Origin of the sequence: Duganella fentianensis, from assembly GCF_964031615.1 — a bacterium.
In the GTDB taxonomy this organism is placed as follows: domain Bacteria; phylum Pseudomonadota; class Gammaproteobacteria; order Burkholderiales; family Burkholderiaceae_D; genus Rugamonas; species Rugamonas fentianensis_A.
The window spans coordinates 459,223-516,893 of sequence record NZ_CAXIQN010000020.1; the positions used below are offsets into that span (position 1 = coordinate 459,223).

General features: G+C 61.7%; 46 protein-coding genes and 1 tRNA gene (2 of these 47 only partly in view). 21 read left to right on the forward strand and 26 right to left on the reverse strand.

Features of this window, described 5'->3' with window-relative positions; all coding sequences use genetic code 11:
* From ABNT42_RS16515 to ABNT42_RS16535, 5 genes are all read left to right on the forward strand, one after another.
* Positions 1-1,609, forward strand: partial view of a S8 family serine peptidase gene (locus ABNT42_RS16515; RefSeq protein ID WP_348698764.1) — the 3' portion only. 1,592 nt of this gene lie to the left of the window's left edge; only the last 1,609 of its 3,201 coding nucleotides appear in the window; the start codon falls outside the window, past its left edge; the stop codon is at positions 1,607-1,609.
* A 176-nt stretch (positions 1,610-1,785) separates the two neighbouring features.
* Positions 1,786-3,006, forward strand: coding sequence for a sterol desaturase family protein (locus ABNT42_RS16520; protein WP_348698766.1), 1,221 nt, complete (start codon positions 1,786-1,788; stop codon positions 3,004-3,006).
* A complete protein-coding gene (locus ABNT42_RS16525) occupies positions 3,003-5,399 on the forward strand; it encodes a TonB-dependent receptor (protein WP_348698768.1) in 2,397 nt (798 codons plus the stop codon). The genes ABNT42_RS16520 and ABNT42_RS16525 overlap by 4 nt, the downstream gene beginning before the upstream one ends.
* A 6-nt stretch (positions 5,400-5,405) precedes the next feature.
* Positions 5,406-6,833, forward strand: a complete 1,428-nt coding sequence (locus ABNT42_RS16530; protein ID WP_348698770.1) for a serine hydrolase — start codon at positions 5,406-5,408, stop codon at positions 6,831-6,833.
* 262 nt (positions 6,834-7,095) lie between these two features.
* Positions 7,096-7,671, forward strand: coding sequence for an NnrU family protein (locus ABNT42_RS16535; protein WP_348698772.1), 576 nt, complete (start codon positions 7,096-7,098; stop codon positions 7,669-7,671).
* Positions 7,672-7,714: 43 nt separating this feature from the next.
* On the opposite strand, the gene ABNT42_RS16540 is transcribed toward ABNT42_RS16535, so the two are convergent.
* The 6 genes from ABNT42_RS16540 to ABNT42_RS16565 form a co-directional block, all read right to left on the reverse strand.
* The gene (locus ABNT42_RS16540) at positions 7,715-8,143 is read right to left on the reverse strand and encodes a hypothetical protein (RefSeq protein WP_348698774.1); all 429 of its coding nucleotides are present in this window, start codon (positions 8,141-8,143) and stop codon (positions 7,715-7,717) included.
* Positions 8,140-9,081 (reverse strand): GGDEF domain-containing protein, encoded by a 942-nt coding sequence (locus tag ABNT42_RS16545; RefSeq protein ID WP_348698776.1) that lies wholly within the window; start codon positions 9,079-9,081, stop codon positions 8,140-8,142. The genes ABNT42_RS16540 and ABNT42_RS16545 overlap by 4 nt, the downstream gene beginning before the upstream one ends.
* Positions 9,082-9,192: 111 nt before the next feature.
* Positions 9,193-12,279, reverse strand: coding sequence for an efflux RND transporter permease subunit (locus ABNT42_RS16550; RefSeq protein WP_348698778.1), 3,087 nt, complete (start codon positions 12,277-12,279; stop codon positions 9,193-9,195).
* A gap of 13 nt (positions 12,280-12,292) precedes the next feature.
* Positions 12,293-13,432 carry an efflux RND transporter periplasmic adaptor subunit gene (locus ABNT42_RS16555; RefSeq protein WP_348698780.1) on the reverse strand — a complete coding sequence of 380 codons (1,140 nt, stop codon included), beginning with the start codon at positions 13,430-13,432 and terminating at the stop codon, positions 12,293-12,295.
* Between the two features lie 77 nt (positions 13,433-13,509).
* On the reverse strand, positions 13,510-15,060 hold the full coding sequence (locus ABNT42_RS16560; protein ID WP_348698782.1) for an efflux transporter outer membrane subunit: 1,551 nt from the start codon (positions 15,058-15,060) through the stop codon (positions 13,510-13,512).
* Between the two features lie 151 nt (positions 15,061-15,211).
* Positions 15,212-16,771, reverse strand: coding sequence for a S53 family peptidase (locus ABNT42_RS16565; RefSeq protein ID WP_348698784.1), 1,560 nt, complete (start codon positions 16,769-16,771; stop codon positions 15,212-15,214).
* 230 nt (positions 16,772-17,001) lie between these two features.
* Here ABNT42_RS16565 and ABNT42_RS16570 point away from each other — a divergent pair, with 230 nt between their 5' ends.
* The 4 genes from ABNT42_RS16570 to ABNT42_RS16585 all read left to right on the forward strand — a co-directional run bounded on the left by ABNT42_RS16570 (position 17,002) and on the right by ABNT42_RS16585 (position 23,775).
* On the forward strand, positions 17,002-18,663 hold the full coding sequence (locus ABNT42_RS16570; RefSeq protein ID WP_348698786.1) for an alkaline phosphatase family protein: 1,662 nt from the start codon (positions 17,002-17,004) through the stop codon (positions 18,661-18,663).
* 171 nt (positions 18,664-18,834) lie between these two features.
* Positions 18,835-21,219 (forward strand): M1 family metallopeptidase, encoded by a 2,385-nt coding sequence (locus ABNT42_RS16575; protein ID WP_348698788.1) that lies wholly within the window; start codon positions 18,835-18,837, stop codon positions 21,217-21,219.
* Positions 21,216-21,728, forward strand: coding sequence for a DUF6702 family protein (locus tag ABNT42_RS16580; RefSeq protein ID WP_348698790.1), 513 nt, complete (start codon positions 21,216-21,218; stop codon positions 21,726-21,728). Before ABNT42_RS16575 ends, ABNT42_RS16580 begins: the two co-directional genes overlap by 4 nt.
* A 67-nt stretch (positions 21,729-21,795) precedes the next feature.
* Positions 21,796-23,775 carry a TonB-dependent receptor gene (locus ABNT42_RS16585; protein WP_348698872.1) on the forward strand — a complete coding sequence of 660 codons (1,980 nt, stop codon included), beginning with the start codon at positions 21,796-21,798 and terminating at the stop codon, positions 23,773-23,775.
* 36 nt (positions 23,776-23,811) lie between these two features.
* Here ABNT42_RS16585 and ABNT42_RS16590 read toward each other — a convergent pair whose 3' ends face one another.
* From ABNT42_RS16590 to ABNT42_RS16600, 3 genes are all read right to left on the reverse strand, one after another.
* Positions 23,812-24,510: a Crp/Fnr family transcriptional regulator gene (locus tag ABNT42_RS16590; RefSeq protein ID WP_348698792.1), complete on the reverse strand. Its 699-nt coding sequence runs from the start codon at positions 24,508-24,510 to the stop codon at positions 23,812-23,814.
* A 151-nt stretch (positions 24,511-24,661) separates the two neighbouring features.
* Positions 24,662-24,904 carry a hypothetical protein gene (locus ABNT42_RS16595; protein ID WP_348698793.1) on the reverse strand — a complete coding sequence of 81 codons (243 nt, stop codon included), beginning with the start codon at positions 24,902-24,904 and terminating at the stop codon, positions 24,662-24,664.
* An 89-nt stretch (positions 24,905-24,993) separates the two neighbouring features.
* Positions 24,994-25,995, reverse strand: coding sequence for an alpha/beta hydrolase (locus tag ABNT42_RS16600; RefSeq protein ID WP_348698794.1), 1,002 nt, complete (start codon positions 25,993-25,995; stop codon positions 24,994-24,996).
* A 152-nt stretch (positions 25,996-26,147) separates the two neighbouring features.
* Between ABNT42_RS16600 and ABNT42_RS16605 the strand changes: the two genes are divergently transcribed.
* Positions 26,148-26,993: a universal stress protein gene (locus tag ABNT42_RS16605; protein ID WP_348698796.1), complete on the forward strand. Its 846-nt coding sequence runs from the start codon at positions 26,148-26,150 to the stop codon at positions 26,991-26,993.
* 36 nt (positions 26,994-27,029) lie between these two features.
* Positions 27,030-27,875 (forward strand): universal stress protein, encoded by an 846-nt coding sequence (locus ABNT42_RS16610; protein WP_348698798.1) that lies wholly within the window; start codon positions 27,030-27,032, stop codon positions 27,873-27,875.
* Positions 27,876-27,883: 8 nt separating this feature from the next.
* On the opposite strand, the gene ABNT42_RS16615 is transcribed toward ABNT42_RS16610, so the two are convergent.
* From ABNT42_RS16615 to nosZ, 9 genes are all read right to left on the reverse strand, one after another.
* Entirely contained in the window at positions 27,884-30,022 is a 2,139-nt protein-coding gene (locus ABNT42_RS16615; protein ID WP_348698799.1) for a TonB-dependent siderophore receptor, read from the reverse strand.
* A 170-nt stretch (positions 30,023-30,192) separates the two neighbouring features.
* Entirely contained in the window at positions 30,193-31,248 is a 1,056-nt protein-coding gene (locus ABNT42_RS16620) for an FAD:protein FMN transferase (RefSeq protein WP_348698801.1), read from the reverse strand.
* Positions 31,249-31,300: 52 nt separating this feature from the next.
* On the reverse strand, positions 31,301-31,615 hold the full coding sequence (locus ABNT42_RS16625; RefSeq protein ID WP_348698803.1) for a c-type cytochrome: 315 nt from the start codon (positions 31,613-31,615) through the stop codon (positions 31,301-31,303).
* 103 nt (positions 31,616-31,718) lie between these two features.
* Positions 31,719-32,264 carry a nitrous oxide reductase accessory protein NosL gene (locus ABNT42_RS16630; RefSeq protein WP_348698805.1) on the reverse strand — a complete coding sequence of 182 codons (546 nt, stop codon included), beginning with the start codon at positions 32,262-32,264 and terminating at the stop codon, positions 31,719-31,721.
* The gene (locus ABNT42_RS16635) at positions 32,261-33,085 is read right to left on the reverse strand and encodes an ABC transporter permease subunit (protein WP_202416623.1); all 825 of its coding nucleotides are present in this window, start codon (positions 33,083-33,085) and stop codon (positions 32,261-32,263) included. The genes ABNT42_RS16630 and ABNT42_RS16635 overlap by 4 nt, the downstream gene beginning before the upstream one ends.
* On the reverse strand, positions 33,069-34,025 hold the full coding sequence (locus ABNT42_RS16640) for an ABC transporter ATP-binding protein (RefSeq protein WP_348698808.1): 957 nt from the start codon (positions 34,023-34,025) through the stop codon (positions 33,069-33,071). Before ABNT42_RS16640 ends, ABNT42_RS16635 begins: the two co-directional genes overlap by 17 nt.
* The gene (locus tag ABNT42_RS16645; RefSeq protein WP_348698873.1) at positions 34,006-35,268 is read right to left on the reverse strand and encodes a nitrous oxide reductase family maturation protein NosD; all 1,263 of its coding nucleotides are present in this window, start codon (positions 35,266-35,268) and stop codon (positions 34,006-34,008) included. Before ABNT42_RS16645 ends, ABNT42_RS16640 begins: the two co-directional genes overlap by 20 nt.
* Before the next feature lie 41 nt (positions 35,269-35,309).
* Positions 35,310-37,529 (reverse strand): 4Fe-4S binding protein, encoded by a 2,220-nt coding sequence (locus ABNT42_RS16650; protein ID WP_348698810.1) that lies wholly within the window; start codon positions 37,527-37,529, stop codon positions 35,310-35,312.
* A gap of 45 nt (positions 37,530-37,574) precedes the next feature.
* The gene (gene nosZ, locus ABNT42_RS16655) at positions 37,575-39,491 is read right to left on the reverse strand and encodes a TAT-dependent nitrous-oxide reductase (RefSeq protein WP_348698812.1); all 1,917 of its coding nucleotides are present in this window, start codon (positions 39,489-39,491) and stop codon (positions 37,575-37,577) included.
* Between nosZ and ABNT42_RS16660 the strand changes: the two genes are divergently transcribed.
* On the forward strand, positions 39,481-39,693 hold the full coding sequence (locus tag ABNT42_RS16660; protein WP_348698813.1) for a hypothetical protein: 213 nt from the start codon (positions 39,481-39,483) through the stop codon (positions 39,691-39,693). The two genes, nosZ and ABNT42_RS16660, sit on opposite strands and share 11 nt — an antisense overlap.
* A gap of 36 nt (positions 39,694-39,729) precedes the next feature.
* Here the strand turns inward: ABNT42_RS16660 and ABNT42_RS16665 are convergent.
* Positions 39,730-39,805, reverse strand: a tRNA-Gly gene (locus ABNT42_RS16665).
* 166 nt (positions 39,806-39,971) lie between these two features.
* On the opposite strand from ABNT42_RS16665, the gene udk reads away from it, so the two are divergent.
* Positions 39,972-40,607 carry a uridine kinase gene (gene udk / locus ABNT42_RS16670; protein ID WP_348698815.1) on the forward strand — a complete coding sequence of 212 codons (636 nt, stop codon included), beginning with the start codon at positions 39,972-39,974 and terminating at the stop codon, positions 40,605-40,607.
* Positions 40,608-40,822: 215 nt separating this feature from the next.
* Here the strand turns inward: udk and ABNT42_RS16675 are convergent, their stop codons facing one another.
* Positions 40,823-41,209, reverse strand: coding sequence for a VOC family protein (locus ABNT42_RS16675; protein ID WP_348698816.1), 387 nt, complete (start codon positions 41,207-41,209; stop codon positions 40,823-40,825).
* A gap of 100 nt (positions 41,210-41,309) precedes the next feature.
* A complete protein-coding gene (locus tag ABNT42_RS16680) occupies positions 41,310-41,987 on the reverse strand; it encodes a hypothetical protein (protein ID WP_348698818.1) in 678 nt (225 codons plus the stop codon).
* 192 nt (positions 41,988-42,179) lie between these two features.
* On the opposite strand from ABNT42_RS16680, the gene ABNT42_RS16685 reads away from it, so the two are divergent.
* The 8 genes from ABNT42_RS16685 (at position 42,180) to ABNT42_RS16720 (ending at position 51,298) form a co-directional block, all read left to right on the forward strand.
* Complete coding sequence (locus ABNT42_RS16685; RefSeq protein WP_348698820.1) at positions 42,180-45,455, forward strand: winged helix-turn-helix domain-containing protein; 3,276 nt, start codon at positions 42,180-42,182, stop codon at positions 45,453-45,455.
* Positions 45,456-45,467: 12 nt separating this feature from the next.
* Positions 45,468-45,848 carry a hypothetical protein gene (locus tag ABNT42_RS16690; protein WP_348698822.1) on the forward strand — a complete coding sequence of 127 codons (381 nt, stop codon included), beginning with the start codon at positions 45,468-45,470 and terminating at the stop codon, positions 45,846-45,848.
* Positions 45,849-46,025: 177 nt separating this feature from the next.
* A complete protein-coding gene (locus tag ABNT42_RS16695) occupies positions 46,026-46,649 on the forward strand; it encodes a hypothetical protein (protein WP_348698824.1) in 624 nt (207 codons plus the stop codon).
* Between the two features lie 16 nt (positions 46,650-46,665).
* Positions 46,666-47,043, forward strand: a complete 378-nt coding sequence (locus ABNT42_RS16700; protein ID WP_348698826.1) for a hypothetical protein — start codon at positions 46,666-46,668, stop codon at positions 47,041-47,043.
* A 102-nt stretch (positions 47,044-47,145) separates the two neighbouring features.
* Positions 47,146-47,565, forward strand: coding sequence for a hypothetical protein (locus tag ABNT42_RS16705; protein ID WP_348698828.1), 420 nt, complete (start codon positions 47,146-47,148; stop codon positions 47,563-47,565).
* A complete protein-coding gene (locus ABNT42_RS16710) occupies positions 47,562-47,750 on the forward strand; it encodes a helix-turn-helix transcriptional regulator (protein ID WP_348698830.1) in 189 nt (62 codons plus the stop codon). The genes ABNT42_RS16705 and ABNT42_RS16710 overlap by 4 nt, the downstream gene beginning before the upstream one ends.
* 134 nt (positions 47,751-47,884) lie before the next feature.
* Positions 47,885-50,371 (forward strand): TonB-dependent receptor, encoded by a 2,487-nt coding sequence (locus ABNT42_RS16715; protein ID WP_348698832.1) that lies wholly within the window; start codon positions 47,885-47,887, stop codon positions 50,369-50,371.
* 12 nt (positions 50,372-50,383) lie between these two features.
* Positions 50,384-51,298, forward strand: coding sequence for an S-adenosyl-l-methionine hydroxide adenosyltransferase family protein (locus ABNT42_RS16720; protein ID WP_348698834.1), 915 nt, complete (start codon positions 50,384-50,386; stop codon positions 51,296-51,298).
* 59 nt (positions 51,299-51,357) lie between these two features.
* Here the strand turns inward: ABNT42_RS16720 and ABNT42_RS16725 are convergent, their stop codons facing one another.
* The 5 genes from ABNT42_RS16725 to cydB form a co-directional block, all read right to left on the reverse strand.
* On the reverse strand, positions 51,358-53,235 hold the full coding sequence (locus ABNT42_RS16725; protein WP_348698836.1) for a glycoside hydrolase family 35 protein: 1,878 nt from the start codon (positions 53,233-53,235) through the stop codon (positions 51,358-51,360).
* A 32-nt stretch (positions 53,236-53,267) separates the two neighbouring features.
* Positions 53,268-56,252 (reverse strand): TonB-dependent receptor, encoded by a 2,985-nt coding sequence (locus ABNT42_RS16730; protein ID WP_348698837.1) that lies wholly within the window; start codon positions 56,250-56,252, stop codon positions 53,268-53,270.
* A 280-nt stretch (positions 56,253-56,532) separates the two neighbouring features.
* The gene (locus tag ABNT42_RS16735; protein ID WP_348698838.1) at positions 56,533-56,814 is read right to left on the reverse strand and encodes a cyd operon YbgE family protein; all 282 of its coding nucleotides are present in this window, start codon (positions 56,812-56,814) and stop codon (positions 56,533-56,535) included.
* On the reverse strand, positions 56,811-56,930 hold the full coding sequence (gene cydX, locus ABNT42_RS16740; RefSeq protein WP_348698840.1) for a cytochrome bd-I oxidase subunit CydX: 120 nt from the start codon (positions 56,928-56,930) through the stop codon (positions 56,811-56,813). Before cydX ends, ABNT42_RS16735 begins: the two co-directional genes overlap by 4 nt.
* 44 nt (positions 56,931-56,974) lie before the next feature.
* On the reverse strand, positions 56,975-57,671 hold the 3' portion of the coding sequence (gene cydB, locus ABNT42_RS16745) for a cytochrome d ubiquinol oxidase subunit II (RefSeq protein ID WP_348698841.1). Its footprint extends 440 nt past the window's final position; 697 of the gene's 1,137 nt are visible here — the last part of the coding sequence; its start codon lies beyond the right edge, outside the window; it ends in the stop codon at positions 56,975-56,977.

Consider the following 57,671-nt stretch of genomic DNA (forward strand, 5'->3'; position numbering starts at 1 on the left):
CACTAACTACAATTTCACTGACGGCACCTCGTTCTCCTCGCCCATCGTGTCCGGCATCGTCGCGCTGATGCTGGAAGCTAATCCCAAGCTCGGCTACCGCGATGTGCAGCAGATCCTCGCCTACACGGCGCACCAGACCGATATCGGAGTGGGCAGCTGGGCCAGCAACGGTGCCGGCAACTGGAATAACGGCGGCCTGCATTACAACCTCGGTGCCCAGTCCACCGGTTTCGGTCAGGTCGATGCGCTGGCCGCCGTGCGGCTGGCCGCCGGCTGGGAAGGCGTGCCGCAAACAGTGGCCAACACGGTCGAAGTGCTGGCCGCCAAAACGGTAGGACTGGCGATACCGGACAAGAACGCCAGCGGCATCACCAGCAGCATCAGCATCGCCAGCGACATGGTGGTCGAACGGGTCGATGTCAGCGTCAACATCACCCACCCGTTCATCGGCGATCTGGAAGTCAGCCTGATTTCGCCGGCTGGCACCGTCAGCAATCTGATGTACCGCCCTGCCGCCGGCAATCTGAGCGCCTATGGCTCCAGCCAGAACGATGTGCACTTCACCTTCGATACGGTGCTCAATTGGGGCGAGAGCGCCGCCGGTACCTGGCAGCTGGTCGTGCGCGACCTCACGGGCGGCGACATCGGCACCTTCAGCGACTGGAAGCTCGATCTGATCGGCCATGCCAGCAGCCAGCAGCACACCTTCTACTACACCAACGAATTCCCCCTGCTAGTGGCCGCCGATGCGCAGCGCGGCATACTGAGCGACCCTAAGGGCCAGAACGACACCATCAACACGGCAGCGCTGGGCAGCGACGACCGCATCGACCTCAGTGGCGCCACGGCCAGCATCATCAATGGCGGCAAGCTCACCATCGCGGCCGGCACCACCATCAACAATGCCGTGGGCGGCGACGGCAACGACGTACTGATTGCCAACCGCGCCGGCGGCACCCTGCGCGGACTGTGGGGCAACGATACGCTGACGGGCAACAGCGGCAGCGACAAGCTCGATGGCGGCAGCGGCAACGACATTCTGGATGGCGGTGCCGGTACCGACACCGCCATCTTCCACGCTGCGCGCAGCAATTACACCATCAGCAGCAGTGGCAACGCTGGCAGCGGCAACTTCAGCGTGCTGGATAAAACCGCCAGCGAAGGCAGCGACACCCTGAGCGGCATCGAGCGGCTGCAGTTCAGCGATCAGACCATCGCCTACGATACGGGCGGCGTTGCCGGTCAGGCCTTCCGCATCTATCAGGCCGCCTTCAACCGTGCGCCCGATGCGGCCGGACTAGGCTTCTGGATCTATCAGATGGACCGTGGCTATGCACTGACCGATGTAGCGCAAGGCTTTGTGCAGTCGTCCGAGTTCCAGACCATGTACGGGCTCACGCCCAGCAACGCCGACATCGTCACCCACCTGTACGCCAACGTGCTGCACCGCGCGCCCGATGCAGGTGGCGCCGCCTTCTGGACCAGGCTGCTCGATGAGCACACCCTGAACGTGGCGCAGGTACTGCGCGAATTCAGCGAAAGTCCGGAGAACGTGGCCGCTCTGGTCGGCGTGGTACAGAACGGCATCAGCTACCAGCCCTACGGCTAGCCCTGCAGCCGGCCCAGCAGCTAGCCCAGCGGGGCTAAAACTGGATTCATTAGCGATGCCAGATTGACTTTATCTGACGCTATTTGTGTGTCATAAACGTCAGTATTGCCGCTAATTCTTGTGCTATTTGCATGGATATAGGCATAATCGTTTCGACCTAAACGATCGTCTGCCCTATGAATCCCATCGTACTGGCTATCCCGGTTTTTATGCTCACCATCGTGCTTGAAGCATGGGTAGCGCAGCGACGCGGGCGGGCCGTGTACGATACCGCCGATGCTCTCACCAGCCTGCATCTGGGCGTAGTCAGTCAGGTCATCGGCGTGCTGGTCAAGCTGGTCATGCTGGGTACCTACACCGCCGTGTACCAGCACTGGCGCTTCACCACCCTGCCCGCCGATAGCCTGTGGGTCTGGCTGGGCGCGCTGGTGGCCTACGATTTCTGCTATTACTGGGCGCATCGCATGGGCCACGAAGTCAGTGTGCTGTGGGCTGCACACGAAGTGCACCACTCGTCCGAGTACTACAACCTCTCCACCGCGCTGCGCCAGACTTCCAGCGGCTGGCTGCTGGGCTGGGTGTTCTATCTGCCGATGGCGCTGGCCGGCGTGCCGCCGCTGGTGATGGCCGTCGTCGCCATGATCGATCTGCTGTACCAGTACTGGGTGCACACGGAACTGGTAGGCCGGCTGGGCTGGCTCGACCGCGTGTTCGTCACCCCTTCCAACCACCGCGTACACCACGGCCAGAATGACTACTGCATCGATCGTAATTACGGCGGCATCTTCATCCTGTTCGACCGCCTGTTCGGCACCTTTGCCGAAGAGCGTGACGACGAGCCTATCCGCTACGGTGTGCGTACACCGCTGCGCAGCCTGAATCCGGCCTGGGCCAACCTGCACTACTACGTGGCACTGTGGCAGGCCACAGGGCAGGTACAGGGCTGGCGCAAGAAACTGCAAGTCTGGCTGGGCGCACCGGGCGCATGGACGGGACAGCCGCTGGGCCACTTCGATCCGGCCAGCTTCCAGTACTACCGTCCCGCCACACCGGCCGGCGCGCAGCTGTATGCGATGTTCCAGTTCGCCCTGCTGGTGCCCTGCATCTCGCACTTCCTCGCGCTGGCACCCACGCTGGCCACAGCGCCGCTGCTAGCTTACGCCGCCTTCATCATTGCCAGCACGCTGGCACTGGCGGGGCTGCTGGAAGGCCGGCCATGGAGCGGCCGCATCGAACAATTGCGCGCCCTGGGCGCCGCCCTCGCCTTCGCGCTGCTGCCCGACTGGTTCAGCTACAGCGCTCCTCTGATAATAAAACTGGCGACACTGATCGCCGTGGTAATTGCCGTAAGCTGCCTTGAAAAAATCATAAAAACGACACAATGGAGACCCACATGAGCAAGCCGAATCGCACCATCCTGTCCGCCAGTCTGGCCGCCGCCTTTTTCGTTCCACCCGCATGGGCAGCCGACGAAATCCAGTCAGTGGTGGTCACCGCGCAATCGCGTAAGCAGCTGGTGCAGGACGTGCCCATGACCATGGCCGTACTGAGTAACAAGGACATCGATGCGGTCGGCGCCAAGGATCTGGCTGACCTCAACGGCTACATCCCCGGCCTGTCGGTGGATGCCACCGAACCCACCCAGCCTTCGTTCGGCATCCGTGGCGTACAGGCGGCCGACTTCGGCATCGCCACCGATTCGCCGGTCGGCATCTATGTCGATGGCGTCTACACGGGCAAGACGGGCGGCGCACTGATGAACTTCATCGACGTGCAGCGTATCGAGGTCGTCAAAGGCCCGCAAGGCACACTGTTCGGCCGTAACAGCGCGGCCGGCGCGATTGCCATCACCACCAATGAACCGGGCAAGGAAGTCGATGCCGCCGGTCACCTCAAGCTGGGCAGGTTCGGCCGCGCCAATGCCGATGTGATGCTGAATCTGCCCATCAGCGAGTCGCTGGCGGCGCGCGTGGTCGCCGTGCGTTCCGGCAGCGAAGGCTGGGTCGAGAACACTAGCACCGGCAAGAAATCGGGCGGCGACAAAGACTGGGCTACCCGCATTACGCTGCGCAAGGATTTCGATGCGGCCAAGCTGGTGTTCGGCTGGGAGCACGAGAACATGGAGCAGTATGGCCGACCTGCCTTCGGCGTGCTGAAAGACCCACGCCTGCCGCTGGCCGGCTACCGCGGCGTGTATGACGCAGCCTATACCGCTAATTTCGTCGATCCGTTCACGGCCAGGCTGGAAAACGACCAGCCCGGCACGGAAGGCCGTCTGTTCGATGGCGCCACGCTGCGCTTCGAAACCCCGCTGGCCGGCATGACCTTCAATTCCACCACGGCCTACCGCCGCTTCATTACCCACAACCTGACGGACAACGATGGCACGGCCCGCCCTACCCTGCACCTGACCACGCAGGACGCCAAGCGCGCCCGCAGCTTCCAGCAGGAGTTCAAGCTGTCCGGCAAGACCGAACAGCTGGACTGGATCGCCGGTCTGAGCTTCTACAACAATAACGAACATCAGGATGCCGGCGCCTACGTCACCACCGGCACGCTCGATACCCTGAGCCAGTTCGCCGGCGGCCAGCCCAACTTCGCCATGCTGTTCGGCGGCCTTGGTGCCGCTGGACTGCCCGGCATCAACAGCAGCACCATGTTCAGCTGGGACGAAACCCATTACAGCGATGTGCACACCCGCTCCGTTTCAGCCTACGCCGACACCATCTGGCATCTGTCGCCGCAGACCAATTTGACGGCCGGTCTGCGCTACACGCGCGACCACAAGCAGATGACCTGGTTCGTGCCGGGCCGCGTCTCGCCCCAGCTGGACGACTTCCTGAATGCCTACGGCCCGCTGGCCGGCCTGAATGCGGCCGCCTTCCCGTCCAATGTGATCTTCGCCACCGCCGCCCAGCTGGCCGCCAGCCCCGTCAGCCGCAGCAAGGACTGGACCGACTTCAGCCCCCGTCTGGTGCTCGATCACAAACTGGATAAGGACACCCTGCTGTTTACCTCGCTGGCACGGGGCTATCAGGCCGGTGGCTTCAACATCTTCACGCCGCCCAATCCTGCCTCCACTACCAGCACAGGCAAAGACCCTAGCTTCGAACCGGAGAAAATGACCAACTTCGAAGCGGGTCTGAAAATGGCGCTGCCGCAGTATCGCGCCACCATCAACGCTGCGCTGTTCGCCTACAAATTCAAGAACCTGCAGGACGTGCAGCTGTATAGCGTCGGCACGCTGCCCACCTACAACGTGGTAGCCAGCGACCAGAAAGCGCAAGGTCTGGATCTCGATGCACGCATCCGCCTGTCACCGCGCGTGACGCTGTTCGGCGGCATGGAATACATCGACCAGACCTATACCCGCTACCAGCGGCTCGATGCCAATGGCAAGGTCACGCTCGATCTGGGCGGCCAGCCGGTGGGCACGCCACGCCTGACAGCCATGGCCGGCATCAACCTCAACTGGGAAGCCTTCGAAGGGCGCAGCAGCATCAACTTCCAGGGCACCCACGCCAGCGCGCGCCGCTGCAACAGCGACACGGTCGATCTGAGCTGTCTGAGCACGGCCAAGCTCAAGACGGGCACGGCGACCAGCAAATTCGATCTGCGCATGGCATGGGATAGCCCTAGCTCGCGCTACGGCATCGCGCTGCTGGTCAACAATGTATTCGACCAGCGCTATGTGCAGAGTCTGGGTGGCCAGACCGAGCAATATGGTGCGCCGTACGCCTACATCACCCCGCCGCGCAGCATTGCGGTGGAATTCCGCGCCAGCCTGTAAAGTCCCATGTCGAAAAAAATCCTTCAACGTAGCGCCATCGCCGCCCTCCTGCTGGTGGGCGGCGCCACCAGCGCACTGGCATGGCAAGCACCGGAACTGCTGCGCGTGGGCGCCAACTACAGTGCCAAGATGGTCTGCTCGAATGTATTCATCGCCGGGCGCGACGCACAGGCCGTGCTGGCCGACGATGTGCAGGCGCCGGGCCACCCGCTGCTGAAATTCCTCCGCATCAAGGTCGATAAGGAACAGCAGACGGTTCACGCCAATCTGCTGGGACTGTTCGGCAATGGACTGGCCGTATACCGCCCCGGCACGGGCTGTGCCGTGGTGCCCGATGGCGATGTCGCACAGGCGCGCCGCTATCAGTTCGCTCCTGCCGAGATCAAACCCGGCGCGGTGGATGCCTTGTGGCCGGAAGGCTATGAGCAGGAAATGTTTCTGCAGCCTATACCAGCCCTGCAACAGCGGGAACTGACCGGGCCGGGCGCGCGTGCAGTGCTGGTGATACACCGGGGGGCGCTGGTGGGGCAATACTATGCGGAAGGCTACCACCAGCATACGCCGCTGCTGGGCTGGTCAATGACCAAGACCGTCACCGCTGCGCTGATCGGCATGCTGATCAAGGATGGCAAGCTGTCGCTTGATCAGTCCGGCTTCTGGCCTGATCCGGCCGACCCGCGCCATAAAATTACGCTGGCCCAGCTGATGTCCATGAGCAGCGGCCTCGAATACAACGAAGGCTATGGCGATGTCTCCGACGTCACCCGCATGCTGTATCTGGAGCCGGACATGGCCAGCTACACGGCCAGCAAGCCGCTGGTACACGCGCCCGGCAGCCACTGGAACTATTCCAGCGGCACGACCGTGCTACTGTCCCGCATACTGCAACGGGCAGCGGCCGGCGCGGGCAAGGCCACCGACGCGAAGATCTTGGCTTACGCCCACGACCGGCTTTTCTCGCCGCTGGGCATGCGCAGCGCTGTCATGGAGGCCGATGCGCGGGGCAATCTGGTCGGTTCCAGCTATATGTATGCCAGCGCGCAGGACTGGGCCCGCTTCGGCCAGTTCCTGCTGCAGGATGGCGTGTGGAATGGCCAGCGTTTGCTGCCCGAAGGTTTTGTCCAGAAGATGCAGCAGGTGGCGCCCGCTTCCGGCGGCCAGTACGGCCAGGGCCAGTTGTGGCGCTGGGGCCCGTCCGCTGCCGGCAGCAATGGCGGCAATCCCGATGCGCCGTTCGGGCTGCCGGCCGATACCTACTGGATGGAGGGGCATGATGGCCAGAGCATCGCCATCATCCCGTCGCAGCAACTGGTGGTGGTACGTCTGGGCCTGACGCCGGCGTCACTGCATTACCAGCCGCAGGCACTGGTCGCAGCGATTCTCAAGTCTTTGCCGGTGGGTTCTATGCGCCCTGCCGCGCCAAAACAGCCCTGAACGGCTCGCCAGCTACCAGCAAAATAGCGCCGCTGCAACAACGCTTTGCTGCGGCGCCACAAGCCCCTGCCCACCCTGATTCAGCGCTCTGCAGGGGCAGCTTTCAGGCACACCCCGAAGCCGCGTGAAATCACGGTTTTTCCATGTTGCGCCGCACAGAATCAGGCCTGCAGAATAAGTTGAATCTGATATGCATTAATGTTGCAAGGCCGGTAAAGCCGGTGTATCTTTTATCAACGATAACGTAAAAAAGGGGACGCTCATGGAATTCCTCATTCTGGGCTTGATGATGTTTCTCGGCCTCCACTCGACCCGTATCTTTGCCGACGGCTGGCGCTCCTCGCTGCGCGCCAATATCGGCGAGCCGCGCTGGAAATGTGTCTACGGACTAGGTTCCATTGCCGGCTTTGCCACCTTCCTGCGCGGCTTCTTCGAAGCGGGACGCGATCCCGAAGTGCTGTGGGTGCCGCCCGCCTATATGCACCACGTTGCTGCCGTGCTCATGATGGTTTCCGTCATTCTGCTGACGGCAGCCTACATCCCCCACAACAGCATCAAGGCGCGGCTGCATCATCCGATGACGCTGGGCGTAATGGTCTGGTCTATCGCCCACCTGCTGAGCAATGGCCAGCTGCACGAAATCATCCTGTTCGGCAGCTTCCTCGTGTGGTCGGTCATGCTGCTGCGTTCGGCGATCCAGCGCGATAGCGCCGCCGGCACCACCTACCCTGCCGGCACCACCGGCGCCACCGTGGTGACGGTACTGCTGGGCGGCTTCCTTGCACTGGCCTTCGCCCACTGGATCCATCAGGCCCTGATCGGCGTCAAACCTTTCTGATCCCGGCTAACGGCGCTGCCACGCGCAGCGCCTGCCATCCCTGCTAGCGGCACTTGCCGCGCAAGGCCGCAGCGACCACCCACGGTAGCGAAAACGGCCCCACCACCCCGAACGGCCCGATATAAGCTGGTTGCAGCTTGAGGGCGTCGTCATGCAGACAGTCCGGCACCTTGGCCTGATTGAACGCCGCCGTCATCCTGTCCTGCGCCGTCACCGTCGCCGCACCATACGCTGCCGCATTGCGTGCCGCCAGCGCCTGCGGGTGCGGATCTTCCGCCACCGTCTCGCGTACGGCCTTGCGTATCAGTTCCTCCGATAGCACAGGTGCCGCGTTCAGATCGAGCACCCCGTCGGCCACCAGCAGTTCCGGCTTGCTGGCCTGCGGCGCGTCTGCGCCAGCCCATGCGCTGGCCGTGAATGCCGCCAGCGCAGCGCTCACTAGCCAGCCGCGCCGACTGAATCGATGCGTCATACGGTCTCCTTGTGCGCGGCTACCCGCACGGTATTCCGTCCTTCTTCCTTGGCACGGTACAGCATCTGGTCAGCCTGCAGCAGCCACTCACGGGGCGAACTGCGCTTATCCATCAGCGCCACGCCTATCGAGACCGTTACCGGACGCTGTTCCAGCAACTGCGCCAGCGAGACGGCTACGCGCAGGTTTTCTGCCAGCCGCAACGCGGCATCGGGTTCGGCGCCGCTGGCGATGATGGCAAACTCTTCACCGCCATAGCGGAAGATACGATCCGAAGCACGCGTATGCTGGCGCAGTACCGTACACAGGCGCACCAGCACAGTATCGCCCACCGCATGGCCGTATTCGTCGTTGATGGATTTGAAGTGATCCAGATCGAGCAGCAGCAAACAGGAATCGAGATGGGGCCGGCGCTCGTCGGCATAATCGCCCAGCTTGCGGTCCAGTGCACGCCGGTTCAGCACACCTGTGAGGAAATCGCGCTCCACTTCCGTGTGCAGGGCGCGCGTCTGCAGCCCCGTGCGGTCAGCGAAGATATACGCAAACAGATTGACCAGTCCTATCGTCACCACGATGGTGAACAGGTTGAGGGTGGCCAGCTGGCTGCTCAGGATCACGACCAGCGCCAGCAGCGCCACCGCATTGATCGCCAGCGCCATACGGGGGCGCAGGATGAAGTACGCAGCGATAGTGGTGGGATACACCCAGTACACCATGGCCACGCCACGCAGATAGACGGTGGCCAGCATGCCGGCCGAATAAAACAGCGTGACCAGCAGCCCCGCCACGCGGTGCCTGCCGGTGCGCACCACGTGCACGATCACCGCGATAAACGCCAGTACCAGCGACATATCCACCGTGGCCGATAGCCAGCTCCCTTCCCACAGCCGGAACAGGGCAAACGGCAACACACTGGCAATACTGATCATGCACAGCATAATCAGTATCACCTCCTCCAGACTACGTTTCTGCCCTCCCGGCAGCCAGCGCAAAGAACTGGCGACCGCCTTTGCTTGCGTTTTTACTTGCTCTACCATCGTCTCTTTCTGTTACGCCGTCGGCTCCGCTGCCTGCCCATGCCCGCCGCCATGGCCAGCGGCGGCCTGCGCCTGCGGCTCGACCTTGTGCTGGCCGGACAGGAACAGATACATGGCCGGCACCACGAACAGGGTGAACAGCGTACCGATCGACAGGCCGGTGAAAATCACCAGACCCATGGCATGGCGGCCTGCCGCCCCCGCGCCCGAAGCAATTACCAGCGGCACCACGCCGAACACCATGGCGGCGGTCGTCATCAGGATAGGCCGCAGACGGGTGGCGGCCGCTTCCTCAATGGCTTCACGCTTGCTCTTGCCCGCTGCGCGCAGGTGGTTAGCCACTTCCACGATCAGAATACCATGCTTGGATATCAGCCCCATCAGCGTCACCAGCCCCACCTGCGTGTAGATGTTGATGGAAGCGAAGCCCAGGAAGATAAAGGTCATGGCACCGAACAGCGCCATCGGCACCGAGAACAGGATCACGATAGGATCGCGGAAGCTCTCGAACTGGGCCGCCAGCGCAAGGAATACGATGATCACGGCAAACGCCATGGTCATCATGAAGCCACCCGATTCGCTCATGTACTGGCGCGAGGCGCCCGAATAGTCGACCGTGTAGCCGGATGGCGCCACTTCCTTCACCGTGTTGCGCAGGTATTCCAGTATCTCGCCCTGCGACGCGCCGGACACGCCGGAGATGGTCGCCGAATTCAGCTGCTGGAAGCGCGTGACGGATTCCGGCTGCACCGAGTACTTGATGGTGGCCACGGTGGAGGCAGGGATCATGCTGCCGTTCGGTGCCTTGATATAGAAGTTCAGCACATCGTCCGGATTCAGCCGGTCCACCTGCTGCACTTGGGGGATCACTTTGTAGGAGCGCCCCGCAATCGAGAAGTAGTTGACGTAGCCGCCCCCCAGCGCAGCGCCCATGGCATTGCCGAAGTCCTGCTGGGTCAGACCCAGCGTCGCCAGTTTTTCGCGATCCACTTCCACCCTCGCCTGCGGTGCATCGATTTTCAGATCGACGTCGGCAAAGTAGAACTTGTTATCCTTCTGCGCCTTGGCCAGCACGGCCTGCGCCACCGAGTTCAGATTTTCGAACGGCTCGGTGGTGGTGATCACGAACTGCACGGGCAGACCGGAGCTGCCGGGCAGCGGCGGGAACTGGAACGCGGCCACGCGGCCACCGGCCACGCCATTCCACTTCTGCTGCAGTTCCTGCTGGATTTCGTGGGCAGAGCGGCTGCGTTTATCCCACGATTTGAACAGCACGCCGCCAATACCGGAATTGGTAGTCGGCACGCCCGTAATCTGGAACATCTGCTCGTACTCGGGCAGTGCGTGGGCGATCTCGAAAATCTGCTTGGCATAGGCCTGCATCTGGTCGGACGTGGCGGTGGGTGCGCCCACCACCTGCGACAGCACGATGCCCTGATCCTCTTCCGGCGCCAGTTCCGACTGCGACATCTTGAACATCAGCGCCAGCAGCAGGCTCAGGATCAGGCCCAGCACGATCAGCACAGGCCAGGTGTTGAGCAGGCTATGCAGCGTGCGCAGATAGCCATGGTGCACTTTGTCGAATACGCGGTCGATGGCTTTGACGAACTTGCCCTCGTCCTGCTTGGGATCGAAGAAATGGCCGCACATCATCGGCGACAGCGTCAGCGCAACGATGCCGGACACCGCCACGGCACCGGCCAGCGTGAAGGCAAATTCGGTGAACAGCGCGCCCGTCAGGCCACCCTGGAAGCCGATCGGCACGTACACGGCCACCAGCACCACCGTCATCGCCAGAATCGGGCTGCCCAGTTCGCGCGCCGCGATAATCGCCGCATCGAACGGCTTCATGCCCTGCTTCATGTGACGGTCGACGTTTTCCACCACGATGATGGCATCGTCCACCACCAGCCCGATGGCCAGCACGATGGCCAGCAGCGTCAGCAGGTTGATCGAATAGCCGAGCAGCAGCATCACGAAGAAGGTACCGATCAGCGACAGCGGCATGGCGATCACGGGAACGATCACGGCGCGCAAACTGCCGAGGAACAGATAGATCACCACCGTCACGATGACCAGCGCTTCCAGCAGCGTCTTCACCACTTCCTCGATGGAGGTGTTGATAAACTCGGTGGAGTCGTAGACGATTTCGCCCGTCAGGCCATTCGGTAACTGCTCCTTGATGGCGGGGAAAGCCTGCCGCACGCGCTTGGCCACATCGAGAATATTGGCATCGGGCGCCACTTTGATACCGATGAATACGGAGCGCACACCACTGAAGGCCACGTTGAAATCGTAGTTTTCCGAACCCAGCGTCACGGTAGCGATATCTTCCAGATGGACGATGGCACCACCTTCCTGCTTGATCGCCAGCGCCTTGAATTCTTCCACCGTATGCAGATCGGTACCGGCCGTCAGGGGCACCGTCACCATCTGGCCTTTGGTGGCGCCCAGCCCCGTCAGATAGTTATTTTGCGACAGCGCCACGCTGACATCGGCCGCCGTCACGCCATGCGCCGCCATCTTGCTGGCATCCAGCCATGCACGCAGGGCGAACTGGCGCGCCCCCAGCAGTTCGGCCGTCTGCACACCCTGAATGGAATCGAGCTTGGGCTTGACCACGCGGGCTAGAAAGTCCGTCACATTATTGGTCGGCAGCGTATCACTGTAGAAGCCCATATACATGGCGTCCGTGGTCTGGCCCATCTGCACCGTCAGCACGGGTTGCTGCGCCTGTTGCGGCAACTGGTTGCGCACCGAGTTCACCTGCGTGGTGATTTCCGTCAGCGCGCGGTTGGAATCGTAATTTAGCCGCAGCGTGGCAGTAATCACCGATACGCCGCTATTGCTGGACGAGGACAGATAATCGATCCCCTGTGCCTGCGCGATGGCCGATTCCAGCGGCTGGGTGATAAAGCCCGCCACCGTGGCTGCATCGGCGCCATAGTAAGTGGTGGAGATGGTCACCACCGCATTCTGGGTTTTCGGATACTGGTTGATCGGCAGGCTGAACAGCGAACGCAAGCCCAGCACGACGATCAGCAGGCTCACTACGCTGGCCAGTACAGGCCGCTTAATGAAGATGTCGGTAAAATTCATGGTGCGGCCTTCCTTAGTGTTCCTGCGGCGTCGGGCTAGGATTGTTGGCCGGCTGCACCTTGTTGTCGATCACGGCTGGCGTACCGTTTTTCAGCTTGAGCTGGCCGCTGGTCACCACCACCTGCCCTGCTTTCAAGCCCGTCAGCACAGCCACCTGATCGCCACGGGTCGGGCCCGTGGTCACAAACACCTGCTGCGCCACCAGCTGGGCATTGCCCTTGTCATCTTTAGGCCCATCTTTGGCCGTCGAAGGCGCCAGCACGAACACGGTAGCACCGTATGGATTGTAGGTAATCGCCGTCTGCGGCAGGGTCAGGTATTCCTTTTTCTCGCCCTGATCGAGGCTGACATTGGCAAACATGCCGGGCAGCAGCTGACGCTTGCCATTCGGCACAGTAGCCTGCACCTGTACATTACGCGTGGCGGCATCGACTTTCGGGCTGATCGAGGTAACCTTGCCGGCGAAGGCTACACCGGGGTAGGCATCGGCCGTCAGATTGAGTTTCTGGCAGATCGACAGACCGGCCAGCTGGCGTTGCGGCACGAAGAAATCGACATACACGGTATCGATGGTCTGCAGCGTCACCAGCTTGTCGCCCGCATTGAGGAACTGGCCGGGATTGACCGCCGTAATCCCCAGCTTGCCGGCAAACGGCGCGCGGATCGTCTTCTTCTCTACCAGCGCCTGCTGCTGGGCCACCTGCGCCTTGCGACTTTTCAGGTCGGCTTCGTCGGCATCGAGCTGGGCCTGGCTGATGGCCTGCGCGGCGAACTGCAGCTTGTCGCGCTTGAGCACGGAGGCCGACAGCTCGGCCGCTGCCTGCAGCGCCTGCAGCTGGGCTACATCGGCTTCCGCATTCAGCGTGAACAGCACCTGACCGGCGCGCACTTCTTCGCCCGAGTGGAAATGCACCTGCCGCACCATGCCCGCCAGTTCGGTACTCACATCCACCCCGCGCACCGGCATCAGCGTGCCGACCGAATTAATCTGTGGCTGCCATGCCGACAGCTCGGCCTTGATGGCAGTCACCGTCTGGGCACCGGGCTTGGGTGAAGAAGCGATCAGCTTCTGGATCTGCAGATATTTACCGAACGCCAGTACGGCGATCAGCACCACTACGCCACCTATCATGATGAACATGCGCTTGGTCATGAATCAGTCTCCTGCCTGAAGATCAAAGGAATTAAGATTTGGGCAGCGCTAGCGCTGCCGTCGAACGGGAATACGGATTAACGGCTACTGCCTGCAGCACCGGCACTGCTGCCATACACGGGCGCGGCGGAAACGGCACTGGCTGCAGCGGCACCACCGTTGCGGTTCCACCAGCCGCCACCGAGTGCCTGAAACAGCGCCGCCGTATCGGCGTAGCGCGCCGCCTGCGCCTGCACCAGCGCCACGTGGGCCTGCTGGTAGCTACGCTGGGCATCCAGCAAGGCCAGATAGCTGATGCCGCCCAGCTTGTACTGGCTGGTGGCCAGCGCCAGTGCTTCAGCAGCCAGCGCATCGGCTTCCGCCTGCGCTTTCAAAGCCGCCGCATCGCTTTCCAGTGCGCGCAGGCTATCGGCCACGTCCTGAAACGCGCTCAGCACAGTGGCACGGTATTGCGCGGCCGCGCCGTCATAGGCAGCTTCGGCTGCGCGCTTTTTGGCACTCAGTGCGCCGCCATTGAAAATCGGCGCCGTCAGATTGCTGGCCAGACTCCATGCCGTGGTTTCCGCGTCGAACAGCTTGCCGAAACTCTGCGCCGAAGAACCATAGCTGCCGCTCAGCGTCAGCTGGGGATATTGTGCCGCCGTCGCCACGCCGATGGCGGCACTGGCCGCATGCAGCAGCTCCTCGCTGGCGCGGATATCGGGCCGCTGGCGCACCAGTGCCGATGGCAGCGATACCGGCAGTTGCTGGGGCAAAGTCAGCGATTCCAGCGTGAAGTCGGGCAGGCCGCCCTCGCCCGGCAAACGCCCTGCCAGCACGGCCAGCTGGTGGCGACTCTGCGCCAGCGCTTTTTCCAGCGGCGGCACACTGGCACTGACCTGCGCCAGCTGGTTACGCTGGCTCAACAAGGTAGTACGGGGGATCGCGCCCAGTTCGAACTGCTTCTCGATCACGGCCAGCTGTTTGGCTAGCGCCTGCTGCACTTCCTGGGTAGCCTGCAACTGGGCACGCAGCGAAGCGCTGCGGATCGCCGTGGTTACCACATTCGCACTCAGGCTCAGATAAGTGGCTTCCACCTGAAAGCGCTGATAGTCGACCTGCGCCTGTGCACCTTCCAGCGTGCGCCGGCTGGCCCCGAAGACGTCGGGCGTATAGGCCACCGCCACCGAAGCGTTGTACAGCGTGAACACCCCGCCACCATTGCCGGCACTGGCGGGCTGTTTTTCTCGCGCCACACCAAGCTGACCGTTCACCGAGGGATAATTGAGACTGCCGGCCTGCGCCTTATAGGCTTCCTGCGCCTGGCGCAAACTGGCTTCGGCCGCTGCCATGCTGGGGTTCTGTGCCAGCGCAGCGCGCACCAGTTCGTCCAGTGCGGGCGAACCGAATAACTGCCACCACATTGCCGGTAATTCCTGCCCCGCCACAAACTGCTGGGCCGCGCCACCATTCACACCCGCCACCGAGGCGGTACTGGCAGGCAAGGCCGTGGCGGTATAACTATTGCCCGCTGCGGCCGGTGCCTGCGGCTGTTTGAAATCCGGCCCCAGCGCGCAGCCGCTCAGTGCGACAGCGGCGCTCAGCGCCATGGCCAGTGTGCTGCGTTGCAGTAGATGTTTTTTTCTCACAGTGCCCCCACAAAATGGCCGCAGCAAAGCAGCGCAAAATCGGGGCGCTGCGGCGACCAGCTAGCTGAACAAATCCGTAGGGGCACATATTCGCATTTTTTGCCCCGTCAGTGTGTCTTTTTATTATGCGCGGCGAGCCCCGTCTGTCTCCTCATGCACTGAGTAGCTGGAGCAGACGCCCCCCCACAGGGCTGCCCCAGCCGCTGCCCGCATCCCAGCCCGGCACGGCGCTCATGGCGCCATTCGTGCCCTGCGCCACATCGCGCGTGGCGCCCTGCCCGCGCAGCGCCCCATACAGCAAGGGTTGCAGAAAGCCCACGGGATAGCCTAGTTGCTGGTTGATGCGCGCCAGCAGCCCCGTCCACAGGGGCGCCACGGCACTGGTACCGCCCACGATCTGCTCCTGACCGTTGACGCGGATACAATAACCGCTGGCCGGATCAGCGTGCCCCGTCACATCGGGCAGGCCACGAAAGCGCACCGACTCGCCCAGCAGCGCCTGATAACCGGGCCGGCTGAAATAGCGGCTATAGCCGCCGCCTGACGCCAGCGCAGGGCCGCCGTTCCACACCACTTCGCACAGATCGCAATCGGCATTGATGGCAATGCGGGTGCCGCCACAGGCCAGCGCATGGGGCGCCGAGGCGGGAAAATCCACATGCAGCGCGCCGTCATCCACCCCATCGGTGGCGCCATTGTCGCCGGCCGCGCACAAGATGGTCACACCCATGCTGGCGGCCAGACTGAACACCTGCTCGATCGCGCTCATGGCCTGCTCCGTCCACGCCGTTTCCGGCGCACCCCAGCTGATGGAAATGATGGACGGCTTGTGCACGTCGTCGTGCACGGCGGCGGTGACGGCATCCAGAAAGCCCCGTTCGCTATTCGGCGCGAAGTACACGGCGATCAGGGCGGCAGGTGCCAGCGCGCCAGCTATTTCGATATCCAGCATGACTTCGATATCGGCACTGGCATCGTGACCGGGCCGGTTGGCGCCATGATCAACTGCGATGCTGCGCACCCTTGGCGGCTTCAAACCCAGCGATTTAAAGTAGGCGCGCAAGTCGGCGGCGCGGCTGCCGCCCCCCAGTTCGATCAGCCCTATGCACTGGCCACTGCCGTCCAGCCCGGGTGGAAACTGGTACATCTGCGCCAGTTGCGGCGGCGTATAAGCCAGTTGCACCGCGCCCGTAACACTGCTCTGGACCGCGCGCTGACGGAAGCGCGGCGTGGCTATCGGCCGATCATCGAGGCCGAACACGCCCTCCACCACCTCGGCCAGTTCGGCCGGCACGGTGAGCTCGCCGGTACGGCCGCGGAAATTGCCATCGCCCGTCTGATACTGCAACAACTGGGCACCAAACAGTCCCGCCATCTGCTGGGCCGGCCCGGACAGCACCACATGGCGCTGGGCGATACTACTACCCAGCACATGCAGACCATGCTTGCTGGCAAAATCACGTACCTGCTGGATGTCGGCGCCACTGGCCCCATGCGCCTGCGCGCACTGGGCGCGGCTCAGGTAGACCCGCTGGCGCGGCAACTGCTCGCCGCGCGCGGCGGCATCGTCGCCCGTATCACTGCCGGCCGCGCGCAAACGCAGGGTAATTTCCAGCGCCAGCCCGCCATCCACCGGACCGAGCGCACGCGCACCGGGCAAGGCGGCCTGCGCACTGCCGGGCAGAATCCGGGGTTGGCTGATAGTCGGCATGATGGACTCCTTGCATGGTGACGCCTGCGCTCAGGCTAATCCGACAATACTGCGCCAGCAAAGCTGCCGGTTGAGGCAGCACAGAGGTGCCCGCACTCGGCACCCCGGGCTACCTGCCGCCATGGCCCCGGCCAGATTGTCATCTGGCGGTCACAAGCAGGGGCTAACATTTGCGCCACAACGTGATACGCTATGCGCCGTCTTATCTTTAAAACCATCACCGACATCTTATGATCAAGCCACTGTCCCTGTCCGCTCTTGCCGTTGCCAGCGCCCTGCTGGTGCAACCTGCTGCCCACGCCGCCCCAGCCAGCAGCCCCGCCCAGCCCAAGCTGGTGGTAGTACTGGTGGTGGACGGCCTGCCTAACGAACAGGTACTGCGCTACCGCGACCAGTTCGGTCAGGGCGGCCTGCGCCGCATGCTCGATCAGGGCGCCTCGTTCAACAATGCTCATCAGGCACACGGCATTACCGTGACGGCCATCGGCCACAGCGCCGTACTGACGGGCGCCTACCCGTATGTACACGGCATCATCGGCAATAACTGGATCGACCCGAAGACGGGCAAATCGGTCTACTGCACGGAAGACACCAACTACCACTACCTCAACGAGGAAACCAAGCCTAGCGACGGCACCGCCCCCACCCGCCTGAAAGTCGACACGCTGGGCGACCAGCTGCGCTACGCCACCGGCGGCAAGGCCAAAGTGGTGGCCGTGTCCGGCAAGGACCGTGGCGCGATTCTGCTGGCCGGCAAAACCGGCACGGCCTATATGTACATGGACAAGACGGGCAACTTCGCCAGCAGCAGCTATTACATGCAGCAGCATCCGGCCTGGGTGCAGCAATATCAGGCAGGCAAACCGCAAGACCGCTACTACGGCAAGACCTGGGCACCGCTGCTGCCGGCTGCCGCCTACACGGGCGACGCACCGGAAGAACTGAATCAGGTCAAAGCGGGCACGCACAACCGCCTGCCGTTCAGCTACTACAGCGAAAGCGGCAATATCGATGCCGATTACTACAACCTGCTGAAAACGGGCCCGTATCTGGACCAGCTGACGCTGGACTTCGCGCGCGCTGCCGTGGAAGGCGAAAATCTGGGCCGCAATCCGGCCGGCGTACCCGATCTGCTGGGGGTCAGCCTGTCTGCCCATGATTATGTGAACCATGCCTTCGGTCCGGAAAGCAAGCTGTCGCACGACCACCTGCAACGGGTAGACCGCATGCTGGCCGAGTTCTTCAACTACCTCGATAAACGGGTAGGCATGGACAATGTGCTGGTCGTGCTGACGGCCGACCATGGCTTCCCCAACACGCCGGAATTCTCCCGCACCCAGCACATCGATGCCGAACGTATTGATGGCAACGCCATGATGAAGGCGCTGGACAAACATCTAAGCGATAAATTCGGCGGTGCCAAGCTGCTCAGCGCCTGGTCGCTGCCGAATATCCATCTGGATTATGTGCAGATCGAGAAAAGCGGCCTGAAACGCGAGGAAGTGGAAAACGCTGCGGCCCGCTTCCTGCTGGCGCAAAAAGGCATCGTCGAAGCTTACACCCGCACCCAGCTGGAAAGCGGCGCCGCCAACACCACCCGCATGGCCACCCTGATGCGCCGCGCATGGAACCGCGAAGCCTCCGGCGACCTGATGATCGTGGCCAAGCCTTACTGGTACTTCGGTACGGGTGTGAGCGGCACTTCGCACGGCTCGCCCTACGCCTACGACACCAATGTGCCGCTGCTGATCATGGGCAAACGCTGGATCAAAGCGGGCGCCTACGGCCAGTACGCCGAAGTGGTGGACATTGCACCGACGCTGGCCCACCTGCTGCGCATCCGTCCGCCTGCAGGCTCGGAAGGCCGTGTACTGACCGAATCCTTGCAATAAACTAGTAATCAAGGGGCCGCGCCGCAGCGGGTCTGTTCCTGACGGGAACAGACTTTATTCGGCGCGCGCACTTGTCACATAGTTTGTATTTTATTGTATCAGCCGCTTAATCTTGGAAAGATTGCTATACACTAGCTTTTTTTCTTTGGGTAAACATAGGATACACAAACTATGCGCAAGACTTTTGGCTTTATGGCCCTGTGCCTGACGGTTTCCGCCTACGCTGCCGAACCGTTCGACGATAAATTCCGTCAGCTCGACGAAGTCCTTCCCTCCCCGAACACCTATCGCACCGCTTCCGGTGCACCCGGTGCGGCCTACTGGCAGCAGCGCGCCGACTACACCATCCGCGCCACGCTGGACGAAAGCAAACGCGCCATCAGCGGCAGCGAACAGATCCGCTATCACAACAATTCTCCCGACACCCTGCACTACCTGTGGGTGCAGCTGGACCAGAACATCTATAAAAAAGATTCCGACGCGCGCAAGATGCTGACCCAGCCTTCGCGTGAAGCGTGGGCCAAGCCCCGCACGCCGGAAGACGGCTTCAAATTCGAAGGCATGCGCGGCATACTGGCCGGCCTCGATTTCGAAGGCGGCTTTAACATTAAAGCCGTCACGGCTGGCGGCCAGCCGCTGAAACACGTGATCAACCGCACCATGATGCGCATCGACCTGCCCACCCCGCTCAAGCCGGGCCAGAGCTATGCCTTCAACATCGACTGGTCGTACAACATCAACGAACAGAAAGTGCTGGGCGGCCGTTCCGGCTACGAGCACTTCGAGGAAGACAAGAACGATCTGTTCGAAATCGCCCAGTGGTTCCCCCGCATGGCCGCCTATTACGACGTGATGGGCTGGCAGCACAAGCAGTTCCTCGGTTCGGGCGAATTTACGCTGGAATTCGGCGACTACGATGTGCAGCTGACCGTGCCGGCCGACCACGTGGTGGCCGCCACGGGCGAGCTGCAGAACATGGGCGAGGTACTCACGCCGGCCCAGCGCGAACGCTTCAACAAGGCCCGTACGGCCAGTGCGCCGGTCGTCATCGTGACGCAGGAAGAAGCGGAAAAAGCCGAGAAGTCGGTCAGCAAAGCCTCCAAAACCTGGCACTTCAAAGCGGCCAATGTGCGTGACTTCGCGTGGGCATCCAGCCGCAAATTCATCTGGGATGCACAGGGCTACAAGAAGGACGGCAGCAACCTGATGGCGATGTCCTACTATCCGAAGGAAGGCAATCCGCTGTGGGGCAAGTACAGCACCCAGGCCATCATCCACACCATCGAGCAGTACAACAAGTTCAGCTTCGACTATCCCTACCCGACCGCGATTTCCGTCAACGGCCCCGTGGGCGGCATGGAATACCCGATGATCTCCTTCAACGGCCCGCGCCCTAGCAAGGATAAGAAGACGGGTGAACTGACCTGGTCGCAGCAGACCAAATACGGTCTGATCGGCGTGATCATCCACGAAGTAGGCCACAACTACTACCCGATGATCATCAACTCGGACGAGCGCCAGTGGACCTGGATGGATGAAGGCCTGAACACCTTCGTGCAGTATCTGGCCGAGCAAGCATGGGAAGACAACTACCCGTCGCGCCGTGGCGAGCCACGCAACATCGTTGACTACATGCGCAGCCAGAATCAGGTGCCTATCATGACCAACTCCGAATCGCTGCTGCAATTCGGTAACAACGCCTATGCCAAACCGGCTACGGGTCTGAACATCCTGCGCGAAACCATCCTCGGCCGCGAACTGTTCGACCACGCATTCAAGGAATATGCCCGTCGCTGGAAGTTCAAGCGCCCTACGCCGGCCGACTTCTTCCGCACCATGGAAGATGCGTCCGGCACCGACCTCGACTGGTTCTGGCGCGGCTGGTTCTACACCACCGATCCGGTCGACATCAGCATCGACGGCATCAGCGAATACGGCGTGAGCACCAAAGATCCGGAAAAAGAGAAAGCATGGAAGAAGGCGCAGAAGGAAGCCCAGCCTATTTCCGTATCGGAACAACGCAACAAGGAACTGCCTAAGCGTCTGAACAGCCATCCGGAACTGAAGGACTTCTACAACGAGCATGACGAATTTACGGTCACCAACAAGGACCGGAATATGTATGCGGAAGCCATCGAGAAGCTGGAACCTTGGGAAAAAGCCTTGCTGGAACAGGGCAAGCACCTGTATCTGGTGGACTTCTCCAATCTGGGCGGTCTGGTCATGCCGCTGATTCTGGAAGTTGAACTCAAGAGCGGCAAGAAATACGTCGAGCGCATTCCGGCCGAAGTATGGCGCTACTCGCCGAAGAAGATCACCAAGCTGATCGTCACCGACGAGCCGATGGTGGGGCTGACCCAGGACCCGTACTGGGAAACTGCCGACATCGATACCAGCAACAATAGCTGGCCCCGCAAAGTCACCCAGTCGCGCGTGGAACTGTTCAAGACCGAGCGTGACCGCAACAACCTGATGCGCGACTTTAACACCCCGCTCAAGACCAAGGGCAAGGATGGCAAAGACGGCAAGGACGGTAAGGACACAGCCGCCGAATGAAGTGCTATCCGACGTTGCTGGCGCGGATGACGCGCTGCATGATGCTAGCCAGCGCTGTGCTGGCAGCAGGCAGCGCAGCCGCCCATAATTTCCACATGGGGCTGGCCGACATCCGCTATAACGCCCGCAGCGGCAACACCGAGATCGTGCACACCTATACGGCGCACGATCTCGCCACCCTGCTGATCGATCTGTATGGCCGCAATCTGGATCTGGGCCAGCCGGACAGCGAAGCACCGCTGCGCAAATATGTGGAACGCCAGTTCTATCTGGAAGATCCCAGCGGCCGTCGGCTGCCCCTGCAATGGCTGGGCGTCAAGGCTGATGCCGACACGGTCACCATCTTTCAGGAGATCCCGGACCGCAAGCTGGCGCCAGCCACCCGCATCCATAACGCCGTGCTGATCGACTTCCAGCCGGCGCAGAAAAATACCGTCAATGTACAAACCGATGGCCCCATCCAGACGTTCATCTTCGACCAACAGCACACCACGCTGGAAACCCGCTAGTCCGGCCACGCTGGCCATTTCTATCGCCCTCACCTTCAGCACCCACGCACTGGCCGACGATCTGCACATGCAGCGCGTGCTGGTCGATGGCAGCCGCAGCAACCCGCTAGGCGTAGCCGATGCCGCCAGCATGGGCAGTATCAGCCAGCAGGAACTGGCCCAGCGCGGCGTCTACCGCGCAGCGGAAATGCTGGAAGCCACACCCGGCCTGATCGTCAGCCAGCATAGCGGCGAAGGCAAAGCCAACCAGTTCTACCTGCGCGGATTCAATCTCGACCATGGCACCGATCTGCGTACCACCGTGGACGAGATGCCCGTCAACCAGCGCAGTCACGCGCACGGTCAGGGCTGGACCGATCTGAACTTTCTGATTCCCGAACTGGCGGTGCGACTCGACTACAAAAAAGGCCCGTACTCGGCACTGGACGGCGATTTTGCTTCTGCCGGTGCCGTCTCGGTGGTGTATGCCAACCGTCTGCTGCAAGGTGTGGCCAGCCTCACGGGCGGGCAGAATGGCTATGCGCGCACACTGCTGGCGGACTCGCTCGACATAGAACGGGGCGGCCAGATGGGCAGCCTGCTGTATGCGCTGGAACTCCAGCATAACGATGGCCCCTACACCCGGCCAGACGACTATCAGAAACTCAACGCCGTACTGCGCTACAGCGAAGGCTATGCCAGCAATGGCTTCCATGCGGGCCTGATGCTGTATCGCGGCAACTGGAACGCCACCGACCAGATTCCCCTGCGCGCCGTACAGGCCGGCAGCTTAGGTCGCTACGATGGCATCGACCTGAGCGACGGCGGCAGCGCGCACCGCTACAGTCTGTCCGGCGGCTGGCGACGCAGCAGCGACGCCAGCGCCAGCAGCATCAGCGCCTATCTGATCGCCAGTCAGCTAGCACTGTATTCCAACTTCACCTATTTCATGGAAGACCCGCTGCATGGCGACCAGTTTGCCCAGCCCGATCAGCGCGTGACCAGCGGCCTGCAGGCTAGCCATAGCTGGCACCAGCACGGCAGCGACGGCAATGGCAGTACCACCACACTGGGACTGCAACTACAGAACGACAACATCCACAACGCCCTGCTGCGCACTCAGGCACGCCAGACGCTTGCCGTCACGCGGCAGGATCACATCGTCGAATCAAGTGCCGGCCTGTATCTGCAGCAGCTGACGCGCTGGAGCGATAGTCTGCGCAGCACCGTGGGCGCGCGCTACGATGACTACCGCTACGATGTGCGTAGCGACCGCGCGGCCAACAGCGGCAAGGCCGATGATCACCTGTTCAGCCCCAGTATGAATCTGGTGTACAGCCCGTGGCAGCACAGCGAGTTCTACGCCAATCTCGGCAACGGCTTCCACAGCAACGATGCCCGCGGCACCACCTTGCGCATCGATCCGGCCAGCGGCGACAAAGCCGATGCCGTCACGCCGCTGGTGCGTTCGCGCGGTATGGAACTGGGCGCGCGCAGCAACTGGCTGCCCGGCCTGCAAAGCGTGATCTCGCTGTACCGGCTGGACTTCGATTCGGAACTGAGTTTCATCGGCGATGCCGGCAACACCGAGGCAGGCCCACCCAGCCGCCGCTACGGCATCGAACTATCCAACTACTATAAGCCGCTGCGCTGGCTCTCTATCGATCTCGATCTGGCCTATGCGCGGGCGCGCTCGCGCGAGGTGGCTGCGCCGGACGACCGCATCGCCGGCGCCATCGAAGGTACAGGGCAGCTTGCCATCAATGTGGACAATGGCGGGCCGTATTCGGGCTCGCTCAAGTTGCGCTATTTCGGCCCCCGTCCATTGACTGAAGATAACAGCGTGCGCTCGCACAGCAGCCTGACACTGAATGGCCGCCTAGGCTGGAAGCTGCGCAAGCATCTGCAACTGGAAGTGGAAGCTTTCAATCTGACTAACCGGCGCGATTCCGCCATCGACTATTATTATGCCTCGCGCCTGCAGGGCGAAGCGCAGGCGGTCAGCGATGTGCACTTCCATCCGATCGAAGCACGCTCCCTGCGCGCCACGCTGACCCAGCGCTTCTAGCCCTGCGCCGCCAGCCAGCCCTGCACACGCCAGCACTCAGCTGGCGACGTAGCAACTGCCGGCACGCCGTTCTACCGCACTGCGGTCCAGCACCACCACCGTACCGCGCCGATACTCGATCAGTCCATCCTCCTGTAGCTTGCCGGCACAGCCGGTAATGCTTTCGCGCCGCACGCCCAGCAGGCTGGCTATCATCTCCTGCGTCACCTTGAGTTCGTTGGAAATCGAACGGTCCAGCCTATCGAGCAGCCAGCGACACAGGCGCTGCTCGATGCTGCCGTGGCGTACCCCTGCCACCGTCTGGGCCAGCTGGGCAAACAGGGCGCTGGCATGGCGCATCAGTTGCTGGGCCAGCGCGCCGCCATCAAAGAAGGCCGTGCGCAACACGGCCGAACGGATACGGTAGCCATAGCCAGCCGTCTGTACCACCGCCGTGCAATTGGCGCATTCACCCTGGTACATGGACACGCCCACGACGCCCTCGCGACCGACCACGGCGATTTCGCTGGCACCGCCATCTTCCGTCACATATTGCAGCGAGACGATAGCATTGGTGGGAAAGTAGGCGCTATCGATAGGCTGTCCCACATCGAACAGATGCCTGCCCGCTGCCAATGGCATCAGTTCCAGATGCGCGAACAAGGCTATCAGTTCTTCGCGCGATAGTGCACGCAGCAATGCGTTCTGCTGCGCGCCCAGCAGGCTGATCGGGGCATTAGCGGTGTGAACAATCATGGCAGTCCTCGTTGTGCGTTGCCGGTCTATGCGACCTGATGAACACAACTATAGCCACGCTGCGTGTCTCAGCTTATAGGCGCATGACACCGTGCTATGTAGGCAGGAAACATAAGGCCCTGTGGTCCCCGTCCTACAGCAGGGTCGAACACTACACCTTGAACTTGAAGCGCGAAGCAGTTTCCAGCAGGCGGTCATCACGCCCGCGCAGACGGCCCGGATTGCGCCGGTGTTCCGGTTCCGTCAGCACGCGCTCGATCACCGTGGCAGACACGCCACGGGTGCGCAGATACGCCGCAGCGCTATCGACGCCCTGCCTATCGGCAACCTCAATCCCGGCTTCAACAATTTCTGCACCGGCATCATCGGGCCGGAAAGTATGGATGGTGGACATGCTGTACTCCCCTAGCGTCTACACACCTCCTGATTGTAGACGGCGTTACGCATGCTGCAAGGTCGGATTGCGTGCCAGACGCAAGCGGGCTAGCGCTGCGGCAATTGCTGCTTCAGGAAGGTAAGCGTTGCATCCACCGTGGGCTGTAGCCATGGATCAAACATCCAGAAAGAATGCGGCGTCTGCGGCAGAATCACGCTAGCGCTCGCTACACCGGCCTGCTGCATGCGCGCCATCATATCCTCGCGTCCTACCGAAAAGCGCGGCTTGCTACTGCCGATAAACAGGATGGGCGGCATACCGGCGCGCACATATTGCACAGGGGAAGCTTCGCGCCAGCGCGCAGTCTGTTCGGCATAGCGGCCACCAAACCAGGCACCGGCGGCAGACGGCTGTTTGGCCGGATCATCTTCGTGCTGCAGGGCTGCCGGTGCGGTGAAATCAGACAGACCATCGATATTGATGATGGCCTGCACGGCGGCAGAAACGACGCTACCGGCCGGCTCTGCATCGAACTGCGGCAAGTGGGCCGTGACACCGGCCAGACTGGCAATCTGACCACCGGCCGACCCGCCGGCCAGCGCAAAGCGCGCGCTATCGAGCTGATAGTCGGCCGCGTGACTGCGCAGCCAGCGCACGGCAGCCTGCACATCATGAATGGCGGCCGGATAGCCCGCTTCGCCCGACAGGCGGTAGCTGATCGTAGCGGCGGCCCAGCCCTGCTGCGCCAGCCTGACGGCCATCGGTGCGAACTCGTCGCGGAAGCCGGAACGCCAGCCGCCACCATGCACCAGCACCACCAGCGGATGGGAGCCGCCCGCCCGTGGCAGATACAGATCCAGTTGCAGGCAACGGTTGCCGTATTGCACGTAAGTCAGACTTTCTACCTTGCGCACCCCATCCGGCACGGCCGCACTGGCAATCTGGATAAACGGGTAGTCCCGTTGCAGCTTGGTGTAGGTGTGCGCAGCGTCATAGGTGTTGGCCGGATCAGCCGCCGGCACCACACAAACAGGCTCGGATGGTGTCGCCGAAGCAACACCAGACAGGCAGAACAGCCCACTCAGCAGCACCACTTTCCACCGCAACATCAACCTTGCCAGAACCATGGGAAACCCCGTAAAAATCAGGGCTGCCAGTATGCCATAGCGCCTGAACGAAGGCTGGGAATTTTGATCCAGATCAATCAAATGCCAGCTTGAAATCCCTACGATGACTGTATAGCACATCACAGGAGGCATCAATGTCGTACAAGACCATCGTTGTTCACGTCGATCAGTCGCGCCATGCAGAAAAACGGATTGCCCTCGCGGCCGAAGTGGCACGCAATTTCGACGCCCATCTGGTAGGCGCAGCGTCCAGTGGTTTCACGCGCGAGTTCTATCGCAATAGCAGCGTGATGTACGCCGGCCCGATTCCCCTGCCGGAACTCGATGTGCTGACCCGCGCCGCCCAGCAGGCGCTGGAAGGTTTCGAACAACAGGTTCAGGCAGCGGGCGTGACGTCCTACGAGCGTCGCATCAGCGACGACGAAACGGAAGTGACCCTGCTGCAGCAAGCCCGTTATGCCGATCTGGTCGTACTGAGCCAGAGCGACCCCACCGACGATGCCAGCAAGCTGCTGCGCGGCCTGCCGGAGAGTATCACCCTGAATAGTGGCCGCCCCGTGTTGCTGGTGCCGTATGCAGGCGAATTCAGCAACATTGGCCAGCGTGCGCTGGTCGCCTGGGATGGCAGCCGTGCCGCCACCCGTGCCATTACCGATGCGCTGCCCCTGCTGCGCCGTAGCGCTGCCGTCACGCTGGTGGTGTACAACGCCGATCAGCAGGCCGGCGTGCATGGCGAACAGCCGGGTGCCGATATGGCGCTGTATCTGGCGCGCCATGGCGTGAAGATCGAAGTGATGTCGCAGAAAACCCCGGCCGGTCTGGATGTGGGCAATGCCCTGCTGTCGCTGGCGGCCGATCTCGGTAGCGATCTGATCGTGATGGGCGGCTATGGCCACATGCGCTGGCGCGAAATGATCATGGGCGGCGTGACCCGCACGCTGCTGCAGACCATGACGGTTCCTATCCTGATGTCGCACTGAGCCTAAGTCATTGAGCTTAAGTCATAGAGGTTTAGCATGAGTTATCGCACCATCCTGCTGCATGCCGACATGGCGCACCATGCAGGCGCCCGCTACACGCTGGGCTGCCGGCTGGCCGCCATGCTCGATGCCCACCTGATCGGTGCGGCAGCCACCGGCATTTCGCGTTTTGCACCGGCTGCCGTGGCAGCCGGCATCTGGCCGCTGACGGCAGAGCACATGACGCAGATGAGCGATAACGCCAGCAAGGCGCTGGAAGCTTGTGCACTGAGCGCCACCGCGCATGGGGTGAATTCCTACGAGAGCCGTCTACTCAGCGACGATGCCGCCAGCGCCCTGCTGCTGCAATCGAGCAGTAGCGACTTGCTGGTACTGAGTCAGGACGACGGTAACGAAACGCTGGCCGACCGTGCCAGCGCGCTGGTACCCTCGCTGCTGCTGCATGGCGCCCGCCCCATCCTCGTGGTACCGAAAGTCAGCCGCCTTGCACTCGATGTCGCCCCCTGCCAGCACCCCTTGCTGGCGTGGGATGGCAGCAACCATAGCGCCCGCGCGCTGCTCGACGCCCTGCCGCTATTGAAACTGGCGCGTCAGGTAACGCTGCTGGTACTGAACGCAGAGCAGCATGCAAGCCAGCACGGCCAGCAGGCTGGCGCCGACATGGCGCTCTTCCTCGCCCGCCACGGCGTGCAGCTAGAACTGATTAGCGACAGCACCGAACTGCCCGTGGCCGAAGCCATACTGGCACAGGCCCGCACGCTCGGCAGCGATCTGCTGGTCATGGGCGGCTACGGCCACACGCGCTGGAGCGAGGCCGTACTGGGCGGCGTCACCAGCACCATCCTCGACACCATGGACATCCCCGTGCTGGTAGCACACTAGGCGCCTGCTCAGAACTTCAGGTGCAGATTGGCGCGGATGGCGCGTGGCGAGCCGGGCGTGATGTTGTTATCGCCGTTGGCCGCCGCGTAGTATTTGCGGTCGGCCAGATTTTCGATATTCAGCTGCGCCGTGCAGCCATCATGCAGGGTGTAGAACAGCGCGGCATCGATGCGGGTGTAGCCGGGCAGCACCACCGCATTACTGGTCGAGGCATACATGTCGCTACGACGTATCAGCCCCAGACCAGCACCGAGCCGGTCATTTAACTCATAGCGGTTCCACAGCGACAGCGTGTGGCGCGGCACCGCGTTCACGCTTACGCCATTCAGGGCCGTAGCCGACACATTGGTCAGCAGCTTGGCATCCTGATAGGCATAGCCGCCCTGCACCTGCCATGCCGGGGCCAGCTTGCCGCTGACCGACAATTCCAGCCCGTTGCTGCGCTGTCCGTCCACCAGCCTATCGACGATGCCGGTCGCGGGATTGGCCACTGCCACGTTGTTGCGGTTAAGCCGGTACAGCGCCAGCGTGGCCAGCAGGTCGGGGCTGTACTGCAGCTTGGCACCAGCTTCGTAGTTGGTGAATTTTTCCGGCTTCAGGCTTTGATTCACCACCGTCAGGCTGCTCAGCTGGTCGCCGCCACGGGGCACACTGGCTACGCTGTAATTGGCATACAGTGACAGCATGTTGAGCGGTTTGTACACCAGTCCCATACGGGGCGATATCAGATTATCGCGGCTGGACAGATCAGCCGCCGCCGGCAGCAAGGCACGCACGCCTGCTGCGACATTGTTGTGGTAATCGAGCCGGAACGCATCGTAGCGCAAGCCTGCCACCAGCTGCCATTGCGGATTGAAGCTGATCTGGTCCTGCAGGTAGAGCGCCGCTACCGTGGCTTTGCTGCGGCCATCGCGGTCCGAATTACTCCCGCCCAGCACATAGGTGACGGGCAACGCTGCATCAGCCTGTGCCAGCGGCACACTGATGCTGCTGGCCTGATTGGAGAACAGGCCGGTCTGGCGCAGATAGTCGGTGTTCTGCTGGCCCAGTTCCATCCCTGCCAGCAACTGGTGGCTGATGGCACCCTGCTGTAGCAGCATGGTCAGGTCAGTCTGGTTAAACAGGTTCTTGCGCCACTGGTGGTTGTTGTAGGCACTCAGTGTGACCCGGCTGGTGGCAGCGTTGACGGCGCCCGGCGTAATGTTCTGGTACAGCTTGTCGTAGCTGGCATAGCGCGTCTTGTTCGATAGTTGCAGGCCGCCGGCGAAACGATGTTCGATCTGGCTGCTGAACGCATCGGCCAGCACCCGTGCCGGACGGGTCTCGGCAGCGGGATTGCCGAAGAAGGCATCTACCGGCAAATCTAGTGGCCGCCCGTTGAGCGAAGGCACGCCCCGATCGGCCGTGCGGTAGTCCTCGAAATGCTCGTAGCCCAGCACCACACTGGTGGCCCGGTCCGGCCGGAGCGCCAAAGTAGGATTGATGCCCTTGCGCTGCAGGCTGTAGGCGCGCTGGTAGCCGCCCGAATCTTCCGCCAGTGCCGCCACCCGCACAGCCAGTGTATCGTTGATAGCCTGCCCCAGATCCGCTGCCAGGCGGCGTTTGCGGAAATTACCGGCCGTCAGATCGAGCGCGCGCTGGGTGCTGAAATTGGCCTGCTTGCTGACGCGGTTAATCACCCCGCCGGAACCGCCACGGCCAAACATCATGGCGTTCGGTCCCGTCAGCGCATCGACCTGTTCGACGTTGTACAGGTCGCGGTAGTACTCGGTATCGTCACGCACGCCGTCCATATAAAAGTCGCCCGAAGCGCTGGTGCTGCCGCGGAAGACAGGCGCATCGCGGTTGCCTTCGCCGCTAGTCATGCCTATGCCGGGCACATAGCGCACCACATCCGCCATGCTTTGCATGGACTGGTCGCGCATCAGCGCTTCGCCGATCACTGTCACCGACTGCGGTAGATCGGCCAGCGCCGTATCGGTCTTGGTGGCCGTGCTGACGGCTTTCACCAGATAGCCTTCGGCAACGGCACTGGCGTTGACATTGATGGTGGCTAGCGTCTGTTCGGCGCTGTGGGCACTCGCCGCAAAAGCCAGTGTCAGCAGCGTGGCGATGGTATGGCGACGGGCAAGGGGAATAGCGTGCATGGGAGCTCTCTCAGTCAAACAGTAATGAGATTCATTATCATTTAAGCTCAGAGCCCCTCGCAAATGCGGCGCTGATTTACATGATCTATCTTAAAAAAAAAACCGCGCTCCCCCTGCCAGTGAAGCGCGGTCGGCAAACGAGTCGCCAAGCTGATGCAATGGTTAAGTGCTTAGCGTAGGCTGCCAGCGATACGCTGCTCCATGGCTGGCGTCAGATACACCTTGCGCTGGGTATCGACCAGCAGCACCTCCTTCAGACCGAGCCGCTCGGCCATGGCCTGCCAGCCCGCCGGCCCCGTGATAAATAGGGGCTTGGAATTGCCGTCCGAGCGTAGACCGGGCGCGCTGCCGCCACTGGTAATGATGGTGACAGAAGCCACCAGATCGATCGGATAGCCTGTGCGCGGATCGATGATATGGGGCCGGCGCTTGCCATCTTTCATGAAGTAGCGCTCGTAATCGCCACTGGTGCCTATCGCTTCGTTATCGTTGAGTGCCACGCTGGTCAGCGTGCCACTGCTGCGCGGATCGCGTATGCCCACCTGCCATGCATGGTTGCCGGGTCGGCCTATGGCCAGCACATTGCCACCGATATTAATCAGGGCTGCCTTGGCATGGCCTTCGCGCAGAATAGTGGCAGCACGGTCGAGCGCATAGCCTTTGGCATAGCCACCCAGATCGATCATCACGGCGCGGTTTACACTGCTGATGGTGTTGCCCTTGTAGCGCAGATCCGTCAGACTGGGCTTAGCCTCTACCCAGCGGTGGATTTCTGCCGCATCCGGCTGCTGCGCTTCGATACTGCTGCTCTGGAAGCCCCACAGGCGGATCAGATGGCCGATGGTGGGATTGAATAATTCGCCCGACTTGACGGAAAGCTGGGTGGCCGACTTGAGCAGGCCGACCATTTCCGCGTCGGCCACAAATGGCTCGCCACGGGCGATGGCATCGTTCAGCCCCGTCAGCATACTGGGCTCCCATGCATGGAATTTGTGGTGCAGACGGTCGAATTCGGCCAGCACCTGTCCGGCCAGCAGATCGGCGCGCTGCTGCGAGCCGCCGTAAATGGTCACAGCTACCGTGGTGCCGAATACGTGGCCGGTCGTTTTATAGGTGCTTTCGCTGCTATTGCAGGCCGCCAGCAGCCCAGCCAGCAGGACCAGTGCAGGCAGCATCAGCAGCCAGCGCCAGCGGCCTACATCCTGCTTCACATCCGCCCTATCCATCCAATTTCTCCTGAAACCTGTGGCCGCCACAACGGGCGGCCAGCGTCACAACTTATTTGCCTTTGCCCACCATGAAGTCGATGGCGGCTTTCATCTCATCGTCCTTCAGGCCGGGATTACCACCGCGTGGCGGCATCATCTTGAAGCCTTTAATAGCATTGCCATACACCGTCGCCATGCCCTGCGCCACACGTGGCTTCCACGCTGCGGCATCGCCGACTTTAGGCGCGCCCATCACGCCCGTGCCGTGACAGGCCATACAGGTAGCCTGATAGATTTTTTCGCCATTGGCAGCAGGTGCTGCGCTGGCAGTCGCAGTTGCGAAGATCGCCGGCAGCAAGGCTGCCAGTAGAAAAGTGTGTTTCATGTGCTCTCTCTCTGAGGTCAAAATTGGCCAACGCCACCCAGCGGCGCCGGTACTGCTATGGGCCGTCGCCAGCCCGATCCCTTGATGGCGATTGCCACCGTGCTTAGTGCCCCATGCCGTTGTCATGCATGCTGTCCGACGAGCGGTTCAGCATGGCCGTGGTGATCTGCTCGAAGCGCAGCACCTTGCCACCGGCCTTCTGCACCAGCGCTTCGGCGTCGGCCTGCTGGGCGAACGGCACGATGGTCGGCCCCATCGAGCCTTGTGCACTGCTGCCCACCACATACACGGCATCGCGCGCAGCGATCCAGTTGCCGCGCGGGTGCTGCCAGTCAGCCTTGCCCATGTCCTGCACGTAGTAGCCGCTGACAGCGCGGCGCTGCTCCGGCGCCAGCATGGCGCCCAGCAGTTCCATCACATCACAGAAGTACTCGGTCTGGTTGTCGGCATAGCGCACCTGCGCTTTGGCGCCGGGAAAATCGCGCAGCAGCATGCCGTCCAGCGCACAGGCAGCCTGATCGTCCGGCTCCAGTGCCTGCAACGGCGCCGTCGTGCGCGAGCAGGCCGCCAGCAGCAGGCCGGCCAGCAGCATAGGCCAGCGCGCGCGGCGCGACGTCTGGGCAGCAGTAACGGAAACGGGGTAAGTCATGAAAATCTCCTATGAGCGAAATAGAATGGCAGCAGCATCCAGCCCAGCATCACGGCCACCAGTACGGCCGGATGGGTCCAGGCCGATGGCATGACCGTGGCCAGGCCATACATGCCCTGTGCCTGATCGGAGCTGAACACGTTCAGCAGCCGGAATACATCGGCCGGATTGAGCATCAGCAGCGCGGCAAACACGCCGCTGCTGATGCCGCCCTGACTGGCCACCAGTGCGCCCATCAGCAACAGATCGAATACCAGCACGAAGAAGAACCACAACGCCAGTGCCGTGCCGCTGGCGCGCACGCGGTCGCGCGCCCACACGGAAATCAGCATGGCAATACTGAGGAATGCGAGTCCCATCAGCACAGCGCTACCAACGAAACCGGCGTAGCGCCAGCCTTCGGCCACACTGAGTTCGGAAAACAGCGGCAGCAGACCAGCACCGAAACCGATGGCGGTAGCACTGGTGAGTGCGGCGGCAAGACCCAGATATTTACCCAGCAGGACTTCCAGCCGCGAGATGGGCATGGTCAGCAGCAGTTCCAGCGCACCCCGTTCGCGTTCGCCGACGATGGTGTCGTAGCCAAGAATCAGCGCAATCAGCGGCACCAGATAGATCACCAGACTGGCCAGACTGGCGATAGTGGCTTCGATGCCATGAAAGCCCACCTGCCCTTGCTGGGCCGCGCCGAAATAGGCGATGGCCAGTGCAAACACGGCAAACACCAGCGCCACCGCCAGCACCCAGCGATTACGCAATCGGTCGCGCCACTCTTTACTGGCGATCACCGCCACCTGACGCCACTCAATGGACATGTGCATACGCCGCTCCATAACCGAGAAATACCTGTTCCAGTGTCGATTCGTGTACTGCCACATCGCTAGCCATCGGCAGCAAAGCGGTCAGCACGGCCATCTTGTCGGCCGCAGCGCAGCGCACACTCAGGCGCTCGGCCTGCGTGCTGACGTTGAGCACCTCGCGGCTGCTGGCCTGCACGGCGGCCAGCGCAGCCAGTGCCTGCGGCTGCTGCAGCGGCGCCACCGTGGCCACCACGGTCAGCGGCAGCGCCATACCTTGGCGCAGTTGCGCCAGCGTGCCCTGCGCCGCCACGCGGCCACCATGCATGATGAGCAGATGGTCCACCCGCTCCTGTATCTCGGCCAGTATGTGCGAAGTGATCACAATGGTGGCGCCGCGCGCACGCACGCTATCGAGGATGGCGTAGAAATCGGCGATGCCCTGCGGGTCCAGCCCGTTGGTGGGCTCATCGAGGAAGATCAGTTGCGGCTCGCCCAGCAGGGCCTGCGCCAGACCAAGGCGCTGGCGCATCCCTTTGGAATAGGTCTGCACATGGCGACCGGCAGCAAGCGTCAACCCCACCAGCTCCAGCAGATCGGCGCAGGCGCTACGCGGCACCTGCTTCAGATCGGCGAACAGTTGCAGCACTTCCGTGCCGCTCAGATTATCGTAAGTGACGAAGTTCTCCGGCAGGTAGCCGATCTGGCGGCGGGTCTGGCGGAACGCGGCCGCGCCGGTATCCTGTCCCAGTACCTTGATGCTGCCGCTAACGGGCGTGAGTAAGCCCAGCATCAGCTTGAACAGCGTGCTCTTACCGGCGCCGTTATGGCCGATCAGGCCGAACATTTCGCCTCGGCCGATATCGAAGCTGACATCCTGCAGCGCCGTGAACGCGCCAAACTGATGGCTGATGCCACGCAGGCTGATGGCGCTCGTAGCAGTTTCAGCGTGGAGTGATTTCATTCCATTTCTTCCAGTTCTGGTGATAAGGCTGCATGCGCGGATGGCGGTCGATCACGCTGGGGGCACGCAGCAGAGGGAACTGACGGGCCACAAAGCGCAGCGTGCGCAGCGAAGGGCTGGCCGCGAGCAGCTTGAGCATGGGGTATTGCCAGTTCAGGCGGTCGACCAGATCATTGGCTTCGTAAGGCACATCGCCTTTACCATCGCCATCCTGATCCCAGCCGCTGTAATTGCTCCAGTAATTAGCGCGGTTGCGGCCCCATTCCACATCCTTGGCGGCGACGAAGCGCACCTGTTCCTGATTGCCGATAAAGTCGTTACCGTCGATCTGGTTATTCGAGGAACCGGCCGACAGGTGCACGCCGGTGCGGTTATTCAGCACCAGATTGTCGCGCACGATGTTGTACTCGGCGTCGTAGATGAAGAAACCGCGGTCATTACCGACCACCACATTATTTTCGATCAGCGAATCCTGTATGGTGCGCAGCATGATGCCGTGGTCAGTATTGCCCCACGCCAGATTGCGCCGCACCACCAGATTGCGCACTTCCATCAGCGCCAGACCGGCGCGGCTCAGATAGACTTCATTGTCTTCCCACGTGCTGTGGTTGGTATTCATGTAGTGCGTACCGTAGCGCACGTGGTGGATGCGGTTTTCGCGGAACAGCGCCTGACGCGACACATCGACATAGATGCCGTCACGGGTCGAGCTGATATGGTTGCCGATCACCTGCACGCCCGTGGTGTCATAGATCTGGAAGCCGTTGCCGCGCTGCGCCGATTGCAGATCGCGCCGCCCCGTCACGGTATTGCGCAGCAGGCGCGCATCATCCGAGCGCTCCAGCCACACACCGAACAGATTAGCCACCAGCGTGCAGTCGGCCAGCTGGAAACGGTGCGAGCCGGGCAGCACATAGATGCCCGCATTCTGCGCCGTCAGATCGCTGCCGCTGTCGCGCACGATCAGCCCTTTCAGAATCACATCGGCCGCATGCACGCGTATCGTGTCGCCCCTGCCCTGCCCGCTGATGACTGGATGCCCCACCCCCTGCAGCGTCAGCGGCTTCTCGATCAGCAGATTCTCGTTATACGTACCCGCTTCGATGCGCAGCGTGTCGCCCGCATGGGCACGGCCTACTGCGGCGGCGATCGACTCGCCGGCGCGCACGGGCAGCACGGCAGCACTGGCCACCGAAGCTGCCAGCCACTGCGCGCCGACCAGCGCCAGCAGCATTAGCAGCATCAACGGCCGCCCCGGCCCACCACGCCGCATCGAAGCACGCTTCATGCGCCGTCCCTGCCTTGCTCTGGCTGGGCCGGACGACGGCTCTGCTGCAGACTATTTTTCAGGCTATCGAGCGAAACGAAATAGCCATCGGCACCGATGCTGGTCAACGCCTGACCGGCATTGTTGCGACGTTTGCGCTCCTGCACCAGCGGCGGGCAGGCATGATCATCGTAGTACATCACCATGCAGTCCAGGCACAGCATGCACTCGGTCTGGTCGATGCGCCCTGCACTATCGATCGCATGCGAACCACAACCAGCGGCACAGGCGTGACAGGTGCTGCACTCGGCCTTGCGTTTCAGTCCGAACAGGCGGAAACGGCCCGGCAGCGCCAGCCCTGCACCGAGCGGGCAGATGTACTTGCAATATGGCCGCTCGCTGAACAGCGACAGCGCCAGTATGCCGCCGATGAAGATCCAGAACGGCCAGCTACGGTTCCACACGCCGACGAGGAAGGTAGTCTTGAACGGTTCGATCTCGGCCAGATGTTCGGCCGTTTCCATCGATACCAGCGAGACTGCCAGCAGCGCAAAGAACACCCCATACTTCACCCACTTGAGGCGGTCATGCCAGCGCTTGGGCAGCAGGCCCTGAAAACGCTTGAGGCCTATCACGCCACCAAGCTTGAGCATCAGGTGCTGCAGCGAACCGAATGGGCACAGCCAGCCGCAGAAGAAGCCGCGGCCCCACACCAGCACGGTGATGATGATGAACCACCACGAGAGGAAGATGAACGGATCGGACAGGAACAGCTCCCAGCGCCACTGGTGCAGCAGCGAATGCACCCACGTCATCACCTGCGTAATGGACGGCTGGGCTTTCAGATAGAAGCCCACGAAGCCCACGCTGATGATCCAGATAGCCAGCCGCGGACGGCTGATCCATGGCTTGTGGCGGCGCGTGGAAGCGCGCACCAGACGGTCGCGCTGCGCATACAGCAGCGCCGTCACAGCCAGCAGCGTCACGAACACGGCGATCTGCCACCACTGCCCCTGCCAGATCAGCTGCCATGCCGGTTTGGCCGTCACCACCAGCGGATGGCCGCCTTCCAGATAGCGCTCGGGCAGCCAGTAGGTCTGCTCGAAACGGGCAAAACTCTTGACGCCATTCGCATCGCGCTTGTTGGCGAGGATATTCATGCTCCATGGCCAGGCCGGATTGAAGCTGGCGGAACGGATGATGAAGATGGCCGATTCCTTAAACTCCGGCACATCGCCAGGCTCTACATGGTAGAGATTCAGATAATCGGTATCACGGAAGGTAAAGCTTTGCGGGTCTTGCCGCACCTGCAGGCGGTCATAGATACCGCCGCGCACAAAGCCGGAACCTTTGAACGAAGTCTGACCCCGTGCAATCAAAAAGATCGCATGTTCGTCCGGCTTCAGATCCTGCATCAAGCGGCGATAGCCATACTCGCCCAGCACGCTCTTACCCAGCGTGGGCGTATTCAGATAGCCGAAATACACATCGATGTAATCGCCGCCAGCCGGGTCGACACCCACTTCCTTGGCCGAAATGACCAGCCGCTGGATCGCGCCTTCGTCCTCCAGCTTGCGCCAGCTCAGGCGCTCGTCGAGCGGGGTAAACCGGGCCGGTGGGCGCGCTGCCGTGGTGAAGATGCCGACCTGCCTGCCAATCTCGTAAGCGCTGCGCGAAATTACCTGATTCTCGGCGATGGCCGTCACGGTGGCGCCGCTGATGGCATCCAGTCCCACGCTACCGTCGCCGCCACGGCCGATCTCCATCTTGGCGTCGCCGCGCTGGCCGATGTACTGGCCGATGAAGTCTAGCAGGGCCTTTTCCGGAATACCGGCCAGCAGTATCGGCTCGGAATGCTTGAGCACCCGCACGCCCGTGATGATGCCCTTGGTATCCATACCAATCAGGGTAATCACGGGTTTGCCGGAATAAGCGGGAATATCGACCACGTCGGTCGAGAGGAATACATAGCCGATCAGCTGTTCGGCGCTATTTTCTGTAGTACGGCCAAACGCCTGTACGTACTGGGGATTACCCATACGCTGGGAGAAGCGCGTGGCTTGCGGCATCACGTCCTTGCAGGCTGCGTGTGCGCACAGATCGGGGCCGTGCATCAGCCCTTCCGGCAGCTCGGCATCATATACAGTGGCCTGCGCCACAGGCAGCAGGCAGACGGCCAGCATCAGGGCGAACAGCCCGCCCAGCCGCTTGAGGAAAACTTGGAAGATTGAATTCATGGTTAATCGGGCATGCCGGTGTTGCGGCCGGCATGCCCTGCTTGCTTAGGCTTCTACCAGGAAACGGCTACGCATTTCGAGGTGCAGCGCGTGACAGAAGTGGGTGCAATACAGCCAGAACGCCCCTGCATGGTCAGCCTTGAAGGTGACCGATTTGGTCTCCTGCGGGTTGACGATGAAGTTGATGTTATAGGTTGGCAGTGCACAGCCGTGCGCCAGATCTTCCACCTTGTCGTGGTTGGTCAGGGTGATGGTGACTTCATCGCCTTTTTTGACCTTGATGATAGGCATGCTGTAGGCTGGTGCCACCGACATCAGACGTACATGCACCTTGTTACCCTTGCGCTCGATACCGGCAGTTTCCGGTTTCACCGCATTCGGGAAATCATCCATGTTGTAGATCTGGCGGGTCTTGACGACGTCGCGGCGCACGATGATGCCGTCGTGCGGTTCCGAGTAAGCCGTGTGATCGGCGATCAGCTTCATGTTGGCGCCACTGATATCGATCAGCTGTTCCGTTTCCGGATGCAGCGGGCCGATAGGCAGGAAGCGGTCTTTGGAGAACTTGTTACCCGAGTTCAAATACTTGCCGTCGGCCTGCTTGGTTTCGCCCATGGACGAATAGTTGTGGCCCGGCTGGTAATGCACATCGAGTTTTTCCAGTATCACTTTGGCGTTCTTGTCGCCTTTGAACTGGGCGATCGCCGCATCCACATTCCACTTCACGCACTGGCTGTCGAGGAACAGCGAGGTGTAGGCATTGCCCTTGCCGTCAAAGGCGGTGTGCAATGGGCCCAGACCGATTTCCGGCTCGGCCACCACGGCATCGCGCGGGGTTTTCACTTCGCCGGCGAACCACTTGGCCACCAGCGCCAGATCGATCACGGTCGCGGTTGGCGACAGCTTGCCCGAGCAGACGAAATATTTACCGTCCGGGCTGGCATTCACGCCGTGCGGGTTTTTACCCACTGGCACGTAGCAGGTGATGGCGGTTTTCGGATCGCCGTTCGCAGCAGCGCGGCCATCGACTACCGGTACTTTGGAACCGGCGATGGTGCTGAACTTACCGTCCTTGATCAGCTTCTCGATACGCTCGATGTTAAAGAATACGCAGGCATCGCGTTCGGACGACATCATGCCGCTCAGGTCGGCGGCGTTTTCCGTGTTGTACTGGTTGGAAGCGGCCAGCTTGCCGTCATAGGAGGTAGCAACCAAGTCCATATTGCCATCCACCCGCACCTGCCACATCAGTTCCATGCTCTCGGCATTAACGCAGCTGAACAGCGCGCCCCACTTGCTCGGATCATCGAGGTCGCGGCCATCGTTAGGCAGCGGAATGTGGAACTCGCCGCCGCAGAATACACGGGTGGTGTAATTGATCTTGCTGTCAACCGGGTCGCACTTGTCCGGGAACATGCCGTGGAAGCCCATCACATTCGGCAGCTCGACGATCTTGTCGCATTCCATGGTATCCATGCGGATACGGGCCAGACGCGAGTGGATCTTGTCGTTGACGAACAGCCAGCGGCCATCATACGTGCCGTCCTTGTAGCTGCCGTGCACGTGGTGGGTATCGCCGGTGGTGTATTTGAGCGAGCCATCGGCCTTGGTGCCCATGATGGCTTTGGATTCATTGGTAACGCCCCAGCCGACCATGCAATCGATATTGAACACGGGAATACGCTTGAGGGTACGGCCCGATGGCACGCCCAGCGCGCGCACTTCGCCGCTGTGGCCGGAGCTGATGAAGGTGTAGTACTCGTCGAGCTGACCCGGAGCCACTTCGTGGCCACCGGCGGCCTTGGCTGCACCGGCTGCCGCGCCCTTGGCTGCGCCGCCCTCATCCTTGCAAGCCGTCAGGCCTGCGGCCACCCCGGCCACGCCCAGTGCCGCGCTCTTGCTGAGGAAACCGCGCCGTGCGGAAGTGGATTCATCAGCCACTGGCTTATTCTTGCTGTCCATCAAAAGTTCTCCTTTGAATGCATCTATGTATGCGGTTGATGCCGAAGCTGCACCACGCAGCTCGCCGACACCGCGCATTTTGGGCGCTAGGAAAAAATACAAGAATGATATGGATCATGGTATTTCGATGCGGCAGCGCAAAGCGGCCAGCCATGCGGTCTGGCAGCGCACGGATTTTTTCGCAAAGAAATCAGGGGCGTAAATGAAAAAAGCAGCCCGTGGGCTGCTTTTAGAATTCTGGAGCGGGAGAAGAGTCTCGAACTCTCGACCTCAACCTTGGCAAGGTTGCGCTCTACCAACTGAGCTACTCCCGCTTGGAGTGTTGTGCCACACGTGTATGTCGTGGAGCGGGGAGAATTATAGCAGAGCCATTGCGCTGGTCAAGAGTGAAATTCTGCCGACTGGCAAAGTTCGCCTGCCGGGTGCCTAGCAAACCCGGCTGCAACTATGCGTTTATGCGGCCTTCCGGTATCATTCGGCATGAACAAGATTTCCTACCAACCGTTTATTATTGGCGTCGCTGGCGGTAGCGGCAGCGGCAAATCCACCGTCTCCCAACAAGTACTGGCGTCGTTCGGCGCCGAAATGGTCTCGGTCGTCATGCAGGATGACTACTACTGCGACCAGACCCACCTCTCGCCCGAAGTCCGTCGCCAGCAGAACTACGACCACCCGCAAGCGTTCGACTGGCCGCTGCTGGTGCAGCATGTACAGGCGCTGCGCAATGGCGAAAGCATCAACATGCCCGAGTACGACTTCACCATCGACAACCGCTCGGACCGCACCATTCTCGTCAAACCGGCGCCCGTGATCGTCATCGAAGGCCTGTTTGCCCTATACGATGCCGAGTTGCGCAAGCAGATGTCGTTGAAGATCTACGTCGACACCGCGTCCGACGTCCGCTTCATCCGCCGCATGCAGCGCGACATCCAGGAGCGTGGCCGCACCGTGGACAGCGTAGTCAAGCAGTACATGGAAACCGTACGTCCCATGCACCAGCAATTCATCGAACCGACCAAGCGCTACGCCGACGTGATCATCCCGCACGGCGCCAACGGCCCGGCGGTCGACGTCATCACCACCAAAGTAGCGAGCGTCATCAGCCAACTCCAATAAAGCCAACTTCGGGGTCAGATCTGACATTCGGACATGCAGCACGTCTGTTTGACTTTACTCAAGACGCTGTCAAGTAGCTACACATGTGGCAATAGTAAAAATTAAAAGGATTCGGCATAGCCGATCTCAGTCCGAAGCCCTTTGAGATTTATCAAAGTTTAAGCGCGGATGTCCGAATGACAGATCTGACCCCGAAGTTGGACACCGAAGTGGAGTTACTGCCCCGGCATGGGCTCCCATAGTTCGATTTTGTTGCCTTCGGGGTCGAGCAGCCAGGCGAATTTGCCAAATTCCGAGGGCTCGCCCACTTCTACGATGTCGCAACCTTCGTCGCGCAAGGCCGCTAGCAAACCATCCAGATCGGCCACGCGGTAGTTGATCATGAAGCCGCTCGTGCTGGGCGCGTATTCCTGCGCATCGGCCGCCGAAATGGTCCACGCCGTTGCGCCCGCTACCGGCTGGCCGCTGGCATCTGCCCAGTCAAATACTGCACCACCCCATGGCTGAACATCGACGCCTAGATGGGTTTTATACCACGCGCGCAGCGTCACCGGATCTTTTGCTTTGAAGAACACACCGCCTATACCTGTTACCCGTTTCATGCTTGCCCCGTGTAGTGTATGCTCGCTAGTCTACACTGGCCGCCTAAACATTAGGCAGAAGAAATGAACTTCCTGACATGATTGCCACAGTTGGCAATGACTACCCGCCCTGTTGCAGATATTTGCGCAATGCTACGCAACACGCTTGCGATAAGCGGGTCTGCTGCTCGATCGATAGCGCTCTGTCCACATCAGTCTGGCTACTCCAGGCCACACTATTCCTTTGCACATCCAGCAACCGCAGTGTGACGCGCAATGTGCCACTGTCAGCACGCAAACTTCCACTCAGTTTATGGGTGGCGCGCCAGCCTTCCGGCAACTCTGCCCCGGCCGTTTCCTGCCCCAGCACGAATGCCATGTCCGGCATCTGGTGCAACTGATAGGTCAGTTCTTCATTCAGTCCGCGGTTGAAACTGGCCACTTCCGCTTCTTCGCCCAGATAGCTGAGCCGATCCACGGCGATGCGCGGCACTACCCGCGGGCTGTGCTGCAACACCACTTCCGGCACATAGCCGCGCGCCGGGATAGAAATATGGATGCCGCTGCTGCGTCCCTCGGTAGCGTAATACTCGTCCAGCTTGCGCCGCAAGCGCCCAACTTGCACCCGCACCACTGGATCATCGACCGTTGAATAAGTGGCAACGTCGCGCCGGAACACGGACAGTCCGATGGCATATTCCTGCAAGTCGCGCACGGCGCCGGACTGGTAACGCTCAACCATATATGCGAGCAGCGAACGGGCGCGTGGCGCGTGGCTGAAGCCGGAACTCGATAGCACACGATGCAATTCTGCTTGCAACTCATCCGCTGCCACCGGCAGTTCCGGCAAACCAACGGCCGGATTAGCTGATATATAGTTGTTAATGATATTCTCCTTGTAAATTTCCGCTACTGCAGACGGAGCCAATGTAGGAGAATCTGGCAGGATTAACCTTCCGTTAACCTTCCGGCACTTAAGCTATTGTTTTATATGAATAAAAAAGACAGCGAAACACAGTCCAGAAGGTTGCGCAATTTTCAGTTCGGTGCATGGAAGGTGGAACCGCGCAGCAATTCGCTGCTCAGAGGGGAAGAACGGCAGACGCTGGAACCCCGCGCCATGGAGGTTTTGTTATTCATATGCAAACAGAATGGCGCCGTCGTTTCCATTGACGCCATCCTTGAAGCTTGCTGGGGAAGCAGCCTGAGCGGCGACAATCCCGTGCACAAAACCATCGCCCAGTTACGCCGCGCGCTCGGCGACGATAGCAAGACCCCCAGCTATATCGAGACCATCCGCAAGCGCGGCTACCGGGCCGTGGCTGAGGTGGTGGAGGAACATGCGGCAGCCAGCGGCGCGTGGATGGCCAGTTCGCCGTTCCGCGGTCTGCAGGCATTCGAGGAGCAGCACGCCGGCATCTTCTTCGGCCGCCAGCGCGTCACCAGCCAGTTGCAGCAGACCTTGCAGTCGCAACTGGCGACCGGTTGCGCCATGCTGCTGGTGCTGGGCCCGTCCGGCTCGGGCAAGACTTCGCTGATCCGCGCCGGCCTGCTACCCCGACTGATGAGCGGCGCAGGCGGCACGCCGCCACTGATCCGTGCCCACCTGATGCTGGACTGCGCCGATCTGACCCAGCTCAGCGCGCTGCACGGTCTGGCCAGCCTGCTGCTGGATGGCGAAACGGCCGACCAGCAGCCGTGGTTTCCGGACCAAAGCGCGGCCACGCTGGCACAGCGCCTGACCGACGATCTCGATGGCGTGATCGCCCAGCTGGTGGCACACGCGGCCGGCCAGCGCACTGCCCTGTTCATCGACCGCTTCGAAGCGCTGTTCCGCCAGCCGCACATCCACCCGGCCGAGCGCCAGCAACTGCTGATCATACTGGACCGGCTGGCCCGCTGCGGTGCCATTATCGTGCTGCTGACCTGCCGCAACGACTTCTATCCGGCGCTGGTGGCTTCCCCCCAGCTGATGGCGCTGAAAGAACAGGGCGGTCATTTCGACTTGCTGCCGCCTAGCGTGACAGAGCTGGGCGACATCATCCGCCAGCCTGCCCGCGCGGCCCAGCTACAGTTCGAGCGGGCTGACAGCGGCACCCAGCTAGACGATGTACTGTGCGACGCCGCCGCCAGCAGTCCGGACACCCTGCCCCTGCTGCAATACTGCCTGCACGAGCTGTACCGCCAGCGTAGCGCCGACGGCCTGCTGCGCTTCGAGGTGTTTCAGGCGCTGGGTGGACTGGAAGGCGCGCTGGGCCGCCGCGCCGAACAGCTGATCGTCGAACTCAGCGCAGCTCAGGTGGCGGCCCTGCCGCATGTGCTGTCGCAACTGGTGCAGATCGACGAAGACGATATGGCCGTCACCTCACGCCATGTGCCATGGTCAGCCTTGCACACGCCAGCCGAGCGGGAACTGGTACAGGAACTGGTGGACGCCCGCCTGCTGGTGAGCGATCTGTCCGGCGGCATGCCTGCTTTTGCCGTGGCGCACGAAGCCCTGCTGCGGCGCTGGCCGCGCGTCACGGCGTGGATCGAACAGCACCGGCTGGCCCTGCAGACCCGTAGCCGCGTGCGCCAGCAGGCGCAACGCTGGCAGAGCAACAGCCGTTCGCGCGATCTGCTGCTGCCCTCCGGCCTGCAACTGGACCAGGCCAGCGATCTGCTGGCCATCGCAGGTTTTGTCCTGACCCCGCTGGAGCGGGAATACATCGATGCCTCGCGCTACCGCGTCACGGTACGCGAGCGCATCCGCATCGCCGTCTTCAGCGGCGTGCTGGCACTGGCGCTGCTGGCTGCAGTACTGGGCCTGCTGGCGCGTAACGCCCAGCAGCAGGCGGAACGCGCACGCAGCGAGGCAGAGGGCCTGATGGGCTTCATGCTAGGCGAATTCGTCGACAAATTGCGCCCGCTGGGGCGGCTGGACTTGCTTGATACCGTCAGTGCGCGCGCGCTCGGCTATCTGTCCAGCGAACAGGGCCGTACTCTGTCAGCTAGCGATCTGGCCTTCCGCGCCAAGGCGCTGCAAGTGATTTCGGAAGTCGATATCGCGCGGGCCGATTCGGCCTCGGCCGAAAAAGCCCTGACGCTGGCCCACGCTATTTTGCAGCAGCAACGCACCAGCGATCCCGCCAACCGCGCCCTGATCAAGGATCAGGGTAGTAATGCGTTCTGGCTGGGCCAGATCCAGCTGGACCGCAAGGACTATCCCGCCGCAACGCGCCATTTCACGGAATACCTGCAGCTGAGCGACCAGCTGGCCGCGCTGGCACCGGACGATGTGGATGCATGGATGGAGCAATCCTACGCCCACAGCAATCTCGGTACGGTGGCGCTGAAACAGGGCGATATCGAGCGTGCCGCGGCCGAATTCGCCCACTCGGTGGCACTCAAAACGCGGGTACAGGCCAGCCGGCCCAAGGATCAGAAGATCGTCATGGATCTGGCCAACAGCGTGTCGTGGCAGGCCAGCGCCAGCAGCAAGCTGGGCCAGCTCGATACTGCGCTGCAATTGCATGAACGGGAACTGGCGCTGTTGCAGCAACTGCATGACAGCGTGCCCAGCAACGCAGTCTGGAGTAACCGGCTGGCGCTGGCCTATACCCACCGGGGCGAAATCCGTCAGGCACTGGGGCAGCAGGCGGCAGCCCATGGCGATTTCAGCGCCGCCCGCAGCCTGCTGCAAGCCATCATGCGGCAAGACACCAGCAACCGCGACTGGCAACAGGATCTGTGCAGTATCGAACTACGCTGGCTCGATACGCATCCGGCCGGCATCAGCACAGCGCAGCAGGCGGCCAGCTTGAAGTCGCTGGAAGAGCGCCTGCGCGCGCTGGCCAAACTGGAACCGCGCAAGGGCAGCTTGCAGCGCCTGATCGCCGTGGTACAGCAGCGCATGGCGCAATTGCACGGCAATGAAAGGACGCAAGCGGCCACCTTGCTGGAACAGGCCGGCCAGACGCTGCAGGCCCAGCTGACGCGCAGCCCGAAAGATCAGGCCATGCGGATTTCGCTGGCTGACAACCTGCTGCTGCAAGCCGGGCTGGCAGCCAGCGGGCGCGACGCCGCCAGCGCATACTGCAGCGCTGCGCAGGATTTGCTGCGCGATGCAGTACGCAACACACAGGATTTCCGTCTGCTGACGCCATGGGTGAAAATCCATCACTGCCTGGGCAACCCGGCCGGCGCCAGCGCGGAACAAACCAGGCTGGAGGCGATGCAATTTCGCGACCCCGCCTATCTCGGCTATATCGCAAGCCACACTCACTAAGCAAGGAGAGCTATGTCCATCGTCGCACCACGCAGCGCCGTTCCGCAAACCACCATCGTGCAGGTGGTGGCCGTTCCTCAGCCGGACGGTCAAGGTTACGCCATCCGCAGCTTCCCCGAACGTATCATGGTGGACAGCAATGATGCGGTGCTGATCTTCCAGCTAGTCGAGCCTACCCCCGACGATGTGGGGTTCCTGCCGCCCACCATTACGCCGCCGGGTCAGGATCAGTTCAGCACGCTGGCCATCAGCCGCGACGGCAAGCGACTGATCATGAGCGATCTCGATTCCGTCGCCGGCATCTATCACCTGCTGCTGCGGGTACAGGATAGCGCCGGCACCATCGCCAGCCACGATCCCGAAGTGGTCAACCGCCCCGACACCGTCGCCTGAGTCCCCGCTGTCAGCGCGTTACGTTGCTGTTACGTCGCTGACACTTTCCCCTCCCGCCTGTTACGGGCTGCTACTACGCAGCTCCGTCCAAGCTCCCTATTCTGTCGCCAGTGACACAGGATGCTCCTCAACCCGAGCGCCACGCAGGGTCACGTGAGCCTGCCACGGGAGACAAGCTTGAAACTGCTTTACATGAATCAGGGCGATGCCGGCAACTGGGCTGCCGTCCCCTATCGCGACTACCAGCTCTTGCTGTTAGCCGAATCTGGCCAACTCCAGCACGGCTTTGCCAGCCTGTGGACGTCGCGCAAAGGCATCTGGCCCGTGCTGTCCATCCAGCATACGGAGAGCGCAGTGACGATCGAAGCCCCCTGCGATCTCGATTACGTCGCCCAGCATGTACGCCCGCTGGTCACCTTCCGCATCAATCCGGCCGACCCCGTACGGGTCGTGTTCATGCACCTCAAAGCCAGCGACGCAGCAGCCGCTACCCGTGCCTTGCAATCCGCCGTCGATGCCATTGCACAGCAAGCCTACAACTGCACTGAAAAAATACTGTGGATAGGCGATTTCAACCGCGCCCGCATCGACTGTCTACAGGAAAAATTCAGCGATCTGGAAGTGCTGGTGATGGCTGGCGGCCAGTCACAGCGCGACCTCGATTGCGCCTACCTGTCAGGCAACTGGCAAGGTTACAGTCTGACGGCCAGCGTAGTGCCCGTGCCGGGCGATCAGGCCCACGCCGGCATCGCCATCGAGTATCAGCCCATACGCGCGGGCGCGCAGCCACTGTCCCACTGAGCGCACACCGAACACCATGCTGATCACCATCACCCGGCTGGAAGGCCCGCACGACGAATGCCGCCAGCGCAGCTTTCGCACGTTTCAGGAAGCCGACAAAACGCTGCGTCACTGGTCCATGACGGCGCCCGCTGACGGCAGCTTCCACCGCTGCGAGTATCTGATCGAAGACGAGCGCCAGCACCTGAGCCTCAAAGGCCAGTACGACCTCAAGCACTGGCGGGTGGAGTGTGCCAATCTGCGCGCCCATGTGGTGGGCAGCCTTGAATTTCTGGCTGCCCCCGATCCCGGCAAAGCCCCGTATGCGGCCCGCTATGCGGCACTGGTGCAGCACTATTCCGACGCCGTGCGGCATAACGCGCGCAAGCTGGCCGACTTTTTCAGCCGCGCCTAGTGAAGAAACATCCGTCCACCATCCGAATGTAAAGTTTGCTTGACATGCGCAAAATCCCCTCCTAAGATGTAAAGCATACTTTACAACCTGATGGAGGAAGTGATGCACAAAGCCGCAGAACCACGTTTTTCCAGCCATGAACGCAAGCACAGCCAGCAGTATTTGCGCGAGCTGGGCAGCAGTATCGCCATCTATATTGCCCTGCTAGTGCCATCGCTGATCTACGGACCGGAAATGCCGGACGGCCTGGCCAAGACAGCCGTCCTCACCATCCCCGTGCTGGGCTTCTTCCTGATGATCTGGGCCATCGCGCGCCAGTTTCAACGCATGGACGAATACCAGCGCCGGCTAGCCCTGGAAAGCCTGAGCCTGGCTGCCGCCGTCACGGCCGCCATCACCTTCACTTACGGCTTCATGGAAAATGCCGGCTACCCGCGCCTGAGCATGTTCGTGGTGTGGGGCATCATGGGTAGTGCCTGGGCCATCGCCGGCTTGCTGCGCTGCTGGGCGAGCAAGCGATGAACAACAGCATCCGCGAATTACGGGCCGAGCGCGGCTGGAGCCAGGCCCATCTGGCCGACCAGCTGGCCGTCTCGCGCCAGACCATCAATGCCATCGAAACGGGGCGCTACGATCCCAGCCTGCCACTGGCCTTCGCCATCGCCCGCCTGTTCGGTCTGGCGATCGAAGATATCTTCAGCGTCTAACTGAGTTAGGGGTTTTACAATGCAACAGTTGATAGACTGGGCGTCGCATAAGCATATAGACAATCGGTTGTTGTTAAAATGAATGTCTAACTCGTAAGATTCTGTTCCGGTTTTTACCAAGCAAGGAATTCAATATGCAGATTACGCTCCCGCCTCTGCGCCGCACGACACTGGCGCTCGCCCTCCTCTCCCTTTCCTGCGCCAGCCAGATGACGGCTCAAGCACAGGAAAATACCAGCCAGCCGGTGGCCAGCAGCAGCGCTGCCATCGATCAGGTCACGGTGGTCGGTTCGCGCGCGCGCAACCGCACCGTGTTCGATAGCGCCGTGCCGATCGACCGCTTCGGCGCGCGCGAAGTGGAAAACGCACTGGCCAGCGGCGAACTGGGCGCGGCGTTGCAGAATCTGGCACCATCGATCAACTTCCCCCGCATCGAATCGAGCGGCGCGGCCGACTCCGTGCGCGGCATCCAGTTGCGCGGTCTGGCACCGGATCAGGTACTGGTGCTGATCAACGGCAAGCGCCGCCACGCCAGCGCCGTGCTGGATACGGAAAGCAGCTTTGCCGGCACCGTGCCGGTCGACATCAACGCGATTCCACCGGGCGCCATCGACCACATTGAAATTCTGCGCGACGGTGCCGGCGCCCAGTACGGTAGCGATGCCGTCGCGGGCGTGATCAACATCGTGCTGAAGAATGCCCGCAGCGGCGGCTCGGCCTCGCTCGGCTACGGTGCCAACCATACCGACTTCAAGCCCACCAACGAAACCAAGACGGACGGCCAGACCAAGACCGCCAGCGCCGATTACGGCGTGCCGCTGGGCGATGCGGGCTTCCTGCGCTTCGGCGCCGACACCCGTAGCCGCGCGCCTACCCAGCGTGCCGGTTTCAGCGATGCCGGCTGGACGTCGTGGAATTCCACCCCGGCCGATCTGGCGCTCGATGGCAAGGTCGTGTTCAAGTCGGGCGATTCGCACAGCAATAACAACTACCTGTTCTACAACGCCATGCTGCCGCTGGAACATGGCGTTGATGCCTACTCGTTCGCTACGCTGAACCAGCGCAAATCCACCGGCAGCGCGTTCTTCCGCTATCCGGGCGACCCGAGCAACGTGCTGGCGCTGTATCCGCAGGGCTTCCGTCCCGACACCCACGGCGACATGAGCGATATCAGCGCCGTGGCCGGTGCGCGCTTCAGCGCACAAGGCTGGAACTGGGATGTGAGCGCGCGCCATGGCGGCAACCTGTTCCACTACGATCTGAGCAACTCGGTCAATGCTTCGCTGGGCGCGCGCAGCCCCACGAGCTTCCATCTGGCCACCTTCGATTTCCGCCAGAACGCGCTGAATGCCGACCTCACGCGTGAATTCGATGCGGGGTTGGGCGCGCCCGTCAGTCTGGCCATCGGTGCCGAGTTGATGCACGAAACCTATCAGAGCTCGCCCGGCGATGCCGCCTCCTACGCGGCCGGTCTGATCACCGATGCGCCACCGGGCGCGCAGGCCGGCCCCGGCTTGCGCCCGCAGGATGCGTTCGACGGCAGCCGTTCGATCCGCTCGATCTATGCCGATGCGGAGACCAGCCTAACTAACCAATTACTGCTGCAAGCGGCCGTGCGCTATTCCGACTACAGCGACTTTGGCCATGCCAGCACGGGCAAGCTGGCCAGCCGCTACAAACTCAGCGACAGCCTGCTGCTGCGCGGTTCGCTGTCGAACAGCTTCCGCGCACCGGCGCTGGTACAGACCGGCTTCCGCTTCTCCACGCTGAACTTCAACAGCGATGGTAGCGGTGTGCAGACCGCCTCGCTGCTGCCAGCCAGCGATGCGCTCGCGCGCGCCTTCGGTGCACAGCCCCTGAAACCGGAGAAGTCCACCAATCTGTCGCTGGGTCTGGCATGGCGGCCTGAGCGCCACACCAGCTTTACGCTCGATGGCTACCGCATCAAAATCCGCGACCGTATCACCCGCAGCAGCGATCTGCAAAGCGATGCCGCCACCGCCTATCTGGCCAGTATAGGCCGCAGCGATATCCAGTCGGTGGCCTATCTGGCCAATCTGCTCGACACCAGCACCACGGGGCTCGATGCCGTGCTCAACCACGACCTGCCGCTGGCTGGCGGCACGCTGAACCTGAACGCTGCCATCAACCTCAACAAGACCCGCATCGATCAGGTGCATCAGGCTTCCAGCGCACTGGCTAAAATCGATCCGGAGCTGACACTACTGACCGATAACAATCTGTTCCGCATCCGCCATGCTTCGCCCAAGAGCAAGCTGGTGCTCAGCGCCGACTGGCAGGCCGCACGCTGGAATCTGCAAGCCCGAGCCACCCGCTTCGGTGCGCTGCAAGACTTCTCGTTCGACGACAGCGCACCGCTGGTCGATGGCGTGCATGCCCAGTCGTTCGCTGCCGTCTGGTCGGTGGATCTGGAAGCCCAGTACAAACTGAGCCGCCAGCTGACCCTGATCGCCGGTGCCGACAATGTATTCGACCGCTATCCGGAGCGCGTGCGCCAGACCAATAACGCCACCTATGGCGGTGCCCTGCCCTACAACTTCATCAATCCTATCGGCGTCAACGGTGCGTATTTCTACGGCCGCGTACGCTACACCTTCTAACGGGAGCATCTTATGCACTTTAAACAGCTAAGCAAATTCTTCGCCGCCGCCTGCCTGAGCACCGTGCTGGCCGCACAAGCTCACGCCAGCAATGCGCTGGTTCTGCTGACCGACTTCGGCACCTCGGACGGCGCCGTCTCGGCCATGCATGGCGTGGCCTTCGGCGTCGATCCGAAACTGCAGGTATCCGACCTGACCCACAATATCCCCGACTATGACATCTGGCTGGGCGCCTACCGTCTGTACCAAACCGCCAACTACTGGCCGCAGGGCAGCGTGTTCGTCGCCGTGGTCGATCCGGGCGTGGGCACCAACCGCAAATCGGTAGTCCTGAAGACCAATGGCGGCCGCTATTTCGTCGGCCCTGATAATGGCCTGTTCACGCTGATTGCCGAGCGCGACGGCGTGGCCGAACTGCGCGAAATCGACGAAAACGTCAACCGTCTGGCCGGATCGGGCGAGTCCTACACCTTCCATGGCCGTGATGTGTATGCCTACGTGGGGGCGCGCCTCGCTTCGGGCGCCATCAGCTTCGAGCAAGTCGGCCCTGTGCTGCCTAGCGCCTCGGTGGTGAAGATCGCTTACCAGAAAGCCGTACGTCAGGGCGATACGCTGCGCGGCATCATCCCTGTGCTGGACGTTAAATACGGCAATGTGTGGACCAATATCCCGAAGACTCTGTTCGACGAACTGAAGATCGGCGTGCACGACAAGGTGCAGATACGCATTCTGCACAAAGGCAAACAGGTGAATAAAGTGGTAGCGCCGTTCGAGCACACCTTTGGCGGCGTAGCGCAAGGCAAGCCGCTGGTCTACCTGAACAGCCTGCTGGATGTGGCCGTCGCCATCAGTCAGGGCAACTACGCCAAACAGCACCGCATCGAATCGGGTGTGGACTGGGAAGTGGAGATCAGCAAGGCCAAATAATGCCACAGCAGGACCGGTATATTTACTGCCGGCCCTGCTGCGCATACAAGCTAGCGTAACTACTCGCTGCGCTGGGCTGGTGTATCGAACACCGGCTCGGCCAGACCCTGCATGGTGCTGGCCGTAGGCGCTTCCGTGCTCAGCACGAGTACTTCATTGGCGCCCGCTTTCAGCCACGAGGCTGGCAAGTACAGCGTCTGCTGCGGCCCGATATGCCAGTAGCGCCCCAGATGGTGGCCATTCACCCACACCTGTCCTTTACCCCAGCCACGCGTATCGAGGAAGCTATCGACCGGCTTCTGCACATGCAGACTGCCACGCCAGAAACCGGGCAACGCAGACTGCGCTGCTGCGGACGCAGGGGCGAGGCGGGCCAGACTGCGGCTATCGAGCGGCAACGGATAAACCTGCCAGTCTTCCAGTTCCTCATCCCCCAGCTTGACGCCGCGGGTAATGCCCTTGCTGTCGTCCACCAGCTTGGCGCCAAAACCGATCCGCCCCATGGCTTCTACCAGCAGATCCAGCTGGGTACCGGCCGGCAGATCGACCGTCAGGCTGTTCTGGTTCAGGCGCCGGTCCAGCCGCGCGATCACTTTGCCATCGGCCAGCACGGTGGCCTGATCGTGCAAGCCATCGAGCACCAGCTTGCCCTGTGCAGGCGCAGCCAGCTTTTTGCGGTACAGGATATAGCCATAGTTCTGGCCATATTCCTCCATCGCGCGGGCCCAGCGCGAAGGCTGTGGCTGAGACAGCTGCCCCAGTTGCGCCAGCACGCTGCCGGCGGGCTGCAAGCTGAACGGCGCAATCGCCTGCGGCTGCGGTGGCGCCGGCACGGGCGGCAGCGGCTGCGCCAGATGGCGCGCGATCACGCTGCGTAGCGCATGGTATTTGGCAGTCGGCCGACCTGCTTCGTCCAGTGCAGCATCGTAGTCGTAGCTGGTGGTGTCGGGCTGATACGGCTCTGTACCCGAGTAGTTGGCACCGGCCAGCCAGCCGAAGCTGGTGCCGCCATGGAACATGTAGATGTTGAACGATATGCCCTGCTGCATCATCCATTCCACCGTACGCGCAGCGTCGTCCGGACTCTGGCTGTGGTGCTGCTCGCCCCAGTGGTCGAACCAGCCGGCCCAGTATTCACCGGCCATGCGCGGGCCATGCGGACGCCATGCTGCCAGTTCCGCTATCGATGCCTTGGCATCATCGGCGCCACCGCCGAAATTCACTACCGCCGGAATGTCGGCCAGCGTGCCCCCTTCGAACAGGCGGCCGGCACCGCCATCGGACGTGAACAGCGGCGCATCGAAACCGGCACTGCGCATCTGCGCGCGCACGGCACGCAGATAGTCATGGTCACGCCCGAACGAACCATATTCGTTTTCCAGTTGCAGCATCAGGATAGGGCCGCCACGGCTGCTCTGCAGATCAACCACTTCCTGTGCCAGCCGCTTGAAGTAGCGCGCGCTGGCGGCCAGATAGCGGGTGTCCATCGAACGCACGCGCAAACCCGGCGTGCGCAGCAGCCATGCGGGGAAGCCGCCAAAATCCACTTCCGCACATACATACGGACCGGGCCGCAGCACCACCTGCAGGCCCTCTTCTGCCGCCGTGCGGATAAACGTGCGGATATCGTTCTGGCCGCTGAAATCCCACTGCCCCGGCTGCGGCTCATGCTGCGACCAGAACGCATAGGTGGTGATAGTGTTCAGCCCCATGGCGCGCGCCATGCGCAGGCGTTCGCGCCATGCCGCACGGGGGATGCGCGGATAGTGCATTTCGCCCGAGCGGATCACGAATGGCTGGCCGTCGAGCTTGAACTGCGCCCCTTCGATAGCAAAATGTGGCACCCGTGCGGCGCTGGCCGCGGGTGCGGCATAGGCCAGCGCGCTGCACAGACTGAGCGCCAGCAGGCTGCTCTGGATAGTTCTAGCAAATTTCAAAATTCAGTCTCCGGTATGAATGAGCGAAAGTATTAGCGATAGTTATAGCGCAGCACCAGCGAGGCGCGCCGCGGTGCCTGATACTGGCTAGGAATGCCCCAGTTTACGTCGGGCACGATGGTGTTGTCTGCGTTCACGTCCGCGCTATAGGTGTTGTAGCGGTCGGTGATGCCGCGCCGGTTGAACAGATTCTGGATGCTCAGATCCAGACTCAGTTTGTTATGCGCGCCCACGCTGGTGTCATAGCCCACGCCCAGATCGAACTGCCAGAACCATGGCAGACGACCGCTGGTGCCAGCCGTCTTGATGCCGACCGGATTGGTCGTGCTGTCGCAGTAGTGCCCCCACGAACCCCAGTTGTAAGACAGGCTATCGACATCGGGCTTGAGGCCGAAGCAGCTCAATGGCTCGCCGCTATGCACGCTCAGCACGCCGCTGGTGCGCAGCCCGCTCTGGTAATAGTAAGCGCCGGAAATGGTGATGGCATGGCGGATATCGTTGGTCAGATTGCCGCTGGCACCGCGCGTGGTTTCAGGGAAGTCGTAGATCCCCGTCTGGCCGATATAGCCGGCATTGCGGTTCTCCAGATTCAGGAAGCCGTTATCGTTGCCGAACGAGCGCGTCCATGTATAGCTGGTGTTCAGATACCATGGTTCGCTGGCACTGCGCGAATGACTGGCATCGAAGGTCAGGTGGATGTATTTGTGTTTAGGCTTAGGCAGGCCGAATTCGCTGGCCGGTATGGTCAGCGTCACCAGCTTGCCGTCGCCACGGAAGTCGCGCGTCACCGTCACGTCTTCGCCGGGATTAAGCTCGAAGCATTCATAGTCGACCGGATAGTTCTTGTAGCCCTGACTCTGCGCATACTTGCCTATGCCCTGACCGTAGCAGGTGGAATTGATCACGCGCTTCAGGTCGGCATAGCCGAAGTCCACCTGCCCCACCCAGTTCCGGTTAAAGGCCTTCTGCATATACAGCTGCAGTTCGTTCTGGTAAGGCGCCTTGAGATTATCCGTCGCTACCTGATAGGCTTGCGGCGGTACGCCATCGTGACCCGGTGCCGTGTAGGTCGCACCGATCTGGCTCAGCCCCAGCGGTGCCTTGGTGGCTGGATCGATGCCCGTATAGCGATACCACTTGCGCTGTTCCAGATGCGACTCGGCTACACCGAAGCTGAAGTTGGGGGGCATGGCCAGCGAATAGCGCCCCAGATTGGCGCCCACTTTCAGGCTAGAATCGCCGTGGACATCCCACGCCAGCCCCAGTCGCGGCGACGTGGTCGGGAAGGCGAACAGCGGACGCTCGAGCGCATCCTTGTTGATGAACTTGTCGAAGCGCAGGCCGCCGTAGGCCGTCACACCCTGCCCCACCTTCCAGTAGTCCTCCAGATAAGCGGCCTTGTTGATGGAGACCATGCGGCCGAATTCACGGTTGTAGTAGAAGCCCACGTATTTACCGCTGACCTGCTCGCCATTCGGCAACTGCACCGTGTTGGGACGGTCGTAATAGGTGTACCAGCCCGCCTGCGGCGTATGCCAGTCCTGCCCGAGGAAGTGCTGATAGTACTCGGCGCCGAACACCAGCTTGTGACTGCCCACTGTCCAGCTCAGATCGCCTTTGTAACCGCGCCGCCAGTAATCATCCGGGCGGAAATTCACCGTGCGATCCTGCGCGCCGATGTTGACGGTCTTCTGGGTCTGGCTGTTGTAGGAGTCCACATAAGGCACATCTTCCGCACCGTGCGCACGGTCATTTAACTGGCCGAGGAAGCCGCCCATCAGGCGCAGCTCCACATTGTTGCTGAGGTTACCGTGGTAGTTGGCGATCAGCATGCGCTCAGTCACGGGTGCATACGAACTGGACGAGAAGGCGCCCACTTTGGTGCTGTAGTCGCTCAGCAGGCGGTAAGTCTCCGAGCTGGTGCTGCTCCATGCGCGCGAACCGATCAGATTGAGCGTATGGTCATCATTGATATTCCACGTCAGATTAACCAGTGCATTCTTGCTTTGCGACTTGGCGATGGACTCGCGGTTCTGGCTGAAGTTAAAGCTGCGCGAAGGCAGTTTATCGCCCAGCAGCACAAAGGCGAACAGCTTGTCCTTGATCAGCGCGCCCGACGCCCACAGGTAGTTGGTCACGCTGGCTTCGCTGCGGTTGTTGGAACTGTAGCGGTAGTAATCGCCCTGCCCGTCGCGGATATCTTTTTCCGGCGGCATCAGGGCGGCCGAAGTGGGCGGCGTGTAGTACAGCGAATAGCCTGCCTCGAATTTGTTCGAGCCTTGCCGCACCGTCTGCGCCATGATGCCACCCGTGGCATTGGTCCACGACGCACCGAAGCTGCCTGCCATCACTTCGGTTTCCTGTATGGCTTCGCGCGGCAGACGGTTGGCGCCCAGCAGCGTGCGGTCGTTGGTGGTGTCGAACTCGTTCAGGTAGTAACGGTTTTCGGCCGGCGACGCGCCGCCCAGTTGTACCAGCCCCGTGGTGTTCTGGTCGTAGCGCACATTGGAGCGCAGGCGGGCGATCGATTCGGCATTCCCGCTAATCAGCGGCAAGGCGTTGATCAACTCGCGGCTGTAATGGCTCGACAGTTCCGGCGTGTTGACATCGATCGGCAGCACCATGGTCTGCGCCGAGTGGCCTGCCACCGTCACCGTGGCCAGTGCATCACCGCCCTGATTCTCGGCCGCCACGGCCAGCACAGGCGTATCGCTATTCGGCTTGACACTGACCTGCCGCACGGCGATCACCGCCTCGCCCAGTCGCAGAGTCACCGTGTACAGGCCGGGATTCAGGCCGGAAGTCTTGTAGTGGCCTTGCGCATCGAGCTGCAATTCGCGTTTAAAGCCCGTCTGCTCGTTACTCACCGTCACGGCTGTGGCGCCGCCGGCCGGCACCGAACCATACAGCCCGCCCGTGATCGACTGGGCGTGCAGCGCAGCCATGCAGGACAGCAGTCCCAGTGCCAGCAACGAACGCCGCAAGACGGCAGCGCCGGTAGGCGATGATGTTTTCATACTCGCATCCTTCCTTATTCTTCAAGTCGTTTTGATGGAATACGGCGGGCTATAACGAACCACAAAACGTAAAGAATTCATTGACTTTCTTTCGTTTTCGTAAGCTAACCGTGCTTAAACTGTAAAAATAAATAAGTTTTTGGTCAACGAAAAGAAAGATAAATGAAGAAGAACGGGCTTTTTCCCCTTAAAAGACCTTTCGTTTAAATAAATTAGAGGAATGGCACTTTTGTTTAGTCGTCAAACCACAACAGACCGATTTACTACCAGTTTTAGCCGCCTAGCCGTGCAGGTATTTCACCGCAGCCGCCAGCAACAGAAATAGCGCGCAACTCCAGCCGGAAAACAGCCAGCGCCATAACATCAGTGCGGGTAGAAAGCCGACCCCGCGCACCAGACCGGCACTCATGGCGGCGAACAGCAGCGCCGCCAGCGTATGATCGGCCGCCCCGCCCGCGCGCTGAAACAGCGGCGGGTACAGGCTGGCGATCAGCATGACCAGCACGCCGGCCAACAGACTGGGGCCATGCAGGCGCGAAGCCTGCTGCACGCTAGCAGTCATGGCTGCGGCTCCGTCTCGTCCTGCGCGCGCGCAGCTTCATTCTCGCCCCACATGGCATTCAGTATGGCCAGCGACAGGGCAAAGCCCACTCCCAGTATCCAGGCAAAGTACCACATCGTTTTCTCCTATTCAGATGGTTAGACTTGCGGCGTGGGCCGCCTTAGTAAGCGCTGTGCTGGTTGGCCTCGATATGCGCCGTGGTGACTTTGCCGCGCATCACCCGATAGGCCCACGAGGTGTACAGAATCACCAGCGGCATGAAAATCAGTGCTGCCCAGAACATGATGGCCAGACTCAGATGGCTGGACACGCTATCCCACACGGTCAGGCTGGCCGCCGGCAGCGACGACGAGGGCATCACGAACGGGAACATGGAAGCACCCGCCGTCCCGATCACGCCCACCAGCGCCAGCGAAGACAGCACAAAGGCGGCCAGCGTATGACGCTTCAGCAGCAACAGCGCGGCCAGAACGGCACCACCCAGCCCCATAGCAGGCAGCAGCCACAGCAAAGGCTCGCGCGCATAATTGGCCATCCACGCGCCCTGCTCGCGCACTACAGTCTTGCCCAGCACATCTGGCAAAGCAGCGGGATCGATCGCGGACGTGATGCGGTAGCCGGGTATGGTCTGTAACCACACTCCGGCCGCGATAAAGCTCAAACACAGCAGCACGGCCGCCACCACCGCAGCACGGATGGCGCGGACCTGCAGTTCGCCTTCCGTGCGGTGCGCCAGATAGGTACCACCCTGCAGCGTCAGCATGGCACTGCTGACCACACCGGCCAGCAAGGCAAACGGATTGAGCAACTGCCAGAAACTGCCCGTGTAGGTCGACACCAGATACTGGTCAAAGTGG

Bases quoted from the DNA above. Each gene is read 5' to 3' on its own strand.
- ABNT42_RS16520 (WP_348698766.1), top strand. From the start codon at position 1,786: ATGAATCCCATCGTACTGGCTATCCCGGTTTTTATGCTCACCATCGTG.
- ABNT42_RS16525 (WP_348698768.1), top strand. From the start codon at position 3,003: ATGAGCAAGCCGAATCGCACCATCCTGTCCGCCAGTCTGGCCGCCGCC.
- ABNT42_RS16530 (WP_348698770.1), top strand. From the start codon at position 5,406: ATGTCGAAAAAAATCCTTCAACGTAGCGCCATCGCCGCCCTCCTGCTG.
- ABNT42_RS16535 (WP_348698772.1), top strand. From the start codon at position 7,096: ATGGAATTCCTCATTCTGGGCTTGATGATGTTTCTCGGCCTCCACTCG.
- ABNT42_RS16540 (WP_348698774.1), bottom strand. From the start codon at position 8,143: ATGACGCATCGATTCAGTCGGCGCGGCTGGCTAGTGAGCGCTGCGCTG.
- ABNT42_RS16545 (WP_348698776.1), bottom strand. From the start codon at position 9,081: ATGCTGTGCATGATCAGTATTGCCAGTGTGTTGCCGTTTGCCCTGTTC.
- ABNT42_RS16550 (WP_348698778.1), bottom strand. From the start codon at position 12,279: ATGAATTTTACCGACATCTTCATTAAGCGGCCTGTACTGGCCAGCGTA.
- ABNT42_RS16555 (WP_348698780.1), bottom strand. From the start codon at position 13,432: ATGACCAAGCGCATGTTCATCATGATAGGTGGCGTAGTGGTGCTGATC.
- ABNT42_RS16565 (WP_348698784.1), bottom strand. From the start codon at position 16,771: ATGCCGACTATCAGCCAACCCCGGATTCTGCCCGGCAGTGCGCAGGCC.
- ABNT42_RS16570 (WP_348698786.1), top strand. From the start codon at position 17,002: ATGATCAAGCCACTGTCCCTGTCCGCTCTTGCCGTTGCCAGCGCCCTG.
- ABNT42_RS16575 (WP_348698788.1), top strand. From the start codon at position 18,835: ATGCGCAAGACTTTTGGCTTTATGGCCCTGTGCCTGACGGTTTCCGCC.
- ABNT42_RS16580 (WP_348698790.1), top strand. From the start codon at position 21,216: ATGAAGTGCTATCCGACGTTGCTGGCGCGGATGACGCGCTGCATGATG.
- ABNT42_RS16585 (WP_348698872.1), top strand. From the start codon at position 21,796: ATGCAGCGCGTGCTGGTCGATGGCAGCCGCAGCAACCCGCTAGGCGTA.
- ABNT42_RS16590 (WP_348698792.1), bottom strand. From the start codon at position 24,510: ATGATTGTTCACACCGCTAATGCCCCGATCAGCCTGCTGGGCGCGCAG.
- ABNT42_RS16595 (WP_348698793.1), bottom strand. From the start codon at position 24,904: ATGTCCACCATCCATACTTTCCGGCCCGATGATGCCGGTGCAGAAATT.
- ABNT42_RS16600 (WP_348698794.1), bottom strand. From the start codon at position 25,995: ATGTTGCGGTGGAAAGTGGTGCTGCTGAGTGGGCTGTTCTGCCTGTCT.
- ABNT42_RS16605 (WP_348698796.1), top strand. From the start codon at position 26,148: ATGTCGTACAAGACCATCGTTGTTCACGTCGATCAGTCGCGCCATGCA.
- ABNT42_RS16610 (WP_348698798.1), top strand. From the start codon at position 27,030: ATGAGTTATCGCACCATCCTGCTGCATGCCGACATGGCGCACCATGCA.
- ABNT42_RS16615 (WP_348698799.1), bottom strand. From the start codon at position 30,022: ATGCACGCTATTCCCCTTGCCCGTCGCCATACCATCGCCACGCTGCTG.
- ABNT42_RS16620 (WP_348698801.1), bottom strand. From the start codon at position 31,248: ATGGATAGGGCGGATGTGAAGCAGGATGTAGGCCGCTGGCGCTGGCTG.
- ABNT42_RS16625 (WP_348698803.1), bottom strand. From the start codon at position 31,615: ATGAAACACACTTTTCTACTGGCAGCCTTGCTGCCGGCGATCTTCGCA.
- ABNT42_RS16630 (WP_348698805.1), bottom strand. From the start codon at position 32,264: ATGACTTACCCCGTTTCCGTTACTGCTGCCCAGACGTCGCGCCGCGCG.
- ABNT42_RS16635 (WP_202416623.1), bottom strand. From the start codon at position 33,085: ATGCACATGTCCATTGAGTGGCGTCAGGTGGCGGTGATCGCCAGTAAA.
- ABNT42_RS16640 (WP_348698808.1), bottom strand. From the start codon at position 34,025: ATGAAATCACTCCACGCTGAAACTGCTACGAGCGCCATCAGCCTGCGT.
- ABNT42_RS16645 (WP_348698873.1), bottom strand. From the start codon at position 35,268: ATGCTGCTAATGCTGCTGGCGCTGGTCGGCGCGCAGTGGCTGGCAGCT.
- ABNT42_RS16650 (WP_348698810.1), bottom strand. From the start codon at position 37,529: ATGAATTCAATCTTCCAAGTTTTCCTCAAGCGGCTGGGCGGGCTGTTC.
- nosZ (WP_348698812.1), bottom strand. From the start codon at position 39,491: ATGGACAGCAAGAATAAGCCAGTGGCTGATGAATCCACTTCCGCACGG.
- udk (WP_348698815.1), top strand. From the start codon at position 39,972: ATGAACAAGATTTCCTACCAACCGTTTATTATTGGCGTCGCTGGCGGT.
- ABNT42_RS16675 (WP_348698816.1), bottom strand. From the start codon at position 41,209: ATGAAACGGGTAACAGGTATAGGCGGTGTGTTCTTCAAAGCAAAAGAT.
- ABNT42_RS16685 (WP_348698820.1), top strand. From the start codon at position 42,180: ATGAATAAAAAAGACAGCGAAACACAGTCCAGAAGGTTGCGCAATTTT.
- ABNT42_RS16690 (WP_348698822.1), top strand. From the start codon at position 45,468: ATGTCCATCGTCGCACCACGCAGCGCCGTTCCGCAAACCACCATCGTG.
- ABNT42_RS16700 (WP_348698826.1), top strand. From the start codon at position 46,666: ATGCTGATCACCATCACCCGGCTGGAAGGCCCGCACGACGAATGCCGC.
- ABNT42_RS16705 (WP_348698828.1), top strand. From the start codon at position 47,146: ATGCACAAAGCCGCAGAACCACGTTTTTCCAGCCATGAACGCAAGCAC.
- ABNT42_RS16710 (WP_348698830.1), top strand. From the start codon at position 47,562: ATGAACAACAGCATCCGCGAATTACGGGCCGAGCGCGGCTGGAGCCAG.
- ABNT42_RS16715 (WP_348698832.1), top strand. From the start codon at position 47,885: ATGCAGATTACGCTCCCGCCTCTGCGCCGCACGACACTGGCGCTCGCC.
- ABNT42_RS16720 (WP_348698834.1), top strand. From the start codon at position 50,384: ATGCACTTTAAACAGCTAAGCAAATTCTTCGCCGCCGCCTGCCTGAGC.
- ABNT42_RS16730 (WP_348698837.1), bottom strand. From the start codon at position 56,252: ATGAAAACATCATCGCCTACCGGCGCTGCCGTCTTGCGGCGTTCGTTG.
- ABNT42_RS16735 (WP_348698838.1), bottom strand. From the start codon at position 56,814: ATGACTGCTAGCGTGCAGCAGGCTTCGCGCCTGCATGGCCCCAGTCTG.
- cydX (WP_348698840.1), bottom strand. From the start codon at position 56,930: ATGTGGTACTTTGCCTGGATACTGGGAGTGGGCTTTGCCCTGTCGCTG.